Source organism: Rhizobium sp. 10PS4 (assembly GCF_032464805.1).
GTDB classification, from domain to species: Bacteria; Pseudomonadota; Alphaproteobacteria; order Rhizobiales; family Rhizobiaceae; genus Rhizobium; species Rhizobium laguerreae.
This window is the reverse complement of record NZ_JAWDIW010000002.1, coordinates 167,234-224,396: the sequence shown is the minus strand read 5'-3', so window position 1 is coordinate 224,396 and position 57,163 is coordinate 167,234. Positions and strand designations below refer to the sequence as shown.

Annotated in this window: 50 protein-coding genes and 1 other RNA gene (2 of these 51 cut by a window edge); 15 read left to right on the top strand and 36 right to left on the bottom strand. The window is 61.6% G+C overall.

Translation table 11 applies throughout. The features are described from left to right. The 7 genes from RWJ89_RS04010 to aqpZ all read right to left on the bottom strand — a co-directional run. Positions 1–775: the 5' portion of an outer membrane protein assembly factor BamD gene (locus RWJ89_RS04010; RefSeq protein WP_020050822.1), read on the bottom strand. Its footprint begins 95 nt before the window's first position; 775 of the gene's 870 nt are visible here — the first part of the coding sequence; the start codon lies at positions 773–775; the stop codon falls past the left edge of the window. 258 nt (positions 776–1,033) lie between these two features. After that, positions 1,034–1,990 carry a UDP-3-O-acyl-N-acetylglucosamine deacetylase gene (lpxC, locus tag RWJ89_RS04005; RefSeq protein WP_011652789.1) on the bottom strand — a complete coding sequence of 319 codons (957 nt, stop codon included), beginning with the start codon at positions 1,988–1,990 and terminating at the stop codon, positions 1,034–1,036. 260 nt (positions 1,991–2,250) lie between these two features. Then, the gene (gene ftsZ, locus RWJ89_RS04000) at positions 2,251–3,978 is read right to left on the bottom strand and encodes a cell division protein FtsZ (protein WP_168284653.1); all 1,728 of its coding nucleotides are present in this window, start codon (positions 3,976–3,978) and stop codon (positions 2,251–2,253) included. Positions 3,979–4,033: 55 nt separating this feature from the next. Further along, the gene (gene ftsA / locus RWJ89_RS03995; RefSeq protein ID WP_003561012.1) at positions 4,034–5,365 is read right to left on the bottom strand and encodes a cell division protein FtsA; all 1,332 of its coding nucleotides are present in this window, start codon (positions 5,363–5,365) and stop codon (positions 4,034–4,036) included. Further along, entirely contained in the window at positions 5,362–6,294 is a 933-nt protein-coding gene (locus RWJ89_RS03990) for a cell division protein FtsQ/DivIB (protein WP_131628500.1), read from the bottom strand. The genes ftsA and RWJ89_RS03990 overlap by 4 nt, the downstream gene beginning before the upstream one ends. Beyond that, positions 6,282–7,208: a D-alanine--D-alanine ligase gene (locus RWJ89_RS03985; RefSeq protein WP_017961294.1), complete on the bottom strand. Its 927-nt coding sequence runs from the start codon at positions 7,206–7,208 to the stop codon at positions 6,282–6,284. The genes RWJ89_RS03990 and RWJ89_RS03985 overlap by 13 nt, the downstream gene beginning before the upstream one ends. Positions 7,209–7,481: 273 nt before the next feature. Beyond that, positions 7,482–8,189 (bottom strand): aquaporin Z, encoded by a 708-nt coding sequence (gene aqpZ, locus RWJ89_RS03980; protein WP_348647226.1) that lies wholly within the window; start codon positions 8,187–8,189, stop codon positions 7,482–7,484. 200 nt (positions 8,190–8,389) lie between these two features. Here aqpZ and RWJ89_RS03975 point away from each other — a divergent pair, with 200 nt between their 5' ends. Beyond that, the gene (locus RWJ89_RS03975) at positions 8,390–9,703 is read left to right on the top strand and encodes an MFS transporter (RefSeq protein ID WP_168284650.1); all 1,314 of its coding nucleotides are present in this window, start codon (positions 8,390–8,392) and stop codon (positions 9,701–9,703) included. A 146-nt stretch (positions 9,704–9,849) separates the two neighbouring features. Beyond that, entirely contained in the window at positions 9,850–10,779 is a 930-nt protein-coding gene (locus RWJ89_RS03970; protein ID WP_168287798.1) for a UDP-glucose 4-epimerase family protein, read from the top strand. A 4-nt stretch (positions 10,780–10,783) separates the two neighbouring features. On the opposite strand, the gene murB is transcribed toward RWJ89_RS03970, so the two are convergent. The 17 genes from murB to RWJ89_RS03885 all read right to left on the bottom strand — a co-directional run bounded on the left by murB (position 10,784) and on the right by RWJ89_RS03885 (position 29,168). Then, positions 10,784–11,758, bottom strand: a complete 975-nt coding sequence (gene murB / locus RWJ89_RS03965) for a UDP-N-acetylmuramate dehydrogenase (protein WP_168305794.1) — start codon at positions 11,756–11,758, stop codon at positions 10,784–10,786. Then, positions 11,755–13,170 carry a UDP-N-acetylmuramate--L-alanine ligase gene (gene murC / locus RWJ89_RS03960; protein ID WP_077978792.1) on the bottom strand — a complete coding sequence of 472 codons (1,416 nt, stop codon included), beginning with the start codon at positions 13,168–13,170 and terminating at the stop codon, positions 11,755–11,757. Before murC ends, murB begins: the two co-directional genes overlap by 4 nt. After that, positions 13,167–14,291 carry an undecaprenyldiphospho-muramoylpentapeptide beta-N-acetylglucosaminyltransferase gene (gene murG / locus RWJ89_RS03955; protein WP_316030602.1) on the bottom strand — a complete coding sequence of 375 codons (1,125 nt, stop codon included), beginning with the start codon at positions 14,289–14,291 and terminating at the stop codon, positions 13,167–13,169. Before murG ends, murC begins: the two co-directional genes overlap by 4 nt. A 6-nt stretch (positions 14,292–14,297) precedes the next feature. Beyond that, entirely contained in the window at positions 14,298–15,452 is a 1,155-nt protein-coding gene (ftsW, locus tag RWJ89_RS03950; RefSeq protein WP_131666289.1) for a putative lipid II flippase FtsW, read from the bottom strand. A 1-nt stretch (position 15,453) separates the two neighbouring features. Further along, a complete protein-coding gene (gene murD, locus RWJ89_RS03945) occupies positions 15,454–16,866 on the bottom strand; it encodes a UDP-N-acetylmuramoyl-L-alanine--D-glutamate ligase (protein WP_316030601.1) in 1,413 nt (470 codons plus the stop codon). A 7-nt stretch (positions 16,867–16,873) separates the two neighbouring features. After that, a complete protein-coding gene (gene mraY / locus RWJ89_RS03940) occupies positions 16,874–17,974 on the bottom strand; it encodes a phospho-N-acetylmuramoyl-pentapeptide-transferase (RefSeq protein ID WP_131666291.1) in 1,101 nt (366 codons plus the stop codon). A 22-nt stretch (positions 17,975–17,996) separates the two neighbouring features. Next, positions 17,997–19,430, bottom strand: coding sequence for a UDP-N-acetylmuramoylalanyl-D-glutamyl-2,6-diaminopimelate--D-alanyl-D-alanine ligase (locus RWJ89_RS03935; protein ID WP_316030600.1), 1,434 nt, complete (start codon positions 19,428–19,430; stop codon positions 17,997–17,999). Then, the gene (locus RWJ89_RS03930; RefSeq protein ID WP_316030599.1) at positions 19,427–20,947 is read right to left on the bottom strand and encodes a UDP-N-acetylmuramoyl-L-alanyl-D-glutamate--2,6-diaminopimelate ligase; all 1,521 of its coding nucleotides are present in this window, start codon (positions 20,945–20,947) and stop codon (positions 19,427–19,429) included. The genes RWJ89_RS03935 and RWJ89_RS03930 overlap by 4 nt, the downstream gene beginning before the upstream one ends. Positions 20,948–20,953: 6 nt before the next feature. After that, the gene (locus RWJ89_RS03925; protein WP_020050840.1) at positions 20,954–22,714 is read right to left on the bottom strand and encodes a peptidoglycan D,D-transpeptidase FtsI family protein; all 1,761 of its coding nucleotides are present in this window, start codon (positions 22,712–22,714) and stop codon (positions 20,954–20,956) included. Further along, a complete protein-coding gene (gene ftsL / locus RWJ89_RS03920) occupies positions 22,714–23,214 on the bottom strand; it encodes a cell division protein FtsL (RefSeq protein WP_168284640.1) in 501 nt (166 codons plus the stop codon). Before ftsL ends, RWJ89_RS03925 begins: the two co-directional genes overlap by 1 nt. Before the next feature lies 1 nt (position 23,215). Further along, positions 23,216–24,241, bottom strand: coding sequence for a 16S rRNA (cytosine(1402)-N(4))-methyltransferase RsmH (rsmH, locus tag RWJ89_RS03915; RefSeq protein WP_316030598.1), 1,026 nt, complete (start codon positions 24,239–24,241; stop codon positions 23,216–23,218). A 17-nt stretch (positions 24,242–24,258) separates the two neighbouring features. Next, positions 24,259–24,696, bottom strand: coding sequence for a division/cell wall cluster transcriptional repressor MraZ (mraZ, locus tag RWJ89_RS03910; protein WP_025395324.1), 438 nt, complete (start codon positions 24,694–24,696; stop codon positions 24,259–24,261). A 415-nt stretch (positions 24,697–25,111) separates the two neighbouring features. Beyond that, an RNA gene (gene rnpB, locus RWJ89_RS03905) (RNase P RNA component class A) lies at positions 25,112–25,509 on the bottom strand. 53 nt (positions 25,510–25,562) lie between these two features. Next, the gene (locus RWJ89_RS03900) at positions 25,563–26,738 is read right to left on the bottom strand and encodes an NAD(P)/FAD-dependent oxidoreductase (protein WP_316030597.1); all 1,176 of its coding nucleotides are present in this window, start codon (positions 26,736–26,738) and stop codon (positions 25,563–25,565) included. A gap of 81 nt (positions 26,739–26,819) precedes the next feature. Further along, a complete protein-coding gene (locus RWJ89_RS03895; protein WP_062945306.1) occupies positions 26,820–27,440 on the bottom strand; it encodes a lytic transglycosylase domain-containing protein in 621 nt (206 codons plus the stop codon). 262 nt (positions 27,441–27,702) lie between these two features. Next, positions 27,703–28,464 (bottom strand): N-acetylmuramoyl-L-alanine amidase, encoded by a 762-nt coding sequence (locus tag RWJ89_RS03890; protein WP_316030596.1) that lies wholly within the window; start codon positions 28,462–28,464, stop codon positions 27,703–27,705. Continuing rightward, entirely contained in the window at positions 28,461–29,168 is a 708-nt protein-coding gene (locus tag RWJ89_RS03885) for a J domain-containing protein (RefSeq protein ID WP_017961314.1), read from the bottom strand. Before RWJ89_RS03885 ends, RWJ89_RS03890 begins: the two co-directional genes overlap by 4 nt. Positions 29,169–29,578: 410 nt before the next feature. On the opposite strand from RWJ89_RS03885, the gene RWJ89_RS03880 reads away from it, so the two are divergent. The 3 genes from RWJ89_RS03880 (at position 29,579) to RWJ89_RS03870 (ending at position 32,550) form a co-directional block, all read left to right on the top strand. Further along, positions 29,579–30,790 (top strand): pyrophosphate--fructose-6-phosphate 1-phosphotransferase, encoded by a 1,212-nt coding sequence (locus RWJ89_RS03880; RefSeq protein WP_168284636.1) that lies wholly within the window; start codon positions 29,579–29,581, stop codon positions 30,788–30,790. 57 nt (positions 30,791–30,847) lie between these two features. Continuing rightward, positions 30,848–31,483, top strand: coding sequence for a LysE family translocator (locus tag RWJ89_RS03875; RefSeq protein ID WP_131666299.1), 636 nt, complete (start codon positions 30,848–30,850; stop codon positions 31,481–31,483). A gap of 125 nt (positions 31,484–31,608) precedes the next feature. Continuing rightward, positions 31,609–32,550: a transglycosylase SLT domain-containing protein gene (locus tag RWJ89_RS03870; RefSeq protein ID WP_316030595.1), complete on the top strand. Its 942-nt coding sequence runs from the start codon at positions 31,609–31,611 to the stop codon at positions 32,548–32,550. Positions 32,551–32,600: 50 nt separating this feature from the next. Here the strand turns inward: RWJ89_RS03870 and RWJ89_RS03865 are convergent, their stop codons facing one another. Continuing rightward, complete coding sequence (locus RWJ89_RS03865; protein WP_316030594.1) at positions 32,601–34,019, bottom strand: serine hydrolase domain-containing protein; 1,419 nt, start codon at positions 34,017–34,019, stop codon at positions 32,601–32,603. 193 nt (positions 34,020–34,212) lie between these two features. Here RWJ89_RS03865 and RWJ89_RS03860 point away from each other — a divergent pair, with 193 nt between their 5' ends. The 5 genes from RWJ89_RS03860 to RWJ89_RS03840 all read left to right on the top strand — a co-directional run bounded on the left by RWJ89_RS03860 (position 34,213) and on the right by RWJ89_RS03840 (position 39,378). After that, positions 34,213–35,457 carry a DUF3419 family protein gene (locus RWJ89_RS03860; protein WP_131666302.1) on the top strand — a complete coding sequence of 415 codons (1,245 nt, stop codon included), beginning with the start codon at positions 34,213–34,215 and terminating at the stop codon, positions 35,455–35,457. Beyond that, a complete protein-coding gene (locus tag RWJ89_RS03855; RefSeq protein ID WP_131666303.1) occupies positions 35,454–36,128 on the top strand; it encodes a class I SAM-dependent methyltransferase in 675 nt (224 codons plus the stop codon). Before RWJ89_RS03860 ends, RWJ89_RS03855 begins: the two co-directional genes overlap by 4 nt. A 125-nt stretch (positions 36,129–36,253) precedes the next feature. Beyond that, the gene (locus tag RWJ89_RS03850) at positions 36,254–37,051 is read left to right on the top strand and encodes a glycoside hydrolase family 25 protein (protein ID WP_131666304.1); all 798 of its coding nucleotides are present in this window, start codon (positions 36,254–36,256) and stop codon (positions 37,049–37,051) included. Positions 37,052–37,132: 81 nt separating this feature from the next. Beyond that, positions 37,133–38,350, top strand: a complete 1,218-nt coding sequence (locus tag RWJ89_RS03845; protein WP_131666305.1) for a lytic murein transglycosylase — start codon at positions 37,133–37,135, stop codon at positions 38,348–38,350. A 122-nt stretch (positions 38,351–38,472) separates the two neighbouring features. Then, positions 38,473–39,378 (top strand): DMT family transporter, encoded by a 906-nt coding sequence (locus RWJ89_RS03840; protein WP_316030593.1) that lies wholly within the window; start codon positions 38,473–38,475, stop codon positions 39,376–39,378. A gap of 513 nt (positions 39,379–39,891) precedes the next feature. On the opposite strand, the gene metF is transcribed toward RWJ89_RS03840, so the two are convergent. From metF to RWJ89_RS03820, 4 genes are all read right to left on the bottom strand, one after another. Continuing rightward, on the bottom strand, positions 39,892–40,797 hold the full coding sequence (gene metF / locus RWJ89_RS03835; RefSeq protein WP_221942387.1) for a methylenetetrahydrofolate reductase [NAD(P)H]: 906 nt from the start codon (positions 40,795–40,797) through the stop codon (positions 39,892–39,894). A 1-nt stretch (position 40,798) separates the two neighbouring features. Continuing rightward, the gene (locus RWJ89_RS03830; protein ID WP_168284631.1) at positions 40,799–41,824 is read right to left on the bottom strand and encodes an ArsR/SmtB family transcription factor; all 1,026 of its coding nucleotides are present in this window, start codon (positions 41,822–41,824) and stop codon (positions 40,799–40,801) included. A 163-nt stretch (positions 41,825–41,987) separates the two neighbouring features. Continuing rightward, positions 41,988–43,637 (bottom strand): energy-dependent translational throttle protein EttA, encoded by a 1,650-nt coding sequence (ettA, locus tag RWJ89_RS03825; protein WP_316030592.1) that lies wholly within the window; start codon positions 43,635–43,637, stop codon positions 41,988–41,990. Between the two features lie 98 nt (positions 43,638–43,735). Then, positions 43,736–44,476: a ribonuclease T2 family protein gene (locus RWJ89_RS03820; protein WP_168284630.1), complete on the bottom strand. Its 741-nt coding sequence runs from the start codon at positions 44,474–44,476 to the stop codon at positions 43,736–43,738. A gap of 158 nt (positions 44,477–44,634) precedes the next feature. Between RWJ89_RS03820 and RWJ89_RS03815 the strand changes: the two genes are divergently transcribed. Genes RWJ89_RS03815 through RWJ89_RS03800 form a run of 4 tightly spaced genes read left to right on the top strand, consistent with a single transcriptional unit; the run spans position 44,635 to position 49,454 of the window. Further along, positions 44,635–45,564 (top strand): alpha/beta fold hydrolase, encoded by a 930-nt coding sequence (locus tag RWJ89_RS03815; RefSeq protein WP_027664231.1) that lies wholly within the window; start codon positions 44,635–44,637, stop codon positions 45,562–45,564. Between the two features lie 32 nt (positions 45,565–45,596). Then, positions 45,597–46,553: a DMT family transporter gene (locus RWJ89_RS03810; protein WP_168284629.1), complete on the top strand. Its 957-nt coding sequence runs from the start codon at positions 45,597–45,599 to the stop codon at positions 46,551–46,553. 26 nt (positions 46,554–46,579) lie between these two features. Further along, the gene (locus RWJ89_RS03805; RefSeq protein ID WP_316030591.1) at positions 46,580–47,782 is read left to right on the top strand and encodes a CaiB/BaiF CoA transferase family protein; all 1,203 of its coding nucleotides are present in this window, start codon (positions 46,580–46,582) and stop codon (positions 47,780–47,782) included. 13 nt (positions 47,783–47,795) lie between these two features. Then, a complete protein-coding gene (locus tag RWJ89_RS03800; protein WP_168284627.1) occupies positions 47,796–49,454 on the top strand; it encodes a thiamine pyrophosphate-binding protein in 1,659 nt (552 codons plus the stop codon). Between the two features lie 39 nt (positions 49,455–49,493). Here the strand turns inward: RWJ89_RS03800 and RWJ89_RS03795 are convergent, their stop codons facing one another. From RWJ89_RS03795 to RWJ89_RS03785, 3 genes are all read right to left on the bottom strand, one after another. Then, complete coding sequence (locus tag RWJ89_RS03795) at positions 49,494–49,838, bottom strand: RidA family protein (RefSeq protein ID WP_168284626.1); 345 nt, start codon at positions 49,836–49,838, stop codon at positions 49,494–49,496. A 73-nt stretch (positions 49,839–49,911) separates the two neighbouring features. Then, entirely contained in the window at positions 49,912–50,250 is a 339-nt protein-coding gene (locus RWJ89_RS03790; RefSeq protein ID WP_017961334.1) for a TIGR01244 family sulfur transferase, read from the bottom strand. Positions 50,251–50,321: 71 nt separating this feature from the next. Then, positions 50,322–51,161, bottom strand: a complete 840-nt coding sequence (locus RWJ89_RS03785) for an aldose 1-epimerase family protein (protein WP_316030590.1) — start codon at positions 51,159–51,161, stop codon at positions 50,322–50,324. Between the two features lie 356 nt (positions 51,162–51,517). Between RWJ89_RS03785 and RWJ89_RS03780 the strand changes: the two genes are divergently transcribed. Further along, positions 51,518–52,918, top strand: coding sequence for a L,D-transpeptidase (locus RWJ89_RS03780; protein ID WP_316030589.1), 1,401 nt, complete (start codon positions 51,518–51,520; stop codon positions 52,916–52,918). Positions 52,919–52,991: 73 nt separating this feature from the next. On the opposite strand, the gene RWJ89_RS03775 is transcribed toward RWJ89_RS03780, so the two are convergent. The 4 genes from RWJ89_RS03775 to RWJ89_RS03760 all read right to left on the bottom strand — a co-directional run. Beyond that, positions 52,992–53,705 carry a ParA family protein gene (locus RWJ89_RS03775; protein ID WP_077978818.1) on the bottom strand — a complete coding sequence of 238 codons (714 nt, stop codon included), beginning with the start codon at positions 53,703–53,705 and terminating at the stop codon, positions 52,992–52,994. Between the two features lie 229 nt (positions 53,706–53,934). Continuing rightward, positions 53,935–55,086 (bottom strand): iron-containing alcohol dehydrogenase, encoded by a 1,152-nt coding sequence (locus RWJ89_RS03770; protein WP_077978819.1) that lies wholly within the window; start codon positions 55,084–55,086, stop codon positions 53,935–53,937. Beyond that, a complete protein-coding gene (locus RWJ89_RS03765; RefSeq protein ID WP_077978820.1) occupies positions 55,083–56,468 on the bottom strand; it encodes an aldehyde dehydrogenase family protein in 1,386 nt (461 codons plus the stop codon). Before RWJ89_RS03765 ends, RWJ89_RS03770 begins: the two co-directional genes overlap by 4 nt. A 241-nt stretch (positions 56,469–56,709) precedes the next feature. After that, positions 56,710–57,163, bottom strand: the end of a protein-coding gene (locus RWJ89_RS03760) for a glutamine synthetase family protein (RefSeq protein WP_131666314.1). Its footprint extends 911 nt past the window's final position; only the last 454 of its 1,365 coding nucleotides appear in the window; the start codon falls outside the window, past its right edge; the stop codon is at positions 56,710–56,712.

Sequence of the window (57,163 nt, the reverse complement as noted above, 5' to 3'; positions counted from 1 at the left end):
AATCAGCATACCACTGGCTGTCGGGGTAATTGTGACCGAGAACGGCAGCGGCTGTCTGCGCCTCGTCGACGATGCCCATGGAGTAATAAGCTTCGACGAGACGCGCTAAGGCCTCTTCGATCTGGTTCGTATTCGGATATTTCTCGACAACGATGCGGAAGCGCGAGATCGCGGCGAGATATTCCTTTCGCTCCATGTAATACCGGCCGATCTGCATTTCCTTGCCGGCGAGCTGGTCGCGCGCAAAGCGGATCTTGGCCTGTGCGTCGTCGACGTATTCGGAGTTCGGATAATTGTCGACGACGGCCTGCATCGCCTCGATCGTCTTGGCCGAGGCACGCTGGTCCTGCGTCACGTCGACGATCTGCTTGGAATAGGTGAGACCGATCAGATACTGCACATAGGCGGCATCCTGGGACTTCGGATACTGCGACATGTAACGGTTGCCGGAAGCAAGCGCATCGTCCAAGCGGCCTTGGCGGTATTTGACGAAGGTGCTCATCACAAGCGCCTTGCGCGCCCATTCGGAGAACGGGTTCTCGCGGTCGATCGCGTCGAACTTGCGCCCCGCTTCCGCCATGTTGCCGGCCTTCATATTGGCAAGGCCCTGGGTGTAAAGCACGTCGGGCGGATCGGTTTCGAGGCCGAGCTTGGTGATGTCGATATCGGGGTCCGACTGGCAACCGGAGATCAAGGCGCCTGCGCTGAGCACCAGAAGCGATGCGAACAAAGCACGCGCTGTCTTCATCATACCTTCAGATCCTGCATAACCCATTCGAAAGAACCCCACTGCTGCCGCTCTCTCCACGGCAGCCACGCCTCGCTGGCGTTTCTAGCCACAAATGTGCATCAAGAGCAACGCAATGATAAGGCATTAACGCATTTTTGTGGCAGCAGCCGCAGAAATGACCGGCTTTTCAACTTCTTCCCGACCTGTGGCGGCCAAGCATCGGCCTATTGCCGCAGACACGCCCGGACATAAAAAAACCGCCTCCGGGAAAGAGGCGGCCTGGTCTTGAGAATATGCTGGAGGTCATGCCGACCAGGGAGCGAATTCCGAAGCGCTGACCGCGATCAGTTCGCGGGCAGCGACACGCTGGCGCGGCGTCGACGTCTCGACCACCTCGTAGGCGGAGGAATCGGCGAGCAGCGCCTTCAGCGCATTGGCGTTCATCTTGTGACCACCGCGATAAGAACGGTAGCAGCCGATGAACTGGGCGCCGGCAAGCGACAGATCGCCGACGGCATCGAGCGTCTTGTGGCGGACGAATTCGTCCTTGGCGTAACGCAGTCCTTCGACGTTGATGACGGTGTTGTCGTCCGAAATGACGACGGAATTTTCGAGTGAAGAGCCGAGCGCGTGGCCCGACGCCCAGAGACGTTCGACATCGCGCATGAACCCGAAGGTGCGGGCGCGGGAAAGCTCGGCCTTGAAGACGGCGGCGGTCATGTCGCCGGCCCACTTCTGCCGGCCGATCAGCGGGCAGTCGAAATCGATCTCGACTTCGAAGCGCGTGCCGTCATAGGGGCGGAATTCGCTCCAGGAGCCGCCATGCTCGATTCGCACCGGCTTGGTGATACGGATATAGCGGCGCTTGACGCCGAGCGAGACGAGACCGACCTGCTCGATCGCCTCGACGAAGGGCAGCGAGCTGCCGTCCATGATCGGCATTTCGGAGCCCTGCACCTCGATCACCACATTGTCGAGGCCGAGTGCATAGACGGCGGCCATGACATGCTCGATCGTCGCAACCGAATGGGCGGGCGAGAAGCCGAGCACGGTGCAGAGGTCGGTGTTGCCGACCTGCGAGGAAACGGCCTTGAGTTCGGTGATATCGCCATTGTCATGCAGGCGCTGGAAAACGACGCCGGTGCCCGATTCGGCCGGGTTCAGGGTGATCGAAACGTCGGCGCCCGAATGGACCCCGATGCCCGAAAGCGTCACGGGACGCGATACCGTCGTTTGAAAACCCAGCAAGCCAATCGCCATAAATTCTGCCTTTACTCTTCCGCACCGGCGGCCTGTCCGATCGGCGCGGTCATCGTTTATTCTGCAGCCGGAGCCTGTCAAAAGGTCTCCTGGGGCAGTTTCGTTGCACCATACTTACGTGCGCCGGCGCTCCAATCCAAATCACTGTTTCTTTCGCTTTGTTACGAAGTCACGCGATTGAAATCATTTGCGAATCACGGGCGAAAAAACAGCAATGCCCGGGACCTTGATCCCGGGCATGAGAGGCCCGAAGCACGGCCTCAGTTCGACTGGCGACGCAGGAATGCCGGGATTTCCAGCTGGTCGTCTTCCTGCATCATCCGGGCCTGCGGAACCGCGCGGCCCTGGTCGTCGAGGTTGCCGCGACGCGGTGCGTAGAGGCTTGCCTCCGGCGACAGCGGACGGCGCTGCTGCGAAGCGGCCGGCGGTGCTGCAGTCATATCGGCGGCAACGGCGTCGTCGTCGCGGCGGCCAAGCGAATTGGTGATTCGCTTGAGCAGCCCCATCGGACCGCGCTCTTCCGCCGCATGCGCGGACGCCGACTGCGTGCGGTGGTTGAGTTCGGCCTGAACGACGGGCGGGAAATCCTCGACCTTCGGCATGCGCATCGGTTCGGGCGCCTGACGGATGGTCGGCTCCTGCCGGACGGGCTGCTGCTGCACCGGCTGCTGCTGGACGGGCTGCTGGATCGGCTGGCTCATCACCGGCGCCGGAGCCTGCTGCTGCACCTGAGGACGCATTGCCGGAGCTTCCGGTGCAGGTGCGAAGATCTTGCTCTGCGGACGGAAGGTTTCCTGCTGTGCCGCCGGCTGCTGCAGCGGTGCGGCAGCACGCGGGGCCGGAATTTCGAGCTCGCGTTCCATCTCGGCTTCGCGGATGGTCTGCGCGATCGGATCCATGGCCTTCGGTGCCTGCATGACGGGGGCAGGCTGAACTGCGGCCGCTGCCGGAGCAACAGCCGCGGAGGAACGGATAGCAGGCCTTGCGGTCGGCTGGAAGTTCCGCTCGGCGGCTTCGTTCATCGCCCGATCGATGCCGGTTGCGACGACCGAGACGCGGATGATGCCTTCGAGCGATTCGTCGAAGGTGGCGCCGAGGATGATGTTGGCGTCAGGATCGACTTCCTCGCGGATGCGGGTCGCGGCTTCGTCGACTTCGAAGAGCGTGAGGTCGCGACCGCCGGTAATGGAGATCAGCAACCCTTGAGCGCCCTTCATCGAGGTTTCGTCGAGCAGCGGGTTGGCGATCGCAGCCTCTGCGGCCTGCAGCGCGCGGCCGGAGCCGGAAGCTTCGCCGGTGCCCATCATCGCGCGGCCCATCTCGCGCATCACCGAGCGGACGTCGGCGAAGTCGAGGTTGATGAGGCCTTCCTTGACCATCAGGTCGGTAATGCAGGCAACGCCCGAATAGAGAACCTGGTCAGCCATGGCGAAGGCATCGGCGAACGTCGTCTTGTCGTTGGCAATGCGGAAGAGGTTCTGGTTCGGAATGACGATCAGCGTATCGACAGACTTCTGCAGTTCCTGGATGCCCATCTCGGCCAGGCGCATACGGCGCCCGCCTTCGAAATGGAACGGCTTGGTGACGACGCCGACCGTCAGGATGCCCTTGTTGCGGGCCGCCTGTGCGACAACCGGGGCAGCACCTGTGCCGGTGCCGCCGCCCATGCCGGCGGTGACGAAGCACATATGCGTGCCGTTCAGGTGATCGACGATCTCGTCGATGCACTCCTCGGCGGCCGCGCGGCCAACTTCCGGCTGCGAGCCGGCACCGAGGCCTTCGGTGACGTTGACGCCGAGCTGAATGATGCGCTCGGCCTTCGTCATCGTCAGCGCCTGCGCATCCGTGTTGGCGACGACGAAGTCGACGCCCTGGAGGCCGGCGGTAATCATGTTGTTGACGGCATTGCCGCCACCGCCGCCAACGCCGAACACGGTGATGCGCGGCTTCAGCTCTGTGATGTCAGGCTTTTGCAGCTTGATGGTCATGGTACCTGTTCCTTCTCTCTCTGGCCGCATCGCCACGCCGGCCAATTACGCAATTTCAGAAGCTTTCCTTCAGCCACTGGCCCATGCGGGCTATGCGACTGTTATTTCCCCCAAGCGACATGAGCAGACCGCTCTGTGACGCATGTGTCTCCATGTCCGCTACCTGCGGATAGATCATCAGGCCGACGGCCGTCGAAAAGGCCGGGCCCTTGGCCGCCGTCGGCAGCCCCGAGACGCCCATCGGGCGGCCGATGCGGACGTTGCGGGCAAGAATGCGCCGCGCCACGTCGGCAAGGCCGGTCAGCTGGCTCGCCCCGCCGGTCAGCACGACGCGCTTGCCGACGATCGGGCTGAAACCGGAGCGCTGGATACGGTCGCGGATCAGTTCCATCGTCTCCTCGATACGGGCCGATACGATGCGCGAGACCAGCGCCCGCGGAACCTGCGACGGCTGGTCGCGATCGTCCTCGCCGATCGGCGGGATCGAGATCAACTCGCGCTCGTCGGAGGAATTCGAAAGCGCCGAGGCATGCACGACCTTCAGACGCTCCGCATCCTCGATGCGGGTCGAAAGGCCGCGCGCCAGGTCGGTGGTGACGTGATGGCCGCCGAGGCCGACGGCATCCGTATGAACGAGCTTGCCTTCGGCAAACACCGAGATCGTCGTCGTGCCGCCGCCCATATCGATCGCCGCACAGCCGAGCTCGACCTCGTCGTCGACGAGAGCCGCAAGGCCCGATGCATAGGGCGTAGCAACGATGCCCTCGACCGACAGATGCGCACGATTGACGCTAAGCTCGAGGTTCTTCAGCGCCGAGCGCTCCGCGGTGACGACATGCATGTCGACGCCGAGCGCATCGCCATACATCGCCAGCGGATCGCGGATGCCGCGTTCGCCGTCGAGCGAGAAGCCGGTCGCCAGCGAGTGCAGCACCGAACGGTCCTGGCGCAGCGACTGCTGGCAGGCGGCCGACAGCACCTTCTTCAGATCGTTGAGCTCGACTTCCTGGCCGCCAAGATCGATTGTCGCGGTGTAGATATCGCTGCCGAGACGGCCGGCCGTCAGGTTGACGATCAGGCTTTCGACGGTCAGCCCGGCCATGCGCTCGGCCGCGTCGACCGCAAGGCGGATGACGCCTTCCAACGCGTCGAGATCGGCGATGACGCCGGTCTTGATGCCGCGGGAACGCTGGTGGCCGATGCCGATGATCTCGATATTGTGCGTGCGGCCCGGCAGGATCTGGCTTTCCTCGCGCGGCGTCAGCCGGCCGATCATGCAGACTACCTTGGTCGAACCGATGTCGAGCACCGAAACGACATGTGACCGCTTCGACGAAAGCGGCTTCAGGCGCGGCAATCCGAAATGGGATGAACCGAACAAGCTCATATATTCTGCCCCGCCTTCTTCAATTCTTTCGTACGCTCCGTCACTGCCGTCTGCCTGCGGATCGCCGCCTCCGGCGTCAGCTGGATCGCGGTTCTGTCGGCCAGCCTGAGATCGACTGCGGCAATGTCCCGCTCCAGGAGCTGATGCTCCCTGTCGAACTTCGAAAGCGTCGCCAGTGCCTGGTCGATACCGTCTTCCGGCAGCTTGACGACGACGCCGTTGTCCATATGCAGGTCCCAGCGACGGCCGGATATCCAGACATAGGCCTTCACGCGGGCCTTCACGTCGGGCCACTTCGAGAAGGCTTCGTCGAGCGAAGCCGCCGCCGTTTCGGCATCGCGGCCGACGACGAGCGGCAGCGCCGAAAACTTGTTGTCGCGCAGCGGCGCAATGACGCTGCCGTTCTTCTCGATCAGGGAAAGCTCCTGCCCGTGCTGCCAGATCGCATAGGCCTGACGTTCCTTGAGCTTCACCTCGATCGTCTTCGGATAAATCTTGCGGACCTCGACATTTTCGACCCAGGGAAGATGCGCGATCTTCCTGCGGGCGGCATCGACGTCGAGGGCGACCAGCGAGGTCGTGCCGTCAAGGCCGATCAACTGCAGTATCTCGATTTCGGAGGTCTCCGAATTGCCGGAGACCTTGACGTCCTCGATCGCAAAACCCGCGGCCGTCGTCGTCGCCTGCGCCACGGCTTCCGTGTGGCCGCCGAGCGACATGCCGTAAAGCCCCGTCGCGCCTAAGAAAGCGAGCGCCGAGACCGTGCCCGTATGAACGGGAATGTAGATTCGGCCACTGCAGAGGCTGATCAGGAAGCGCGTGACCCGGCGCAGCGGGCGCGGCAGCACGAACCGCTCTTCGGCTTCCACAATCGGAAGCACGGCATGATGGCTGGGGCGCCCAATCCTCTTGACCGTCAACGCAAACAAGACGCGTCCTCCACCATCCACCGGAGAAACTGACCAAATGAATAGCCGGCATGACCGGCCATTTCGGGCACGAGCGAGGTTGGAGTCATGCCTGGCTGGGTATTGACCTCCAGCCAGATGATTTCGCCGTCTTCGGAGAAACGATCGTCGTAACGAAAGTCGGACCGACTGACGCCGCGACAACCGATTGCCTGATGCGCCCTTAGGGACAATGTTTGTATTTTTTGGTAAATATTCGGTGAAATTTTCGCGGGGATGACGTGTTTTGAACCACCTGCCGCGTACTTGGAGTCGTAATCATAGAAATTGTGTCCCTGCGGCACCACTTCCGTGACACCGAGGGGAGTTTCACCCATGACGCCGCAGGTGAGTTCGCGACCGTAAACATAGCGCTCGACGATCACCTCCTCGCCGTAACGCCATTCAGGCGAGCTGACGATCTGTGGCGGATGCGCCTGATCTTCCGTGACGATGACGACGCCGAAGCTCGACCCTTCGCGGACGGGCTTCACCACATAGGGCGGCTTCATTGGATGCGTCGAGGGAAAGGCGAAACGGTTTACCACCTGCGATTCGGCCACCGGAATGCCGGCGGCGGCGGCAACGAGCTTCGCTTTGTCCTTGTCCATCGCCAGCGCCGAGGCAAGCACGCCCGAATGCGTATAGGGGATTTCGAGATATTCGAGGATGCCCTGAATGGTGCCGTCCTCGCCGAACGGGCCGTGAAGCGCATTGAAGACGACATCGGGCTTCAGCGCGGCGAGTTTCTCGGAAACGTCGCGCGCCACGTCGATGCGCGTCACGTCGAAGCCCTCCGCTTCGAGAGCTTCTGCGCAAGCCTTTCCCGAGGAAAGGCTGACAGGCCTTTCCGAGGAAAATCCGCCCATCAGGACAGCGACATGCTTGCGACTCATCAACACCCCCAAAAAATAACTTCTATTTTCGAAATCGACGCTTGCGCGAAGCTGTCTGCGCCGTTTCGGGCCTTTGTCCGACCTGGGTGCATTAGAGCATCATTATGGTTAATGAAGTGTTTACTTTCGTTAACTTCGTCTTGCCGCGCCCCTGATTTTTTAACCTTCTCTTCTTCGCGATTGCCAGATCGAAGATGTCGCCGATCCGCGAAAATAGAAAAACCCGCACGGAAAAACCGCGCGGGCTCAATGGGATAGATTAGTTTCTTGCAGTCAGTCGGCGTCGTCGAGGAACTTCCACACAAGCCCGCCGAGCGCCCCACCCGCAAGCGGCGCAATCCAGAACAGCCAGAGCTGCTGCAGCGCCCAGCCGCCGACGAAAAGCGCCTGGCCGGTGGAACGCGCCGGATTGACCGAGGTATTCGTCACGGGGATAGAAACGAGATGGATCAGCGTCAGCCCGAGGCCGATCGCAAGCGGCGCGAAGCCCGCAGGCACCCGACTGCTGGTCGACCCCAAGATGATGATCAGGAAGAACATGGTCAGCAGCACTTCGATCAGCAGCGCCGAAAGCAGTGAATAACCGCCCGGGGAATGATCGCCATATCCGTTGGCGGCAAATCCGCCGAGTTCGAAACCCGCCTTGCCGCTGGCGATGAGATAAAGCAGCGCCGCCGCGGCGATGGCGCCGACAACCTGCACGACGATATAGGGAACGAGACGCGCCGCCGGAAACCGTCCGGCAACCGTAAGGCCAAGCGAGACGGCGGGGTTGAAATGACCGCCCGAAATGCCGCCCACGGCATAGGCCATGGTGAGCACGGTCAGACCGAACGCAAAGGCCACGCCAACAAAACCAATTCCAAGCTCGGGATAGGCCGCGGCCAGCACGGCACTGCCGCATCCGCCGAACACCAGCCAGAACGTGCCGAGAAACTCAGCAACTAGACTCTTTTGCATGCTCGCCTCCTTTAACCTCAACCAAGAGTTTAAATGAATCCGTTACAATTTGATTCCGGTCAAGCGCGCGGCCATTGCCGCGGCAAGCTTCACGCAAGGATCGAGAAACGGGTGGAGATGCGGTACGTGCGGCGCGAGGAGACGTTTTCTCAGACCTGAAATTGCGTTAAGACCCGCCAAGCCTCCCAAGGCGACTCATAAAAATATTGATTGGAATGAAAATGACTGACGCGGTCTCCGCATCGCCGACTCCTGTCTCGAACAGCACGCAAGTCAATTCTCCGGCTCGCGTCCTCATCGCCAGCCTTGTCGGCACCACCATCGAATTCTTCGACTTCTACGTCTACGCGACGGCAGCCGTCCTCGTCTTCCCGCATCTCTTCTTCCCGGCAAGCGATACGAACGCCGCAACGCTGCAGTCGCTGGTCACCTTCTCGATCGCCTTTTTCGCCCGCCCCATCGGCGCCGTGATTTTCGGTCATTTCGGCGACCGCATCGGCCGCAAGGCGACGCTCGTCGCCGCGCTGATGACGATGGGGCTTTCGACCATGCTGATCGGCATGCTGCCCGGCTATGATGCGATCGGCATCGCAGCACCCTTGTTGCTGGCGCTTTGCCGCTTCGGTCAGGGCCTCGGCCTCGGCGGCGAATGGGGTGGCGCCGTCCTGCTTGCCACCGAAAACGCTCCTCCCGGCAAGCGCAGCTGGTATGCCATGTTCCCGCAGCTCGGCGCACCAATCGGCTTCATCCTCTCCTCCGGCTTCTTCCTCATCCTGACGGAAACGATGAGCAACGAGGATTTCCTAGACTACGGATGGCGCATTCCCTTCATCGCCAGCCTCGCCCTCGTCGCCGTCGGCCTCTATGTCCGCCTGAAGATTGCCGAGACGCCGGAATTCCGCAAAGCCGTCGAAAAGCACGAACGCGTCGCTGTGCCGATCGAGGTCGTCTTCCGTAACCATCTGCGCAGCCTGATCCTCGGCACCTTCATCGCCGTCGCGACCTTCGTGCTGTTCTACCTGATGACGGTCTTCACGCTCTCCTGGGGTACGACACCTCTGGAAAAGGGTGGGCTCGGTTACTCCCGCGAGCAGTTCCTGGTCGTCCAGCTTGTCGGCGTCGTCTTCTTCGGCCTGACGATCCCACTCTCCGGCTGGCTCTCCGATCTCTATTCGCGCCGCATCATCCTGACGCTGACGACGATTGCCATCACCATCTTCGGCTTCTTCTACGCGACGCTGTTGACAAGCGGTCTCACAGGCGCCTTCCTGTGCTCGATCATCGGCCTCGCCTTGATGGGCTTCACCTATGGTCCGATCGGCGCTGCCCTTGCCGCCCCCTTTCCGACCACGGTGCGCTATACCGGCGCCTCGATGACCTTCAACCTCGGCGGCATCTTCGGCGCTTCGCTCGCCCCTTATATCGCAACCTGGCTCGCCACCCATTATAGTCTGGACTATGTCGGCTACTACCTCGCCGCCTCGGCAGTGATCTCGCTGGTCTGCATCCGGCTGTCGGGCCGCGAGGAAGTCTGAGCCTCGAGCAGTAAGAGGATTGAAAGTGTTAGAGCGTCCTTTGTGCGTCCGGAAGGACGCACGGCGCTCTAACGTCGCGGCTTTTTATTGATGCCGTGGGCACTTCCGGGTAACCGGAACACTCACGGCAAAACGGGGAACAGATCATGCGATGCCTCATTACCGGCGCAGCCGGCTTTGTCGGTGGGCCTCTCGTCGAAAGACTGCATGGAGAGCGGATATCCGAGCTTGCGGTGACGACGCGATCTGCAGCCGCCAGCTTCCCGACATCTGTGCGGCATTTCCCCATCGAGATAACGAGCGAAACCGATTGGGCGGCAGTTCTCGAGGGTATCGATGTCATCGTCCATCTCGCCGCTCGTGTTCACATCATGAACGACCGCGCAGCCGATCCGCTTGCGGAATTTCGCCGGATCAACACCGCCGCCACGTTGAACCTCGCCGCACAGGCCGCCCGCGCAGGCGTAAAAAGGTTCGTCTTCATCAGCAGTATCAAGGTCAATGGCGAGGAGAACGATCGGCCCTTCCGGCATGACGATACGCCAATGCCGATCGATCCCTATGGCATCTCGAAGCTGGAAACTGAAATCGGGCTGCATGAAATCGCCGCCCGAACAGGCATGGAGGTCGTGGTCATTCGCCCGCCGCTCGTTTATGGACCCGGCGCGCGGGGCAATTTCGCCCTGCTCGTCGGACTTGTCCGGAAGAAAATGCCGCTCCCTTTCGCGTCGCTGAAGAACCGACGGACACTAGTCGCGCTTCCAAATCTCGTCGATCTGATCATCGCCGGGATGAAGCATCCCAGCGCAGCCGGCCAGACCTTTCTCGCAGGCGATGGAGAAGATCTTTCGACTCCCGGGCTTATCGAAGGGATTGCCGCAGGGCTAGGTGTCAAACCGATGCTGCTCCCCTTCCCCCCAACGCTGTTGCAGATGGGCGCGAGAGTCACGGGAAAGAGCGCAGTCTACCAGCGTCTTTGCGGTTCCCTGCAGGTCGATATATCCCATGCCCGAGACGTGCTCGGCTGGTCGCCTCTCGTCACGCCGCGCGAAGGCCTGAAGCTTGCGGTGACGTAAACCGTTATTCGCTCGTTACACCGTGGAACGGACGCACCTCACGGCCGGGCATGAAGACGCCGAGGCGTTTGATTTCCCACTCGAGTTTGATGCCGTCTTTTTCGAAGACCTCGCGACGCACCTGTTCGCCCAGATATTCGAGATCATAGCCGGTTGCCTGCCCCATGTTGATCATGAAATTGCAGTGAAGCGACGACATCTGCGCTCCGCCGATGACGAGACCGCGGCAGCCTGCCTCATCAATCAGTTTCCAGGCCGAATGACCAGCCGGGTTCTTGAAGGTCGAGCCGCCGGTCTTTTCGCGTACCGGCTGCACCGTCTCGCGATGGTTGCGCACGGCGTCCATCTCGGCGCGGATCTGCGCGCGCTCTTCCGGATAGCCCTCGAACAGCACGGAGGTAAAGATTAGATCTGTGGATGCGGTCGAATGACGATAGGAATAGCCCATCTCGGCATTGGAAAGCACATGCTTGTCGCCCTTGCGGTCGACCGCATGGACCTCGATCAGCCGCTCCCGCGTCTCCACACCGTTGGCGCCGGCATTCATGCGCGCCGCGCCACCGATGCCGCCGGGAATACCGTATAAGAAATGGAAGCCGCCGATGCCATTGTCCATCGCCATCGCCGCTACATGTTTATCAGGGCAGATGGCGCCGGCGAGAATCCGGTTTTCGCCGGCAAGCTCGACGAAGCCGAACCCCTTGGCCGACAGGCGCAGCACGACGCCGGGAATGCCGCCGTCGCGCACCAGGATGTTGGAGCCGACGCCGACCACCGTCAGCGGCACCTCTTCCGGCAATATCTTCAGGAAGGCGACGAGATCGTCGATGTCATGCGGCTGGAACATCAGCTCGGCCAGGCCACCGGCCCTGAACCAGGTGACGCGGTCCATCGGAGCATCCGGCGTGATACGGCCGCGGATATCCTTTACACCGTCTCCGAGAGACGCGAGAAGCTTTTCCCCATTCACCTGTTTCATACGGACTTTCCCGATAGGCCTTCCAGTTGCTTGGGCAGTGCCGCTGCCCAGGATGTAATGCTCCCCGCCCCCAACAGAACCACGAAATCGCCAGGCTTTGCAACCTCCGCGACCATCTGCGGCAGAAGCTCCGCCGAAGTTAGAAAGCGGGCGTCGCGATGGCCGCCGGATTTTATGCGCGAGACTAGCGACACGGAATCGATACCCTCGATCGGATCCTCCCCCGCCGCATAGACCGGTGCCAGGAAGATGCTGTCGGCATCGTTGAAGCAGGCGGCGAATTCCTCGAACAGGCTCGCAAGACGGCTAAAGCGGTGCGGCTGGTGGACCGCGATGACGCGGCCCTTGCAGGATTCTCGGGCGGCGCGCAGCACCGCCTTGATCTCGACCGGATGATGGCCGTAATCGTCGAAGATCTGCACGCCATTCCACTCGCCGGTCAGCGTGAAGCGGCGCTTGACGCCGCCGAAGGAAGCAAGCCCCTTGGCGATATCGGCGCTCGATATGCCGAGCCGGTTGGCAACGGCAATCGCCGCCGTCGCGTTGGAGATATTATGCCGTCCGGGCATCGGCATGACCAGCCCCTTGAGTTCGATCACCTGGCCGGTGCGGCGGCGGCGGATTTCGACGTCGAAGATAGAGCGCGTGCCGTCGATGCGCACATTCTTGAAGCGCACGTCGGCCTGCGGGTTCTCGCCATAGGTGATGATCTTGCGGTCCTCGATGCGGCCGACCAGCGACTGCACCTCGGGATGGTCGAGACACATGACGCCGAAGCCGTAGAACGGCACGTTCTCGACAAACTGCCGGAAGGCGGCGCGCACCGCGTCGAAATTGCCGTAATGGTCGAGATGTTCCGGGTCGATATTGGTGATGACCGCGACATCGGCCGGAAGCTTCAGGAAGGTGCCGTCCGATTCGTCGGCCTCGACCACCATCCACTCGCCCTCGCCCATGCGGGCATTGGTGCCGTAGGCATTGATGATGCCGCCATTGATGACGGTCGGGTCCAGCCCGCCGGCTTCGAGCAGCGCGGCGACCAGCGAGGTGGTCGTCGTCTTGCCATGCGTGCCGCCGATGGCGATCGCATTGCGGAAGCGCATCAGCTCGGCGAGCATTTCGGCGCGGCGCACCACCGGCAGCAGCTTTTCGCGCGCGGCGATGAGCTCCGGATTGCTCTTCTTGATCGCCGTCGAAACAACGACGACTTCGGCCTCACCCAGGTTTTCAGCTCGGTGACCGACGAACACCTCGATGCCCTTGTCACGCAGGCGCTGGACATTGGCGCTGTCGGCCTGGTCCGATCCCTGCACCTTGTGGCCGAGATTGTGCAGCACTTCGGCAATACCGCTCATGCCGATGCCGCCGATGCCGATGAAATGGACGAGACCGATCGTCTTCGGCAGTTTCATGCGCGTGTCCTCTTGAATTCCGCTATTGTCCGTCTGGCGGCAATAGCCTCAACCATGTCGGCAAGCAAGTTCGCTGCATCGGGTTTCCCGGCGAGTTTCGCCGCCGCCGCCATGTGCGAGAGCTTTTCCGGATCGTTCATAACAGCCGTCAGGATCGCCGCGATCTTCTCCGGCGAAAGCTCCGACTGGGCGATCACCTTCGCCCCACCGGTCGCAGCGAGTGCCGCCGCATTCGCCGCCTGGTCGTGATCGAGAGCGTGCGGGTAAGGCACAAGGATGGCAGGCCGGCCGATGACGGAGATTTCCGAAACCGTCGAGGCGCCCGAACGGCAGATGACGAGATGCGCCCTCGCCAACCTCTCGGCCATGTCGGTGAAGAAGGGGGCGATATCGGCATCCATCTCCAGTCTGGCGACGCAGCCGCTGACCATCTCCATGTCCTCGGGACGCACCTGCTGAGTGATGCGCAGACGCACGCGAAACGCGTCGTCGAGCAGACTGATCGCCGTCGGCAGCGTCTTAGAGAAATATTGCGCGCCCTGGCTGCCGCCGAAGACGACGAGGTTGAAGGCCTCGCCTGGATGCGACGGCGTGTAAGGCACCTCGGCCGCGGCGATGATTGCCGGGCGGACGGGATTGCCGGTCGTCACCGTCTTGTCCGGAAAGGCAGCGCCTCCCTCCGGCAGGAAACCGCCGGCGATGGCCTGCACGCGAGTTGCCAAGGCCTTGTTGGCGCGTCCCATCACGGCGTTCTGCTCGTGGATCATCGAGGGCACTCCGAGCCGGGTGGCGGCAAGCAGCGGCGGCACGGTGGGATAACCGCCGAAACCGACGACGATGACCGGTTGCAGCCGCTGGATCAGCTTCTTTGCCGCCCGCATGCCGCTCCAGAGCGTCCACAGCGAGCGGGCGACCGCAACCGGATTCTTCGAGCCGATCGTCGCCGACGGCACAACATGGATCTCCTCGGCCGGGAACTTGCCGGCATAGCGCTCGGCCCGGCTGTCCGTGACGAGATGCACCGAATAGCCGCGCTCCTTCAGCTTGAAGGCCAGCGCTTCCGCCGGGAACACATGGCCGCCGGTCCCTCCGGCGGCAAGCAGCACGATGCCTTTGCTCATGGTCTTCTACTCCGCCGGCAAACCGTGCGGGACGCGGAAGAGGCTCCGGTCCTGCGCGCGTTTTTCCGGTCGATGGCGCGTCAGCGCCAGAATGAAGCCGGCGGTGACGCAGATCGCCACCATAGACGAGCCGCCATAGGAAATCAGCGGCAGCGTCATGCCCTTTGCCGGCAGCAGTTCGAGATTGACGCCGATATTGATGATCGACTGGATGCCCATCTGCAGCACCAGGCCGGCGACGGCGAAACGGTTAAAATCGTTCCGCTCGCGATAGGCATGCGAGAGGCCACGCAGTACCAGCACGGTAAACAGCGCGACGAGCGCCATGCAGAAGACGATGCCGAACTCCTCGGCCGCGACCGAGAAGATAAAGTCGGTATGCGCATCCGGGATGATGCGCTTGACGATGCCTTCGCCCGGTCCCTGGCCGAACCAGCTGCCGCGGATGATCGCCTCGCGCGCGGTATCGATCTGGAACGTATCACCCTCGCCGGTCATGAATTTGTCTATTCGGCCGGCGACGTGCGGAAAGACGTAATAGGCGCTGAGCAGGCCGCCGGCGCCGCCGATACCGAGCAGCATGATCCAGATCCATGGCATGCCGGCCATGAAGAACATCCCCCCCCAGACGGCCGTGGTCAGGATGGTCTGGCCGAGGTCCGGTTGCGCGACGAGAAGGGCCGCGACGATGCCGAACAGAATAATGGCAAAGAGATTGCCGGGGATCTCCGGCTGGCGCGCATGTTCGGCAAACAGCCAGGCGCAGACCACGACGAAGGCAGGCTTCATGAATTCCGACGGCTGGACGGAAAGACCGGCGATCCAGATCCAGCGCCGGCCACCCTTGACCTCCTGCCCGACGAACAGCACCAGCACCATCATGGCGACCGAGATGATCAGGATCAGGATCGCGGTTCGCCGCACCTGGCGTGGCGTCAGGAACGACAGCCCGAGCATGACGCCGATCGAAGGGATCATGAAGGCCGCATGGCGCTTGACGAAGTGGAAGGGCTCGAGCCCGATGCGCTCGGCGACCGCAGGAGATGCCGCAAACGACAGCATGAAGCCGATGCCCATCAGGAAGATGAACATTGCCAGGAAGAAGCGGTCGATAGTCCAGAACCAATCGGCCAGAGGCCCACGTTCCGCGCGGCTTACCATGTCATTTCTCTCCTGTTGCCGGACCGATCAGCATCGCAATACCGTCAAGCGCTGCCACGTGGTCGACGAAAGCTTCGCCCCTGACTTCGAAGTTCTTATACTGGTCGAAGCTTGCGCAAGCCGGGGATAACATCACGGCCGAAGCAGCGCTTTCGTCGCGTTCGGCATCGGCGGCCGCATGCGCGACGGCGCGCTCCAGCGTGCCCGAGATCTCGTAAGGCACGGCCTCGCCGAGCGTCGCAGCGAATTCCGCCGCCGCCTCACCGATCAGATAGGCCTTGGCGATGCGCGGAAAATAGGGAGCAAGCGTCGTGATCCCGCCAGCCTTCGGCAAGCCGCCGGCGATCCAATAGATGCGATCATAGCTCGAAAGAGCCGGCGCTGCGGCATCGGCATTGGTCGCCTTGGAATCGTTGACGAAAACGACGCGGCGACGCTGCCCGACCGGCTGCATGCGGTGCTTGAGGCCGGGAAACGAGGCAAGACCGGTGCGGATGTCGTCGGCGGAAATCCCGATCGCGAGGCAGGCGGCAACGGCGGCGGCGGCGTTCTGCGCATTATGGCTGCCACGCAGCGTCTGGATGCCGTCGAGATCGGCGAAGGGCAGCATGGCGCCGCCGGCGGCCTGGATGAGTTTGGTGCCCTCGGCATAGATGCCGTCGGCCAGCACGTTGCGGCGCGAAATGCGGACCACCTTGACGCCTGCCCGCTCGACACGGTCGGCAATCAGCGCCGAATGGCTGTCGTCGACGCCGACGATCGCGACATCGCTGCCGGCGACCAGCCTTTCCTTGATATCGGCATAATGCTGCATCGTGCCGTGACGGTCGAGATGATCGGGCGTCAGGTTGAGCAGGATGCCGGCAGACGGGTCCAGTGTCGGCGCCAGATCGATCTGGTAGGAGGAGCATTCGACGACGTAATAACGCTCGGCCTTCGGCGGATCGAGTGTCAGCACCGCCGTGCCGATATTGCCGCCGAGCTGCGTGTCGTAGCCTGATGATTTCAGGATATGGGCGATCAGCGCCGTCGTGGTCGACTTGCCGTTGGTGCCGGTTATGGCGATGAAAGGGCAATCCGGCGCATGGGCACGGCGCTCGCGCACGAAGAGTTCGACGTCGCCGACGATATCGACGCCCGCCGCCCGGGCAAGATCGACGGTCCAGTGTGGTTTCGGATGGGTGAGCGGCACGCCGGGCGACAGCACGAACAGCGCCTGCTGGCTCCAGTCGATGTTGTGCAGGTCTTCGGTCCTGATGCCTTCGGCAGCGGCCTTGGCGACACTGTCGGGATTGTCGTCCCAGGCGGTCACCTCGGCACCGCCTGATATCAGCGCCCGGGCGGTGGCAAAGCCGGAGCCTCCGAGCCCGAAGAGCGCGACCTTCCTGTCTTTGAGCGTCGTGACCGGGATCATCGCTGCCTCACCGGAGCTTCAGCGTCGAAAGGCCGAGCATCGCAAGGCCGACGGCGACGATCCAGAAGCGGATCACCACCTGGCTCTCGGTCCAGCCCTTCTTCTCGAAGTGATGATGGATCGGCGCCATCAGGAAGACACGCCGGCCGGTCATCTTGAAGAAACCGACCTGGATGATGACCGACAGCGTCTCGATAACGAAGAGGCCGCCGATGATTGCCATGACGATCTCGTGCTTGGTGGCGACGGCGACGGTGCCGATCGTGCCGCCGAGTGCCAGCGACCCCGTGTCGCCCATGAAGATGGCGGCGGGCGGCGCGTTGAACCAGAGAAAGCCGAGGCCGGCGCCGATGACGGCGCCAAGCACGACGGCGAGTTCGCCGGTGCCGGGCACGAAATTGATCTGCAGGTAGTTCGCAAACACCACGTTGCCGGCGAGATAGGCGATGACGCCGAAGGAGGCGGCGGCGATCATCACAGGCACGATGGCAAGCCCGTCGAGACCGTCAGTCAGATTGACGGCATTGCCGGCGCCGACGATGACGAAGCCGCCGAAGACGACGAACATGATGCCGATATTGATCATGAAGTCCTTGAAGAAGGGAAAGGCGATCGAGGAGCCGAAGGTCGAGCCGGCAATCCCCGAGGCAAGGGCGGTGCGCATCATGAAATAGACGGCGATGCCGGCGATGACAAATTCGATACCGAGCCGCGCCTTACCGGAAAAGCCCATGTGGCTCTGCTTCGTTACCTTGAGATAATCGTCGTAGAAGCCGATCGCACCGAAGCCCAGCGTCACCAGCAGCGTGGCGACGACATAGACGTTGGAAAGATCGGCCCAGAGCAGCGACGCGCCGACGATGCCGGCGAGGATCATCAGCCCGCCCATGGTTGGCGTGCCGGCCTTCTTGAAATGCGTCTGCGGCCCGTCGGCGCGGATCGGCTGGCCCTTGCCCTGCCGGATGCGCAGCGAATTGATGATCATCGGCCCGAACAGGAAGACGATCAGTGCTGAGGTGAAGAGAGCAGCCCCCGTGCGGAAGGTAATATATCTGAACAGGTTCAGAAATTTGAAATATTCCGACAGTTCGACAAGCCAGATCAGCATTCAGGGCCCCTTGTTTACCCGATCAAAATTCGCGTTGCGTGTCGGCAAATGGCGGGAACTTGTCAAGGAGCGCGGCGACGATCTTGCCGAAACCGATGCCCAGAGACGATTTCACCATCAACACGTCGCCTGGCGCGACCGAGTTCAATACATAATCCGTCAATTCGTCCGTGTTCTCGCGATATTCGACATGGACGCTTTCCGGCAACGATTCCTTGAGCGCAGCCATCTCGGCTCCTGCGAGCCAGACATGTTCGATGCCGGCAGCAAGCAGCGGCACGGTAAGGTCGGTATGGACCTTTTGCGCATACTCGCCCATCTCAAGCATGTCGCCGAGCACGGCGATATGGCGTCCGCGGCCGGTCGGCTCGGAGGCTGCCAGCAGCGCGATCGCCGCGCGCATCGAGGCCGGATTGGCATTGTAGCTCTCGTCGATCAGCGTGAAGCTGCCGCCGCCGATCGAAAGCCGGTGGCGTTTGCCCCTGCCCTTTTCCGGCCTCAGCGTCGCAAGCGCTTCGATCGCATTCTGCATATCTGCGTCGACGATCCTGACGACCCCGAGCGCTGCGAGCGCATTCTCAGCGATATGGCGGCCCGGCGCGCCGAGCGCGACCTCCAGCGTCTCGCCGCCGATCGTCAGCCACAGCGTCGAATTCTCGTCGGAGCCGTTGAATTCTGCGAGCCGGAATTCGGCCTTGGCATGCTGGCCGAAAGAATGGATATGCTCGATGCCGAGCGACTGCGCCGTGCGGTCGAGGAAATTGAACTGGTCGTTGTCGCGGTTGAGCACGACATGGCCACCGGGTTCGAGCCCCTCGAAGATCTCGGCCTTGGCGGCGGCGATTTCCTTGATGTTCTTGAAATTGCCGAGATGCGCCGGCGCGATCGTCGTGATGATGGCGACATCGGGACGGATCATCGCCACCAGCGGCCGAATCTCGCCGGGATGATTCATGCCGACTTCGAAGACGCCGTAATCCGTATCCTCAGGCATGCGCGCCAGCGTCAGCGGCACGCCCCAATGATTGTTGAAGGAGGCGACGGAGGCGTGCACCTTGCCGGAGGGCGACAGCACATGCCGCAGCATTTCCTTGGTGGTCGTCTTTCCCACAGATCCCGTCACCGCGATGATCCGGGCCCGCGAGCGCTCACGCGAGGCAAGGCCGAGCCGGCCAAGTGCCGCGAGCACGTCTTCCACGACGATCATCGGCACCGTCAGGCGGCCCATGGCGGGAAGCCTCGCCTCGCTGACGACGAGAAGGGAAGCGCCGTTCGCCATCGCCATCGAGGCGTAGTCGTGACCGTCGACGCGGTCGCCCTTGATCGCAAAGAAGGCTTGGCCTGGAGTAATCGAGCGGCTGTCGATGGAAATGCCGGTGATGCCCTCGGGCAGCGTGCCGAAGGGGCGCCCCGCCATCGCTGCGATCATGTCTTCCGTCGTCCAGAGCCAGCTCAAGATTTCAACTCCTCCAAGGCCTTGCGCACCTCCGCATGATCGGAGAACGGCAGGGTGATGCCGCCGATCGTCTGCCCTTCCTCATGCCCCTTGCCGGCGACGATCAGCGTATCGCCGGATCTCAGCATGCCGACCGCCTCGCGGATCGCCATGGCGCGATCGGCGATTTCCGCGGCGCAGCTTGCTGCCGCCATGATCTCCGCCCGGATCGAGGCCGGCTCCTCCGAACGCGGATTATCGTCGGTGACGATAACGACGTCGGCAAGTCGGCAGGCGATTTCGCCCATGATCGGCCGTTTGCCGCGGTCACGGTCGCCGCCGCAGCCGAAAACGACGATGACGCGACCGGTAGTGAAGGGTCTGACCGAGCCCAGCACATTTTCCAGCGCATCCGGCTTGTGGGCGTAGTCGACATAGGCGAGCGCGCCGTCTTTTGTATGGCCGACGAGTTCGAGACGGCCGGACGCGCCGACGAGCTTCTCGAGCGCGGCCATTGCAACCTTCGCCTCAACGCCGGTCGACATGGCAAGCCCCGCTGCAACCAGCGCGTTGGCCACCTGGAAATCGCCCGCCAGCGGAATGTTCACCTCGAAGATCTCGCCGCCGATATGGATCTCGGCCATCTGCTTGTGGCGGAAGTGCTCGACGCGCTTCAACGAGAGATAATCGCCCTTCCGCCCGACGGTACGGATGTCGTGACCGGCATCGGTCGCGGCCTTGATCGCCTGCGCCGACCACGGATCGTCGGCAAAGATCACCGCGGGCGATCCCCCCGGCAACAGCGTATCGAAAAGCCGCATCTTGGCGGCCATGTAGGCCTCGACGGTCGGATGATAATCCATGTGGTCTCGGCCAAGATTGGTGAAGGCGGCGGCCGCAAGCCTGACGCCGTCGAGCCGGCACTGGTCGAGACCGTGGCTGGAGGCCTCCATCGCGGCATGTGTCACGCCTTCTCCGGCAAGTTCCGCCAGCAGCGCATGCAGCGACACCGGATCCGGCGTCGTCAGCGAGCCATATTCGTTGCGCGTCGGTGAGACGACGCCCGTCGTGCCGATCATCGCGGCCGCGTGGCCCGCATGCGCCCAGATCTGCCGGGTGAAAGAAGCGACGGAGGTTTTGCCCGCCGTGCCGGTGACGGCGACCATGGTGTCGGGCTGCCTGCCGTGGAAACGCGCGGCGGCGATGGAAAGGAAACGACGCGGCTCCTTGACCGCCAGCACGGGGATCGAAGCATCGACGGCTTGGGCGGCGATCGCGACGGCAGCGCCGCGGCCGGCGGCATCCACGATGAAGCCCGCGCCATCAGCCCTGGTGCCGGCGACCGCGACGAAGACATTGCCCGGCGCCACCTTGCGGCTATCCGAAGATAGGCCTGAAATATCAAGCAGGCCTGCCGGGCCTTCGAGCTGTGCTTCAAGTTCCGGAAACTGATCTCCGGCCAGGTCTCGCAATTTCATCGAATGCACTTTTCTCTCTTGAAGCCGGTTCACCCCTCGCGAATCGGCGTCGATATTCATTCACACTCAATAAGACACCAGCAAGGCCGATCCGCCCTCCCCGAATTTCGGCTCGATGCCGAGAATAGGGGCCGCGCGGCTGATGATGTCGCGGGCGATCGGACCGGCGGTACCTGCGGAGAGCGTTCCGCCATATTGCTTTTCGCCCGTTTTTGGCTCGTCGCAGAAGGTGATAACGGCATATCGGGGATTATCGATCGGGAAAGCGGAGATGAAGGAGTTGAAGTTCAGCGTCGAGGAGTAACGCCCATTCACCACCTTGTCCGCCGTGCCGGTCTTGCTGCCGACGGCAAAACCCGGCACGCGGGCGACCCGCCCCGATCCCTTGTAACCGTTGAAATCGAGGAGATGGCGCACTTCGTCGCTAGTCGACTTCTTAAGAACTTGCTTGGCGATCTGATCGGCCTGTTCGCGTGTGCGCGGCAGGAATGTCGGCTCGATCAGCTTGCCGCCGTTGACGAGTGCGGCAGCCGCCACCCCTGTCTGCAGCGCCGTCGTCGAGACGCCATGGCCGAAGGAAATCGTGATCGAATTGATCTTCTTCCAGACGCGCGGCTGGCTCGGCATCTTCACTTCGGGCAGCTCGGTCTGCATCTTCGTCAAGAGGCCTAACTTGGTGAGATAGTCCTTCTGAGCGTCGATGCCGACGATATCGATGACGCGCGCCGTACCGATATTCGAAGAATACTGGAAAATCTCGGGAACGGTCAGCCAGCGGCGCTGCCCGTGAAAATCGTGGATGGTGAAACCGCCGATATAGATCGATTTGCTGGCATCGAAACTGTCGGTCATCTTCACCTTGCCGCTATCAAGCGCCATGGCCAGCGAAAAGGTCTTGAAGGTAGAACCCATTTCGAAGGTGCCGTTGGTCATCCGGTTGAGCCAACCCTCCTTGGCGCCTTCCTGCGGATCGTTCGGATCGAAATCCGGCGCCGATGCCATCGCCAGCACTTCTCCCGTATGCACATCGATGATCGCGGCGCCGGCGCCTTTGGCCTGGAAGTTGTTGACAGCGTTGACGACCACGTCCCGAACGATGTTCTGCACGCGCAGGTCGATCGAAAGGCGCACCGGCTCGAGCGGCTGGTCGCTGGTCATGCCGACGGAGGCGAGATCGGCAAGCCCCTGGTCGTCGATAAATTTCTCCATGCCGGCGACACCGCGGTTGTCGATGTTGACGTAACCGAGGATGTGCGCGGCGGTCGCCCCGCCCGGATAGAAGCGGCGCTTCTCCGGCCGGAAGCCGATGCCGGGAATGCCGAGCGCCAGGATCTGGCTCTGCTGCTTCGGCGTCAGTTGCCGGCGCAGCCAGGCGAAATGCGAGGTCTTGACCGAGAGCTTCTTATAAGTGTCTCTGACGTCGAGCTCGGGCAGCACCGTTGCAAGCTTCTCGACCGCCTCGTCGGCGTCGACGATCTTGTTCGGCTCGGCAAACAGCGAGACGGTGCGGATGTCGGTCGCCAGCACCTCGCCGTTGCGGTCGAGAATGTCGGGGCGCGAGGCCATCAGCCGGTCGGGCGGCAGGATGCTGGAGACGACCTCCTGGTCCTTCATCGCATATTCGACGAGACGGCCGCCGATGACGGCGTAGACGCCCATGAAGCCAAGGATCAGCAGGCCGACACGGCTTTTTGCCTGCCCTGATTTCTTCTTGCGCGACCCCTCGATCGCCAGGCCGGCGGGGGAAGGACCGCCAAACCGGTTATAGACGCCGGCGGAGAAATGCGCCTGGCTCTTCAAAACCATGATGCGGGAAAGAAACGACATTATTCCTCCACCGATCCGGTTTCGATCTGGTCTGCATCCTCAGTCTCGCCGCGCGGCGCGGGCATCGGAACGGGCTGCGCCTTGGCGGTGGCTTGCGCGCCCTTGGTGCCTGGCGCGCTCTTGGCGCTGGCCTCGGTCGCGCTCTTGGCGCTGGCCACGGTCGCGCCTTTGGCGCTGACCTTTGCCTCCGTCACGTCAGGCACGGGAACCTCAGATTTCAGCATCGGCAATTCCTTGGCATGCACGAGCGCCGTCGATTCCGTCGGCTGCAGCTTCAATTCTTCATTATAGGCCTTGACCAGACGCTCCAGCCGGTTCGGCTGCGATTGCAGTGCCCAGTCGGCCTTGAGAAGGTCAATCGTGTCCTTCTCAAGCTTGATCTCTGCTTCGAGGCGATGAACCTCCTCGACCTTCAATTCGGCGCGGTGCTTGATCGTGTAGGTCACGGTGGCGGTGGCCGTCATGACGCCGATGAGCACGAGATCGAACGTTTTCAGCATATCAACCTCCAAGTTTTCCGAGACTGGCAAGATTGGGAAACCCGAAGAGCGACATATCCGCGGCTTCGGCGGCGGCGTCCGTCCTCAGACCGGCGCGCAACTTCGCGGAGCGGGCGCGCGGATTGATCTCCGCCTCCGCCTCGCTTGCCGAAACCAATGGCTTGCCGACCGCCGCAAAGGTTGCCGCCCGCTCATGCGCGACCGGCAGATGCCGCGAACCCGAAGCCTTGCCGGCGCGATCGGAGAAGAACTTCTTGACGATGCGGTCTTCGAGCGAATGAAAGGTGACGACGACAAGCCGCCCGCCGGGCTTCAGTACCGTCTCCGCCGCAAACAGCGCCTGCGCCAGTTCGCCGAGCTCGTCGTTGACGAAGATACGCAAGGCCTGGAAGACGCGCGTTGCAGGATGGATCTTGTCTTTCATCTTGCGTGGCGTGACGAGCTCGATGAGACCGGCGAGATCGCGTGTCGTTTCGAACGGTTTTTCCTCGCGTCGCTTCTCGATCGCATGGGCGATACGCGGTGCCTGGCTTTCCTCGCCGAGAAAATGGAAGATGCGGATGAGATCGGCGACCTTGGCGCGGTTGACGACATCGGCGGCCGAAACGCCTTCGGCCGACATGCGCATATCGAGCGGCCCGTTCTTCTGGAAGGAGAAGCCACGTTCGGCCTCGTCGATCTGCATGGAGGAGACGCCGATATCGAGCACGACGCCATCGAGCCCGCCTTGCGGCGCATGATCGGCAAGATGCGAGAATTGCGAATGAACGAGCCTGAGACGACCGCCATGGGCGGCAACCATCGCTTGGCCGGCCGCAATCGCCGTCGGATCACGATCGAGCGCGATCACCTCGGCGCCGGCAGCAAGGATGGCTGAACTGTAACCGCCCGCGCCGAACGTACCGTCGAGGATGAGTTTGCCGGGCGCGGGCGCCAATGCCGCAAGAACTTCAGCGAGAAGAACAGGAATGTGACGAACCGGTCCGCCACCGGCATCAGTTGAACCTCCGCCAGGATTCGCCACCATTCCGTTCCCTCGTTGTTTCAGGAACGCTTGCCCGCCAGCTTGCGCTCCCCTCGTGCCTGCGCCTGTGCGGCCACAAAAGCCTGCGGCTGCCAGAGCTGAAAATGATCCGCCCGACCGACGAAGGTCACTTCGTCCGAGATGCCGGTAAAGCCACGAATGAAATCCGTGACCATCAACCGCCCCTCGGCGTCGAGCTTCATGAAGACCCCGCCTCCATGAATGAGAAGCGACATCTCGTTCGCATCCGGCGAAAACGGATCCTCCGCAGCAATCTGCCGTTCGAATCTTTCGAGAAGATCCGGACCGCCGATGCTGATCGCCGGAAACACAAAGTCCTGGAAGCAGTAGAGCTCCTGGACGTTGCGCTGCGCCAGCACGGAACGGAAAGCCGAAGGCACGGAAACCCTGCCCTTGGCGTCGATCCTGTTGGTCGCATTCGAAAGGAAGCGGCTCATGACACGAAACATCCGTTCCCGCAGGGATCCGGACGACCAAAAGACGCCCGAAACTCCCGATATCAGGCACAGCTTCGCAAGCCGGATGAGCCAAAACCCCTCCGACGCTTCCGGAGAGGAAGACGCCTTTGCTTTGCGATAAATGGGCAGATAATTGCCCTGGTGCAGTGCGCATTTGGGATAGCATGGGACCATATGGGCGTCAATGGGATACGCCTATTTTGCAATAGACGCATGATCAAAAATTTATAAGCCGTTAAGTTTAACAAAGGGTTAGCGGAGTCATCTTACAAATGACACGCATTGGTATCCCTTCAGGAAAAATCCATCCGATGGATGCATAAACATCTGCTTGAAAACAGCCGGTTTCAGCGACTTACGCTGAAAATCCGGCTGCCGCGCCGTTAAGATGATAATCGCCAGTTGGCCTGTAAGCCGGGTTCTGTATGGCTCCGGCGTGAACCGGAACGTGGCAGCCATTCCTCTGGGACAGCGTTCGCACGCTGCCTCACGCAACCCACCCGGATGACTGGCCTGGAAACCAGCCGGAAGGCCTTTCGGCCTACCGCGTCATCCCTATTCGGTCTTGCTCCCGGTGGGGTTTACCGTGCCATTTCCGTTGCCGGAGATGCGGTGGGCTCTTACCCCACCCTTTCACCCTTACCTGTCATGACAGGCGGTTTGCTTTCTGTGGCACTTTCCCTGAGGTCACCCTCGCCGGACGTTATCCGGCACCGTGTTTCCGTGGAGCCCGGACTTTCCTCACCCTACCGCCTTTCGGCATTGGTAAAGCGCGGCTGCCCAGCCAACTGGCAGGGCTCCCATAAACGAGAGAGATCGCAATTGCTATCGAAATCAAAATTTACTTACCGAAATTGCGGTGTGAAATCCGTGGAATAGCCCTGTTCGCTGATTCCGCCTGACAAAAGCAGCTCGGCCCCAAGCCGACCGATTTCGTCCGAGCTCTTGGCCGACGTCCCGGCGCAGCCCGTCAACACCGCGATCTCGGGCGATGAGCTATAGCCAATCATCGGATAGCCGCTTTCCGTATGCGACACGACGCAGGCGGCCGTCGAAATCGAAAGCGGCACCATATCGGGCACAAGACCTTCAACGATGCGCTTGAGATGCGCGCGCACTGTATCGCGCCCCTCGGTCTTGAACCAGGCGCGCATTTCCGTGTCGTCGCTGAGCGTCAGATCGTCAGGATCGCCACCGATCTTCAGGTAGAATTTGCCGTCGGGATACCGGATCGGCGGCAGCAGGTAGATATCGATGCCAGGCGCCCGGAGAATGAGCGATGGCATCGCGACCAGGCGTGCCGCGTCGGCATCGCTTACCTCGAAAAGCGTCACGGTCCGGGCATAAACCGTCATGGCAACGGGCTGCGGCAACAGATTCTCCAAAATGGAAAATCCGCCTGCTGCCAGCAGCACCTTTTCAGCACGATAGATCAGGCCACCTGATGTCTCGACGGCAGCCGATCCACCTTCGCTGCGGATCGAAACGACATGATCGCGAATGACGGCCGCACCAGCCTGTTCCGCCAGCAACGATTGGGCTTTCACAAGCTTTCGCGGACTGATGTGGCCGGCGCCCCTCGCCTCGAAGACGCCCGCGCCCCCATCGGGAAAGGCGAAGAAGGGAAAGGCAGCTTTCAGCCCCTGCTCGTCGAGCAGGCTGGTCTCGACGCCGAGCGAAACGGCGGCCCGTCGGGTTTTCTCGAGATAATCGCCCCCGGTCGGCGCGACGACGACGCAGCCGACTTCGCGATAGAAATCGATGCCGCTGTCGCGGGCGATCTCGCCATAGCGGTCGATCGAGCGGTTGGCGAGCAGCGCCCAATTGCGGTCGGGATCGATGGTGCGAGTGATGCGCCCCTCGTCATAATGGCTGGCGAAGACACCCTGATGCGTCTTGCGGTCAACAGGCTCGTCCGGGCCAATCACCGCGACACCGTCCGCTTGGCGTGCCAGATATTTTGCGGCCGCGGCACCCATCATGCCGCGGCCGATAACGATGAACCTGAAATCGACTGCCATATCGCACCTCGCTAAATGCCAGCGATACCATGGCAATCGTCTTGAATCATCCAGCTCTTTTCAGGGATAAGCGCTTCAGGCTCAGAGCATTGCCAGAACCTTGCCGCAATAGGACTTGGACACCGGGTTCATGCGCGTGGCGCCATGGCCGGCATTGTATTTGAGGATGGTGTTGCAAGTCTCGCCACCACCGAGATCATGGGCCGCAGCCAGATATTTCATGCCGTACTTGATGTTGGTTTCGGGATCGAACAGGCCCTTGGCGCTGCCGGAATAGCCCATCATGCGGGCAGTTGCAGGCTTTATCTGCATCAGGCCGATTTCACCGTGGCTGCCGCGCGCATTCGGATTGAAATTGCTTTCGATGCGGATGACCGCGGTCGCAAGCGCAACCGGTACATCATATTGGTTCGCATATTTGCTGATCAGTGCGGAATAGGAATTGCCGGAAACATTGGCGACGGGATAACCGCTCTGGCGCTCGACCGTCTTCAGCGGGCGTTCCGCCGTCTTGAGCGGACGCTTCGCCGGCTTGACCGAACGCTCCGCTTTCTTCAACGGACGCTCTGTCTTCTTCGAAGGACGCTCGACCTTCTTCACCGGCGCATCGGCTCGCACACCCCAATCATTCGCAAAGGCAAAGCTATTTCCCGCCAGCACCATGCCAACGCATGTTGCAGCAACAACAATCAGTTTTCTCATGTAGTCTTGAACACTCCGACCCAAAGAATTTCCGGACGGCGCGCCTCGCTGTCATAATGAATACCAGATCAAGGACCGATCGGGATTCACGGTAATTCTTATCGTTTCACATAACGCCCTTGGTTTAACTCGAAAACAACCCCGAGCACCGCTTGGCGGAGGTTCTTAGACCATCGCAATGAGGAGATAATAGGGAAATGATGTGGCAGACCGAATTTCGCGCTGCAGTGCGAAATTCGGCGTTTCAGTAATTGTCGAGGAATCAGGAATAATGCGGCAAAGCCGACAGCAGCCGGTGCAGCGTGTCGATCGTCGAGAAATCGGCGATACCATCTATCCGTTCGGGCCGAAAATGGCGCTGGAAAGCTTCGACGTCACCCGCCGTTTTTTCCGAGAATTTGCCTGTGATTTCAGTGCCGTAACCATAAAGCGACAGCATCGACTGCAGCGCTTCCACAGGTTGACCGGTATCGCCGCGTTGGAAGAAGCGCCCACCGGTGATCGTTGCCGGCTCGATCCAGTGCCCGATGCCTGCTTGGTGGAGCGCGGCCCAGGGGAATTTCTCGCCCGGATCGACCTTGCGGATCGGAGCGACATCGGAATGCCCGAGGACCCGTTCCGGCGTGATCGACCAACGTTTGACACAGTCGCGACACAATTCGATCACCGCGGCGATCTGCTCTTTCGGATAATCAGGAAGCCCGCCCGGATGGCCGGCATTGGCGATCTCGATGCCGATCGACAGCGAATTGATATCGGTCTCGCCGTGCCAGCTGCTTTTTCCCGCATGCCAGGCACGCCGCATTTCCGGCACGAGCTGCACGACCTCGCCATTCTCATGCACGAAATAATGGCTGGAAACCTGACTTTCGGCGCGACAGAGCCAGTCGAGCGCACCATCTGCCGTCGGCATGCCGGTATAGTGCAGCAGGATCATATCGGGACGGCGCCCGTCCGCCCGTTCGCCATGGTTCGGCGAAGGTTGCACGCGGGCGCTTCTGCAGTCGGCCTCGAAAGAGGTCATGCGGCGCGGCGTTCCTTCTCGATCGCCTCATAGGCCGCGTTCAGCGCCGCCATGCGCTCATTGGCGATCACATGGAATTCCTTCGGCACGCCGCGCGAAATCAGCCGGTCGGGATGATGTTCGCTGACGAGGCCGTGGTAACGGCGGCGGATGGTCGGGAAATCATCGGAAGGCGAGACGCCGAGCACCTTGTAGGGATCGCCGCCGGACGACACGTGGCGGGCGGCGATCTGCTCGAAGCGGATCTCGCTCATCTGGAAGATCTCGCCGATATGGCGCAGGAAATTCAGTTCCTTCTCATGGATCAGCCCGTCGGCCTTGGCGATGTGGAAGAGGCCGTCGAGCACGTCTTCCAGCACCGGGCAATTGGCCGCACAGGTTACGCACAGCGTCGAGAGCCGTTCGGCATAGGCTTCGTAGCCGGCGACGTCCTGGCGCGCGAGATTGTAGAGCCTGGCGACATTCTTCGCCTGATCCTGCGGAAACTCGAAGATTTCGCGAAAGGCTTCGACCTCCTTCTCGCTGACGATGCCGTCAGCCTTGGCCATCTTGGCCGACAGCGCGATAATCGCCACCGAGAAAGCCACCTTACGCCGGGTCTCGGGATCGCCTTCAAAAACCGTGCGGATAGCCTCGACCACCGCAGACAGCGCATTGCCTGCAGTATTGCCAATGGCATTCAACAGTTTTTCCCAGAAGGACATCGAAAATCTCACACACTTGTCAACTTATAGAGAAACAGCTTGACCAAAGAATCGCAGCCTTTGCAAGGCGACTATTCGTCGTAGGGCCGAACACAGTTTTCACGATTTGGTAATTGTCGCACCGCAACAAACGATTCATCACGCCCGCTTTCATCTCGCATGAGGGCATGGACGGCGGTCGCCGGCATTGCCAGGGCACGTGGATTCCGGAACGCGCGGCGGAAATTTCCACGGGCAGTTCCCGACCGCAGACCTGGTTGAAACGATTATATCAGCACTTCGCGTCGCCTTTGCAGTCCAACATGGCAGAAACGTGCATTTTTCGTAAATTCTTTACTTTACAGGGCCCTTTCCCTGCCGCATCCATGCGCTAGCTAACGCTGCCGCACCGAAACACCGTAGGAGGGATCATGGCCAAACAGAAAGTCGCAATGCTGACCGCCGGAGGCCTGGCGCCCTGTCTTTCGTCCGCCGTCGGCGGCCTTATCGAACGCTATAGCGACGTCGCGCCCGAACTCGAAATCGTCGCTTACAAGTCGGGCTACCAGGGTGTGCTCCTCGGCGACAGCATCGAGATCAGCCGCGCGATGCGCGAAAAGGCGCCGCTGCTGCACCGCTACGGTGGCTCGCCGATCGGCAACAGCCGCGTCAAGCTCACCAATGCCGCCGACTGCGTCAAGCGCGGCCTGGTCAAGGAGGGCGAGAATCCGCTGCGGGTCGCCGCCGAACGCCTCGCCAATGACGGCATCACCATTCTCCACACGATCGGCGGCGACGACACCAACACCACGGCCGCCGACCTTGCCGCCTACCTCGCCGCCAACGGCTACGATCTCACCGTCGTCGGCCTGCCGAAGACTGTCGACAATGACGTCGTGCCGATCCGCCAGTCTCTCGGCGCCTGGACGGCCGCCGAAGTCGGCGCGCATTTCTTCGACAATGTCGGCAACGAGCAGACCGCCGCCCCCCGCACCCTCGTCATCCATGAAGTCATGGGCCGCCATTGCGGCTGGCTGACGGCCGCCACCGCCCGCGCCTATCTGCAGCGCACCAGCCGCAACCAGTATGTCGACGGCCTGATGATGGACGCGCACCTGAAGAGTATCGACGCCGTCTACCTGCCTGAGATGGCCTTCGACCTCGACGCCGAGGCCGCCCGGCTGAAGGAAAGCATGGACCGCAACGGCCACGCCACGGTCTTCGTCTCGGAAGGCGCCTGCCTCGATGCCATCGTCGCCGAGCGCGAAGCCGCCGGCGAGACCGTCAAGCGCGATGCTTTCGGCCATGTGAAAATCGACACGATCAATGTCGGCGCCTGGTTCCAGAAGCAGTTCGCCAATCTGCTCGACGCCGAGCGTTCCCTGGTGCAGAAATCAGGTTATTTCGCCCGCTCGGCGCCCGCCAACGGCGATGATCTCAGGCTGATCCAGAGCATGGTCGATCTCGCCGTCGAAAGCGCGCTCAACAAAGTCTCCGGCGTCACCGGCCATGATGAAAGCCAGAACGGTAAATTGCGCACTATAGAATTCCCGCGCATCAAGGGCGGCAAGGCTTTTGACCTTTCGACGGCATGGTTTGCCGAAGTCATGGACAATATAGGCCAGAAATACAAAGAAGCGTGATTGACGGATGGTTAATATGATGTCTTTGCTTGTTCCTGAGGAATAGGAGGAGACACCATGTCACTTGAAGCTTGGCTCGCTTTTGCGGCCGCATCCGCCATCATGCTGGCCATACCGGGGCCGACGATACTGCTCGTCGTTTCCTATGCGCTCGGTCATGGGCGCCGGACGGCCTTCGCGACGGTGGGCGGCGTGGCGCTTGGTGACTTCACGGCGATGACGGCCTCTCTCTTCGGTCTCGGCGCCGTCCTGGCCGCCTCGGCGACCCTCTTCACCGTCTTGAAGTGGATCGGCGGCGCCTACCTGATCTGGCTGGGAATCAAGCTCTGGCGGGCTCCCATCATCGGCGAACCGATTGCCGACAACGACAACCTGCCGGAGGAAAAGTCGGTCAAGATCTTCCTCCACGCCTATGTCGTCACCGCCCTCAATCCGAAGAGCATCATCTTCTTCGTCGCCTTCGTGCCGCAGTTCCTCAATCCGGCCCTGCCCTTCGTCGGGCAGATGGCGATCATGGAAGCCACCTTCCTCGTGCTGGCGATCCTCAACGCTTCCACCTACGCCTTTCTCGCCCATAGCGCACGCGGACTGATTCGCAAGGCGAGCATCCAGCGCGCCGTAAACCGAACCGGAGGCACTCTGCTGATCGCTGCAGGCGCCGTAACGGCCGGGTATCGCCGTATTGCAGCGTAGAAATATTCCGAAATATTCCGTGGTTGCCGGAATGTCACGAATAGGTTAATGGGGTCACCAGGGCTTAAGGCTTTTGGTAACTTTTATACGCTGCCGGGGCGGCGCGATTTCACGAAAGTGGCGGAATGGTAGCGATCGGATTATCCGGCCTGAAACGCAGTCTTGTCGTCTCGACGATACTCTGCGGCGTGATGACGGGATGTACGAGCGTCGAATACACGTCCCAGGCCGAACTGACAGCCGCCCAGACCGTCGTGCCCATGCCGAAACCCGGCGAAGATGCAACACTCGCCGCGATCCCGACAGCCGAAGGCGCGGCCGGTCAGTCGTTTTCAGGCGCCACCATTCCACAGACATCCCCCTCCCTGACCGCAACGGCGATGCCGGCCGTGACAGCCTCCCAGCCTGGCGATCTTACCATACAGGCAGGCATGCAGCCGGCAGCCTATGCGCAGATCCCGCTGACGCCCGAGATGACGGCGATTCAGTCCGTGGTACCGACGCCGCGTCCGGGAAGGCCGGCACAGCCGACGACGCAGCTTGCCTTTGCCGCGACACCGCAAAACAGCGCGCTTGCAGCACTTGCCGCAGTCGACACCACGCCGCGTGCCAGCATGGACTACGGTTTCGACGAATCCGGGCCAATCGATCCCCCGACCGCCCCCCCGATGTTCAGCGACGACGACAAAAACGATGCGCCGACCGTCGAGAAGAGCTTTGTCACCAAGCTCATCCAGAAATATTCGAAAATCTACGAAATTCCCGAGACCCTGCTCCATCGCGTCGTCCATCGCGAGAGCCGCTATAATGCGAAGGCCTACAACAAGCGCGGCTATTTCGGCCTCATGCAGATCAAGTACAACACCGCCAAGTCGATGGGCTATGACGGTGCCCCGGGCGGCCTCTTCGATGCCGAAACCAACATCAAATATGCTGCGAAATATCTGCGCGGCGCCTGGCTCGTCTCCGACAGCAAGGAAGACGATGCCGTTCGCCTCTACGCCCGCGGCTATTATTACGACGCCAAGCGCAAGGGCATGACCGACATCGCCCACGGTAACTACTGAAACCCGGCAATTGTTGAAACAGGGATGACGGGTGAAACGGTGGCCTATGGCTACGGCTGGGCTTGCCGTTGCGATCCGGCCTGCTGTTCCTGCGCCCCCGATTGCGGCAGGGCCGCCAGGATCGCCTTCAGCATCGTCCGCGGCTGGTAGCTGAACCAACTCGGCGTCAGTCCGAGCCGGACGACGACCAGATTTGCGGACGGCACGATCGCCATGCTCTGCCCGTCATGCCCCGTCAGCCAGAATGTATCCTCCGGCAGCCCAAACGCGGCGCTCGAGCCGCCGCCGGGGGCGAGCCAGGCCTGGCCCTGCGTGTACCGGCCGTTCGAAGCAGCCGTCGCGGTGCGCATGGCGCCGACAAAACCCTCCGGCAATAGACGCTGGCCGTTCCACACGCCATCCTGCAGCAGGAACTGCCCGAAGCGCGCCCAGTCATGTGCAGTCGCATAAAGATAGGAGCTTCCGGCGAACGTGCCGCGCGCATCGAGTTCGAACACGGCGCTCGTCATGCCGAGCGGGGCAAACAACGCGTCGCGCGGATAGGAAAAAGCCGCCTGAGCATTGCCGACCCTGTCCATCCAGATGCGCGACAAAAGCACCGCCGTGCCACTCGAATAGCGGAATCGCTTGCCGGGGGCCGCCTCCATCGGCGCATTGGCCGGCAGCGATACCATGTCGGGATCGAGATAGAGCATGCGCGTGACGTCGGCGACATCGGCATAATTCTCGTTGAAGGCAAGGCCGCTTTCCATGCCAAGCAGGTCGGAAACCTTTATTTTGGCGCGATCATCGTCCTTCCACTGCGCCAGCAGATGATCGTCGTCGAAGGAGATCTTGCCGTCGAGCATCAGGCGACCGAGGATCGCCGCATTCACCGTCTTCGTCATCGACCAACCGATCAGCGGCGTCTTCGCCGAGAATCCGGGGCCATAGGCTTCCGCGACGATGCGACCATCCCGCACCACCACGACCGCCCGCATGGCCGGGCCGGCAAGCCCGGCATCGGCCAGCACAGCGGCAACCTTCGTGTCGGGATCTCCGACGTCCTCGCCCTGCGGCCATAAAGCAGGGTTCGTTTCCATCTTGGCCGGCGCGCCGAAGGGGACGGCATTCGCTGCCGCCTCGAAATCGCCATCCGGCACACTCGTGCAGCCGAGCCCACCGCGATAGAGCGCATAACTCGATGCAAACAGCCCCATGAAGCGAGCCGTCACTCGGCCATTGTCACGGTCGACACTGACGCGCACAAGCCGCAGCAGCGGGTTTCCCGGCGCCTGCACATCGTCCTCCAGCACGTCCTCGGCGTTGCGCCCGGCGATAAAGACGTTGGAACAGACAATCTTGGCGGCATAGCCGTCCCCGACACGCAGGAGCTCCGGCGGACTGACGAACAACCAGGCGGCGCCGGCAACGACGAAAAGAACGAGAAGGAGAGCAAGCGCCTTCAAGACACGCAGGACAAATCGCATGGCATTCCTCCGAATGCCCGGAGAGAAGCAGGAATTCCGTCTGCCGGAAAGGGGGCGGCGCGAAGAAGATCCGTCGCCTCGATCACTTTCCGAGGAGCTTGATGTTTTCGAACGGCGCGCGCCCACAGCCCACGTCATCAAACTGTAGCAGTGGCGCGCTACACGCCCTGAACGCTAAAAAGGTGACAGACTCATGTCAGAATTTGCACCGGATGCCGGCTTCCGCAAGAACCGGAAACTCAAGGACGCCCTTCTCCGCCATAAGGCTTTTTCGAAGGATGGCTTTTCCGAGCGTCTCTTCGGCCTTCTCTTCTCCGGCCTCGTCTATCCGCAGATCTGGGAGGATCCGGATCTCGACATGCAGGCGATGGAGCTGAAGCCAAACCATCGCATCGTTACCATCGGCTCCGGCGGCTGCAACATGCTCGCCTATCTCTCCAAAGCGCCGGCCTCGATCGACGTCGTCGATCTCAACCCGCACCACATCGCGCTGAACCGCCTGAAGCTTGCCGCCTTCAAGCACCTTCCCGGCCATGCCGATCTCGTCCGCTTCCTGGCAATGCCGAACGAGAAGTCGAACAGCCGCGCCTACGACCAGCATCTCGCCGCCCGTCTCGATGAGGCGACCCGCAGCTACTGGAACGGCCGTAAGTTCGGCCGTCGCCGCGTCACAGTCTTCGACCGCAACATTTACGAAACGGGCCTGCTCGGTCGCTTCATCGGCGCCGCCCACCTTCTTGCCCGCCTGCATGGCGTCAAGCTGCACGAGATGACCAAGACCCGCTCGATCCGCGAGCAACGCCAGTTCTTCGACGAGCAGATCGCGCCGCTCTTCGAAAAGCCGGTCGTGCGCTGGATCACCGGCCGCAAGAGCTCGCTCTTCGGCCTCGGCATTCCGCCGCAGCAATATGACGAACTTGCAAGCCTTGCCGCCGATCATTCGATCGCGCCGGTGCTGAAGCACCGCCTGGAAAAGCTTGCCTGTCATTTCCCGATGAGCGACAACTATTTCGCCTGGCAGGCCTTCGGCCGCCGCTACGGCACCGAAGCAGAAGGTCCGCTGCCGACCTATCTGAAGTCTGAGCACTATCAGGTGATCCGCGCCAATGTCGACCGCGTCAACGTTCACCACGCAAGCTTCACCGAGCTTCTGGCCCGTGAGCCCGCCGCCTCACGCGACCGCTACATCCTGCTCGACGCGCAGGACTGGATGACGGACGAGCAGTTGAACGACGTCTGGACGGAAATCACCCGCACGGCGCGCGAAGGCGCCCGCGTGATCTTCCGCACCGCCGCCGAAAAGAGCATCATCGAAGGCCGCCTGGCTCCGGCGATCCGCGACCAATGGGATTATTTCGAAGAGAAGTCGCGTGAGCTGACCGCGCTCGATCGCTCGGCAATCTACGGCGGCTTCCACATTTACGGGAAGAAGGCGTGAGCAAGATCGGCACCGAGACGGCAGGACAGAGCGATGAACATGCCAGCCTCATGGATGGCATGTACCGCTATCAGCGCCATATCTACGACTTGACCCGCAAATATTATCTTCTCGGCCGCGACAGCACGATCCGCAATCTCGACGTGCCCGAAGGCGGCACGCTGCTTGAAGTCGGCTGCGGCACGGGGCGCAACATGGCTTTCGCCCACAGACATTTCCCGACCGCCAAGCTGTTCGGCCTCGACATTTCCCAGGAGATGCTGATTTCGGCGCGCAAGACCTTTGCCACCAAGGCGACGATCCCGGAGTTCCGCGTCGCCGACGCCACGGCGTTCACACCGCGCGAATTCGGCGTCAGCGGCTTCGATCGCATCCTGATTTCCTATGCCCTGTCGATGATCCCGGACTGGCAGCGCGCCGTTGATGCATCGATTGCCGCCCTCAATCCCGGCGGCCAGCTGCACATCGTCGATTTCGGCCAGCAGGAAGGCTTGCCGGGCTGGTTCCGGCGCATGCTGCAGTCCTGGCTTGCAAAATTCCACGTCACCCCGCGCCCCGATCTGCGCGAGGTCCTGGAAGCGCAAGCCCATGAAAACAACGCGACATTGTTGTTCGATACCGTCGGCGGCGGTTATGCCTGGCGGGCAGCTATTATCAGCAAGCGCTCATAATTCGCTTGAAACTAACCGATTTTTTACGTTGATATGGCGAATAGAGGGTTATCCTCTGCTGACTCGTCTTTTTCGAAGGTCAGGTTGTGGGGCAAAGAGATCATTCGAGCTACGACGGGACGCCCATGCGCCGGCTATTGTTTTGCGTTTTGCCCTTGGCCGTCCTTTTGGCCGGCTGCAGTTCCTCGGGTTATGACTATCTCGAAACGGCGTCGATCAAGCCGAAGACGCGCTTCAAGGACACCGATCCCCAGGATTTCGGAGCAAAGCATCCGCAGCAGAATCCGGTGCACGGCATCGATATTTCCAAATGGCAGGGCGATATCGACTGGGGCACGGTGAAGAATTCAGGCGTCTCCTTCGCCTTCATCAAAGCCACCGAAGGCAAGGACAGGGTCGATCCGCGCTTCGACGAATACTGGCGAGAGGCTGGCGCCGCCGGCATCCCGCACGCTCCCTATCATTTCTACTATTTCTGCTCCTCCGCCGATCAGCAGGCCGACTGGTTCATCCGCAACGTGCCGAAGGCGGCCATGCGGCTGCCGCCGGTGCTTGACGTCGAATGGAACGGCGAATCGAAGACCTGCCGCTACCGTCCCGACGCTGAAACGGTGCGCGCCGAAATGCAGCGTTTCATGGACCGGCTGGAGGCCTATTACGGCAAGCGCCCGATCATCTACACCTCGGTCGATTTCCACCGCGAAAATCTCGTCGGCTACTTCCAGGATTATCATTTCTGGGTCCGTTCGGTGGCAAAACACCCCGAGGCGACCTATTCCGACCGCCGCTGGGCCTTCTGGCAATATACCTCGACCGGCGTTATTCCCGGCATTAGTGGGCCGACCGACATCAATGTCTTTGGCGGCAGCGCAAAGAACTGGAACAATTGGGTCGCCGCCGTTTCCAAGGATAGAAATTCTTAGTAACGTCTTGCGATGTTTCTTGCTTCCGTCACATTCGTCTGTGAAAGCGACGGAAATCTGTTTGATATAAGGACCGCATCCATGCACCGCTCGCTCGCAAGCCGCTCTGCACTCGCCCTTCTGTTTGCCTTCGCCCTCGCAGGCGGCGCGGCCGCCCAGCAGGCGCCGGGCGCAGCCCCGGCAGCGCCCTGTGGAGGCGATCTGTCCGCCTTCCTCGAAGGCGTCAAGAAAGATGCTGTCGCAGCCGGCGCCAGTGCGGCAGCCGCCGACGAGGCCTTCGCCGGCGCCGAGATCGATCCCAAGGTCCTGAGTCGCGATCGCGCGCAGGGCGTCTTCAAGCAAACCTTCCTCGAATTCTCCCAGCGCACCGTCAGCCAGGCCCGCCTCGACATCGGCCGCCAGAAGATGAAGCAATATGCCGACGTCTTTGCTCGCGCCGAGCAGGAATTCGGCGTGCCCCCAGGCGTCATCACCGCCTTCTGGGCGATGGAAACCGATTTCGGCGCCGTCCAGGGCGATTTCAACACCCGCAACGCTCTGGTGACGCTGTCGCATGACTGCCGCCGCCCGGAACTCTTCCGCCCGCAGCTGATCGCCCTTATTGAGATGGTCGAGCATGGCGACCTCGACCCCGCCACCAATACCGGCGCCTGGGCCGGCGAGATCGGCCAGGTGCAGATGCTGCCGCGCGACATCATCGCCTATGGCATGGACGGCGACGGCGACGGCCATGTCCGCCTGAAGCAAAGCAGCCCGGACGCCATCCTGACGGCGGCGAAATTCATCCAGCATCTCGGCTTCGAGCGCGGCCAGCCCTGGCTGCAGGAAGTGACCCTGCCGGATAACCTGCCCTTCGAAAAATCCGGACTTGGCGGCACGATGAAGGCCGCCGAATGGTTCGCGCTCGGCGTCAAACCGCGCGACGGCAATACCGCCTTCGGTAACCTGGAAGGAGACCTCGTGCTGCCGCAGGGCCGCATGGGACCCGCTTTCATCGCCTATCCCAATTTCAAGATCTATCTCGAATGGAACAAGTCGTTCATCTACACGACCTCGGCCGCCTATTTCGGAACGCGCCTTTCGGGCGCCGAGCCGTACCTCAAGGGTGTGCCGGAACAGGGGCTTGCCAGCGACCAGATGAAGGCGCTGCAGACCAAGCTGCAGTCGCTCGGCCATGATGTCGGCGAGATCGACGGCATCCTCGGCTCCGGCACGCGAGTCGCGATCCAGAAGGAACAGAAGCGCCTCGGCATGCCGGCCGACGGCTGGGCAACGCCTGCCCTTCTTAACGCCCTTTGATCCCTGCTAACATTGCACCGCCATCCGCTTCGCAAGAAACGGGTGGCGCGATCCGCCGCCTGCGCTAAAGCATGAAACCGAAAACTGTTTTCGGCAAAACGGCTTGCGGTGGAGGAATCGGCATGGACAGCAGAATGAATGCCTGGACCTGGGCTCTGCTGGTCCTGCTCGGCCTGACCTGGGGCGGCTCCTTCTTCTTTGCCCGCATTGCCGTCCAGCACGTGCCGCCGCTGACCCTGGTCTTCTTCAGGCTGCTGCTCGCGGCGCTGGCGCTGCATATCTATATCGCCGGCCGTTTCGATTTCTATGCGATCTTCAAGGCCCGCTGGCGTGAGTTCCTGATCCTCGGCCTCATCAACAATGCCCTGCCGCATGCGCTGATCTTCTTCGGCCAGACCCGCATCGGCGCCGGTCTTGCGGCGATCCTGAATGCGACGACACCGATCTGGACCGTGCTGATCGCCAACTACTTCACCTCAGACGAAAAGCTGTCGCCGGCAAAGATCGCCGGCTGCCTCGTCGGCCTGGCCGGAACGATCGTGCTGATCGGCCCCGGCATTTCGGCCGGTCGCGAAGCCCCGCTCTGGGCGCTGCTTCTTCCCGTGCTTGCTGCCATCTCCTATGGTTTCGCCGCCACTTACGGAAAACGCTTCAAGAATGTTCCCGCCCCTGTTACCGCAGCCGGCCAGTTGACCGCCTCTTCGCTGATTGCACTGCCGCTGTCGCTGCTGGCCGATCGTCCTTGGGCGCTTGCCGCACCGCCGCTCGATGCCCTCCTCGCCATCCTGGCATTGGCGCTGCTGTCGACCGCCTTCGGCTACATCCTCTATTTCCGGATCATGGCGACGGCCGGCGCCACCAATGCCTCGCTCGTCACCCTGCTGGTGCCGCCGAGCGCCATCCTTCTCGGCGTGCTCTTCCTCGGAGAAAGGCTGGCACTGAGCGAGTTTGCCGGCATGGCGCTGATCGGTTTCGGCCTCGTCATTCTCGATGGCCGCGCCTATCGCCTGCTGGCCAAGGCCGCCTGAAACTGGTTGCGAATTCCACATGTTTTCAACCGGTTGCGATCCCGCCATGTTTTGGGCGCATAGGTAAATGCGCAATCGCCCGATTTAACGGCATGATAAAATCTGTGAACAAAAATTTGTTGAGAATTAACAAACAATTTCAAACGCTTGCCGAAACGCTATTCGACTTATCCACTGAACCCTTCTGCAGCGCAGCATAAGATCTGCTTCCCAACCGACATATTTCAGACATATTATTGGCCGGTTAACGCGAGGAGACAGACATGGGACTCACGCAATCCTTGAATGTTCTGTTGGTCAGTGCAGCGTTTGCTTTCGTCTTGTCCATGCTCTTCATCTGAGCTGGCCGACGAAAGTGTAATGACTGATAGTGCCTAAACTCCTGAATAGCTGATCAATCCGCCAACGAAAAAGCGCATGTCCCGCCCGACATGCGCTTTTCACTTTTGCAGCGCCGCGCGTCTTTTCGAGAGCCGCAAAGGGCGCTGTAGACGCGTTGATTGGCTGAAAGGATCAGGCGGCCGCGCCCGCACTTTTTGCCGCCCGGCGAGAGAAGCCGAGATTGTCGAGCACGGCGGAAACCAGCGGCGCACGGTTCATTGTATAGAGATGGAAGTCGTGGATACCGCGCCGGACGAGATCTTCGATCTGTTCGGCGGCGACTTCGGCGGCGACCTTCGCCCGCTCCTCGGGCTTGTCGTCGAAGCCTGCGAAGCGCTCATCGAGGAAGGCGGGGATAACAGTGCCGCAGGCCCCGGCGAAACGCTTCAGCTGCGTCAGGTTCTGGATCGGCATAATGCCGGGCACGACAGGGATCGAGATGCCGGCGCCGCGCACCCGTTCCAAGTAGCGCTCGAAATTGTCGTTATCGAAGAAGAACTGCGTCAGTGCCCGGTCGGCGCCATTGTCGGCCTTGCGCTTCAGCATGTCGATATCAGCCGCCGTATCACGGCTTTCCGGGTGTTTTTCCGGATAGGCGGAAACCGAAATCTCGAAATCGCCGATTTCTTTGAGGCCGGCCACCAGCTCCGCCGCATTGGCATAACCGCCGGGATGCGGCTGGTAGGGCGCGCCGGCACCGCCGGGCGCATCGCCGCGCAGCGCCACGAAATGCGTCACGCCGGCCTTGCGGAAGGTGTCGACCACCTGATGGGTCTCCTCCTTCGTTGCACCGACGCAGGTGAGATGCGAAGCGGTGGCAAGCGGCGTCTGCGAGAGGAAGCGCGTAACGGTGGAGAGTGTCGGTGCCTTGGTGGTGCCGCCGGCGCCATAGGTCACCGAGACGAAATCCGGGTCCCAATCCTGCAACTGGCCGACGGCGTGCCAGAGCTGGCCTTCCATCTCCTCCGATTTCGGCGGGAAGAATTCGAAAGAGACTCTAATGTCGTTGCGGCCGCGTGCTTCGTTTTTCAAAGCCATGTCATACCCTCCCGGCAAATGTAGGTTCGGCGCCTTCGCTCGTCTGCGAAGCCATGAGGCGCCTCGGATCGCGCGCGAGCCAGACGGTGACCGTCAACCCCTGCCCGCTTTGCTGACCCGGATGAAGATCGACAACCTGCTCGACGTCGAGCCTGGCTTTGCGCAACCAGTCGGACATCGCCTGGTGCGAAAAACCGAGACGGACATGCGCATGCTCGTCGCGGAGATATTCGAGCGTGTGCGGCGCAAGGTCGATGACCACGAGCCGGCCGCCCGGCCGGAGCATGCGCGCCGCTTCCGCGATCGCAATCTCCGGCTGATCGAAGAAATGCAGCACCTGATGGATCGTCACCAGATCGAAATCCTGTCCCTCGAAAGGCAGGTTCAGGATATCGGCGTGGCGCACGGTGGCCTTGGTGATGCGGGACTTGTCGAGATTGGCGCGCGCCACACTCAGCATGTCGCGGCTGGCATCGACGCCGGTCGCCCGGCGGTAGAGCCCGGACAGGAGTTCGAGGATGCGGCCGGTGCCGGTGCCGAGATCGAGCAGCGAGTCGATCGGCTGGCTGCCGAGCAGCCGGATGACGGCGGCATCGACCTCTTCATCGGCCGCATGCAGGCGGCGAAGCTCGTCCCATTCGGCCGCGTTGCGGCTGAAATAGGCCTGTGCCCGCTCGGCGCGCTGGCGTTTGACCTGCGACAGCCGCTCGCCGTCACGAAGGATGGTCGGATCGTTCTCGGAAACATGCTTCAGCAACGCCCGCACCAGCATGGCGGCCTTACCGTCCTGCTTGAGGCGGAAATAGGCCCAAGCGCCCTCCTGGTAGCGTTCGATCAGTTCGGCCTCGCCGAGCAGCTTCAGGTGGCGGGAGATGCGGGGTTGGGATTGGCCGAGAATTTCGGTAAGATCGGTCACCGTCAGATCGCCGCCGTCAAGAAGCGCCAGAAGACGCAGGCGCGTGGGCTCGCCGGCCGCCTTCAAGACGTCCACCAGCGCATCCAGTCCAAGCTTCAAGGGTTCGCTCATCTTTGATCCAATCAAGATATAAAGATATCTTTATGTGATTTGAAAAGCGGTGGCAAGCGGCAATTCGCACTCTCCGCGAAATTGGCTGCTCAGATTGCGACAAAGGCGTGATATGAAAAAGCCCCGGCCGAACCGGGGCTTCCGCAAGCAACAATGAGTGAAATCAGCGTGTCAGGCGCTTATGGGCCTGGCTACCCGGGTTGAGGGCATCGGGGCCGAGGCGGCGCACCTTGTCCTGTTCATAATCCTCGAAGTTGCCTTCGAACCATTCGACATGGCCGTCGCCTTCGAAAGCGAGGATGTGCGTCGCCAGGCGGTCGAGGAACATGCGATCGTGGCTGATGATGATGGCGCAGCCAGCGAAGTTCTCCAGCGCGTTCTCCAAGGCACCCAGCGTTTCCGTATCGAGGTCGTTGGTCGGTTCGTCGAGCAGCAAAACATTGCCGCCGGCCTTCAGCATCTTGGCAAGGTGAACACGGTTGCGCTGACCACCAGAGAGATTGCCGACCTTCTGCTGCTGATCGCCACCCTTGAAGTTGAAGGCGCCGCAATAGGCACGGGAGTTCATGTCGAACTTGCCAAGCTTGATAATTTCGGCGCCGCCGGAGATTTCCTCCCAGACCGTCTTGTCGGCCGCAAGGGTGTCACGGCTCTGGTCGACATAACCGAGATGCACGGTCTCGCCGATGCGGATCGAACCGCCATCCGGCGTTTCCTGGCCGGTGATCATCCTGAATAGCGTCGTCTTACCGGCGCCGTTCGGGCCGATGATGCCGACAATGCCGCCCGGCGGCAGCTTGATCGACAAGTCGTTGATCAGCGTGCGGCCCTCGAAGCCCTTGGTAATACCGTCCATCTCGATGACCACCTGGCCGAGGCGCTCGCTGAGCGGGATGATAATCTGCGCGTCGCCGGGACGCTGCTTCTCGGCGGCATCCACCAGTTGCTCATAGGACTTGATACGCGCCTTGGATTTGGCCTGACGGGCCTTCGGGCTGGAAGCGATCCATTCCTGTTCGCGGCTGATCGCCTTCTGGCGCGATGCGTCTTCGCGGCTTTCCTGCAGCATACGCTTGGCTTTCGCCTGCAGGTAGGCCGAATAGTTGCCTTCGTAGGGGATGCCACGGCCGCGGTCGAGTTCGAGGATCCAGCCGGTGACGTTGTCCAGGAAGTAGCGATCGTGGGTAATCATCATCACGGCGCCCGGATAGTCGCGCAGATGTTTTTCGAGCCAGGCGATGGTTTCAGCGTCCAGGTGGTTGGTCGGTTCGTCGAGCAGCAGCAGATCCGGCTGCGAAAGCAGCAGGCGGCAGAGCGCGACACGGCGGCGCTCACCACCGGAAAGGCTGGTGACTTCGGCGTCGCGCGGCGGGCAGCGCAGGGCTTCCATCGCCATCTCGACCTGGCTTTCCAGATCCCAGAGGTTCTGGCTGTCGATGACGTCTTGAAGCTTGGCACCCTCTTCCGCCGTCTCATCGGAATAGTTCATCATCAATTCATTGTAACGATCGAGGACGGCCGTCTTCGAGGCGACACCTTCCATGACATTCTCGAACACCGTCTTGTTGGGATCGAGATGCGGCTCCTGCTCCAGATAGCCGACCGTCGCACCTTCGGCGAGCCAGGCTTCGCCGGTATACTCCTTGTCCTGGCCTGCGATGATGCGCAGCACGGTGGATTTACCCGCGCCGTTCGGACCAAGGATACCGATCTTGGCATCCGGGTAGAACGAAAGGTGGATATTCTCCAGGATCTTCTTGTTGCCATAGGCCTTGTTGAGGCCGGACATATGATAGATGAACTGACGTGCCATGCTGCGCTGCTCCGGGCGGGAAACTTCGATTGTGCCGCTATGTAGGCGAAACAGCGCCTGCGGGCAACGCCGAAACCCGGTTTACTCAGGATTTCCGGTCAAAAGCCCGCAGCGTCGACGACGCCCTCGTCACAACCGAACGACGTTTTTCCAGCGCCCTGGATCAGATCGGCGAGGCCGGCACTTTTCGCCGATGCTGTCCCGGCGGCTTCCGAAAGCCCGATCGTCAGCTCGCTGATCATCCTGACATTGCCGGCCCGCCGGCAGCTCATCTTGATGCGGTCGCCGGCACCCGGCCCGAAGCTCTTGTCGAAAGCCGCCTTGATCGCGTCGGCTTTGACCGGCTTGCCGATATTGGCAGCGAAGAGATCGCGTACCGCCGACGCGTTGAGCGCGCCCACGAGATGCACACCGACGCCGAAATAGTCGTCGGCGCTCATCTTCGTGCAGGTGCCATGCTTCACCCATTCATGCCGTTCCAGGCCGGATTGCGTGCCGGGCATCGCCTTTGCCAGCGCCGTCTTCGTCTCGGCCGCAAGCGTGACCTCCGGCAGCTTGTTCCAGTCGCCATCCTTGTCGGCGGCCTTCTGCTCGGCGCTCACGCCGCAATAATCTTGCCGCATCGGCCAAAGTCCGTGCAACGAAAAGTTCGTCGCGTCCGGGCGCTCGCCGGTCTGGCTCGCACACTCGGCCTTCTTCTGGTTCGTCTGGCAAAAGGCCGGCTGCCAGCTCGCCGCCAGAATGAAGCGGGTGCGCCCGCCGGCCTCCTGCGCCACGCCGGCGCCGGCAACAATCATCGACACGGCAAACGTCAAGGTACGCAACTGCATGCTGCTCATTTCAACCCCCAAAAAAGAACAATACAGGAACAAATAAGCATCAAAATCAAAAGACCGCAACCCTGAATCGCAACACGGCCGCAATTTGTTATCGGATAATCAAATGACCATGTTGCAATTACCCGGCGATCTGGTCTGTTGCCGCCGGGAGGACCCACATGTTTTCTGAAACGCAAAGGCTCGCCGTGCCAGGGGCATCGTTGGCCTATCACCATGCTGAGGCCATCACCCCTCCACGCGGCATCCTGTTGATATCCCATGGCTTGGCCGAACATTCGAAACGATACCGCTCCTTTGCCGAGGCCATGGCGGCACGCGGTTATTACGTCTACGCCCATGATCACCGCGGCCACGGCGAGACGACGGCGCCCGATGCGCCGATCGGCCGCTTCGCCCGACGCAGTGGCGTCGAAAGGGTGATCGGCGACGTCGTCGCCATGCGCGGCCATGCGGCCTCCCGCCATCCCGGCTTGCCGGTGATCCTTTTCGGCCATTCGATGGGCGGCCTCATCGCCCTCAACGCTGCCGTCACGGCTCCGGCCGATTTCGACGCCGTCGCCGTCTGGAATTCGAATTTCGCCGTCGGCCTTGCCGGCCGCGCCGCCCAGGCGATCCTGCTTGCCGAGCGCATGTTGAAGGGCTCCGACGTGCCGAGCGGCTTGCTGCCGAAGCTCACCTTCGGCGCCTGGGGCAAATCCATTCCCGGCTGCCGCACCGAGTTCGACTGGCTGTCGCGCAGACCTGATGAAGTCGACAAATATGTCGCCGATCCGCTCTGCGGCTTCGACGCCTCGATCTCTCTCTGGCTCGATCTCTTCGAACTGACTTTCCGCGCGCCACACAAAATCCACCTCGACCGGCTGCCCCGGGACATGCCGATCCGTCTCGTCGGTGGCGGAGAGGACCCGGCGACGGAACGTGGAAAAGCCGTGCTCTGGCTGTCAAACCATTTGAAAGGTCAAGGCTTCTCCCGTATCAGCACTGAGATATATCAGGACATGCGGCACGAAACACTGAATGAGATCGGCGCGGATGCGGCGATCGCAGCCTTTGCGGACTGGTGCGACAGGGCCGTCGCAAGATCCTGAGCGACCAATATCCTGAGTACGGGGATTTCATCATGAACAGCACGTCCGCCCGCCCCGTTTCGTCCGCCTCCGACGTGACGATGGGGCTTGTGCTGATGTTTATCTCGGTGATGTTCTCGCCGCTCATCGATATTTTCGCCAAGCTTGCCATCGTCACAGTCCCGTCCGCGGAGATCACCGCCGGCCGCTTCGCCGTACAGGCCGTCTGCATGCTGCCGATTGTAATATGGCGGCGCAGCTTCGCCGATTTTTCCTGGCGCCAGAACCTGTTCCATGCCATCCGCGGCGCGATCATCACCGTCTCGATGATCTCCTTCGTCACCACGCTGAAATACATGGCGGTCGCCGACGCGATTGCGATCTTCTTCGTCGAGCCGATCATGCTGACGATCCTCGGCGGCATTTTCCTGAAGGAGACGATTGGCTGGCGGCGTTATAGCGCCTGCGGCGTCGGCTTTTTCGGGGCGATGCTGATCATCCAGCCGAGTTTCGAAGAGGTCGGCTACATCGCGCTTCTGCCCGTCGTCAGCGCGCTCTGCATCGCCATCTTCGTGCTGATGACCCGCGTCCTCTCGCACAGGGAGGACCCTTGGGCGATGCAATTCCAGATGAGCATCTGGGGCCTGCTCTTCTGCGCCGTCCTGCTTTTCCTGGGCCAGGGAACCGGCTCCGATCTCTTCGATCCGGTCATGCCGGATGGCCGCGCCTGGTTCTATGTCGCCGGCGTCGGCGCCATGGCCGCGATATCGGGCATCCTCGGCGTCTATGCCTATCGCGCAGCACCAGCCTCGACGCTCGCACCGCTGCAATATTTCGAGATCGTCTCGGCGACGATCTTCGCCTGGCTGGTCTTCGGCGACTTCCCGGATGCGATCAAATGGCTCGGCATCATGATTATCATGGCGTCGGGCTTCTACATTGTTTGGCGCGAGCGCCGCTTTGCATCGAAACCGGTATCCGGTACATCAGAGGCGACGCTGGCGCCCTAGATATAAGAACGAGAGCCCGGAGGAACATGACGGAGACCGTGACGAAAGAACCGCCGCTGGCCGGCATCCGTGTGATCGAGCTTGCCCGTGTGCTCGCCGGCCCTTGGGCGGGACAGATGCTCGCCGATCTCGGCGCCGACGTCATCAAGGTCGAAAATCCCGACGGCGGCGACGATACACGCCAGTGGGGGCCACCCTTCGTCGAGGGCGCCGACGGCGAGAATCTCTCGGCTGCCTATTATCACGCCGCCAATCGCGGCAAGCGCTCCGTCACCGCCGACCTGAAGAGCGCCGAAGGCCAGGATCTCGTTCGCCGCCTCGTCTCCACCGCCGACGTGGTCATCGAGAATTTCAAGCTCGGCGGCCTCGTCAAATACGGGCTCGATTATGACAGCCTACGCAAGGTCAACCCGAAGCTCGTCTATTGCTCGATCACCGGCTTCGGCCAGAACGGCCCTTATGCCAGCCTCGCCGGCTACGATTATATCGTCCAGGGCATGTCCGGCTTCATGTCGATCACCGGTGAGCCGGACGGCCAGCCGATGAAGGCAGGCGTCGCCATCGCCGATATCTTCACCGGCATCTATGCCGTCTCGGCGATCGAAGCCGCCCTGATCCACGCCCTGAAGTCAGGCGAAGGCCAGTTGGTCGACATGGCCCTGCTCGATGTACAATCGGCCGTGCTCGCCAATCAGAACATGAATTACCTGGTTTCCGGTGAGGCACCGACCCGCCTCGGCAATGCCCATCCCAATATCTCGCCCTATGAGGTCGTACCGACGGCGGACGGGTACCTCATTCTCGCGGTTGGCAACGACGGCCAGTTCCGTCGCCTCTGCACCCTCCTCGGCCTGGAGGCGATCGCCGGCGACGAGCGTTTCGCCACCAACAAGGCCCGCGTCGGCAATCGCGGCGAAGTGCGCCGCCTCGTCTCGACCGAGACGTTGAAATGGCAGAAGGCGGATCTGCTAAAGGCCTGTGAAGAGAACGCGGTTCCATCGGGCGCAATCAACACGATTGAGGAAATGTTCGCCCATCCGCAGGTACAGGCTCGCGGCCTGCGCATTGACCTTGCGGATGCCGCCGGCACCGTGATCCCCGGTGTCAGGACGCCTGTGGTGCTGTCGGAGACGCCGCTGCGTTATATCAGGCCGAGCCCGCGTCTCGGCGAACACCAGGCAGAAATTCTGGCGGAACTCGCCGAGCGCGAGAGGAAGGCATCGTCATGAAGAAGGCATTGTCATGAAGAAGACTGGCGGGGAACTGATCGTCGAGGCGCTGAAGGCGAACGGCGTCAAGCGTCTCTCCTGCGTGCCCGGCGAGAGCTTCCTCGCCGTGCTCGACGCGTTGCGCGACAGCGATATCGACGTCCTCGTCTGCCGCCAGGAGGGCGGAGCGGCGATGATGGCGGATTGCTGGGGCAGGCTGACCGGCGAACCCGGCATTTGCATGGTGACCCGTGGCCCCGGCGCCACCAACGCCTCCGCCGGCCTGCATATCGCCAAGCAGGACTCGATCCCGATGATCCTGTTCATCGGCCAGGTACAGCGGGAAGCGCGTGAGCGCGAGGCCTTCCAGGAAGTCGAGTTCCGCCGCGCCTTCACCGAATTCGCCAAATGGGTGGGCGAGATCGACGATGCCGCCCGCATTCCCGAGTTCGTCACCCGCGCCTTTGCGGTCGCAACCTCCGGCCGTCCCGGCCCTGTCGTGCTAACGCTGCCTGAGGACATGCTGCGCGATGAGGTCGAGGCACCCCGCGCCAGGCACTATGCCAATGTCGAGGCCCATCCCGGCCGCCGCCAGATCGACGATTTCTATCTCCGCCTGCTAAAAGCCGAGCGGCCGATGGTAATCCTTGGCGGCACACGCTGGGATGCTGATGCCGTCGCCGATTTTCAGAGCTTCGCCGAGCGTTTCCAGCTCCCCGTCGGCTGCTCCTTCCGCCGGCAGATGCTGTTCGATCATCTCCATCCCTGCTATGCCGGCGATGTCGGCATCGGCATCAATCCGGCGCTAGCAAAGGAGATCAAGGAGAGCGACCTGCTGATCCTGCTTGGCAGCCGCATGTCGGAAATGCCGTCCTCGTTCTATACGCTGATCGACATCCCCTACCCCCAGCAATCGCTGGTGCACATCTATCCCGACCCTTCGGAGCTCGGCCGCATCTATCGCCCGGATCTTGCCATCTGCGCGGCACCTGCCGATTTCGTCGCAGCACTCGCCGATCTGGAAGCGCCGGCCGAACCGCACTGGACCGAGCGCACCGCGCGACTGCACCAAGGCTATCTCGCCTGGTCGACGCCACCATCGACAGGTCCGGGCGCCGTCCATATGGGGCCGATCATGGAATGGCTGGAGGCCAATACCGGACCGCAGACGATCTTCACCAATGGTGCGGGCAACTACGCCACCTGGGTGCACCGCTTCCATCGTTTCCGCCGCTTCAACACCCAAGCCGCCCCCACCTCCGGCTCGATGGGTTACGGCCTGCCGGCAGCGGTCGCTGCCAAGCGGCTCTTTCCCGAGCGCGAGGTCATCTGCTTTGCCGGCGACGGCTGCTTCCTGATGCACGGCCAGGAATTCGCCACCGCCATCCGCTACGGCCTGCCGATCATCGCGGTCGTCGTCAACAACGGCATCTACGGCACGATCCGCATGCATCAGGAGCGCGAGTATCCAGGCCGCGTCAGCAGCACCGATCTGACCAATCCCGACTTCGCAGCCCTTGCCCGCGCCTATGGCGGCCACGGCGAGACGGTGGAGACGACGGCGGATTTCGCCCCGGCCTTCGAGCGGGCGCGCGCCAGTGGCAAACCTGCGATCATCGAAATCAAGCTCGATCCCGAAGCGATTACGCCGACGCGCACGCTCTCGGAAATCGCGCAAACAAAAAGCCGGTGAGAAAACTCACCGGCCTTGAAGGATAGGGACGCTGCGACCTTAATCGAGTGCGGCCGTGATGATGAACTCGACCTTGTATTTCGGCGCAGCAAGCTTGGCTTCGCTGGTGGCGCGGGCCGGCGGATTGGCCGGATCGATCCAGCCTTCCCAGACGGCGTTCATCTCGGCGAAATCGGCGATATCGGCGAGGTAGATGATCGTCTGCAGGATCTTCGACTTGCTGCTGCCTGATGCAGCCAGCAGGCGGTCGACTTCGGCAAGCGAGGACTTGCACTGATCGGTGACGCTTTCGCCCTCGCCGACCTGGCCCGCGAGATAGACTGTATTGCCGTGAATGACGGCGCCGCTCATGCGCGCGCCGACGTCGATACGCTTGATGCTCATCATAGTCTCCTGAGTGAATGGAAGGTGGCGGCGCTGAGGTTCAGCGCCGGAAAATTTGCACCTGGAACGGGGCTCAATTGCGAATGTGGTGTGTCTTCTGGTAGATCGCCGTCGAGCGTGCGCCGGAACGGCAATAGCCAAGCATCGGCCGCGGAAATTCGTCGAGCGCGTCGACCATGCCCTGCACGGCTTCCTCGGTCACGCCCATCGGCCCAACAGGCACATGGGCAATTTCGAGACCTAGCTCCCTCGCGCGCGCCTCGATGACGGAGAACGACGTCTGGTCGGGACTTTCGTGGTCGGGACGGTGGCAGACGATCGATTTGAAGCCCAGCGCCTTGATCTCGTCGAGCTCCTCAAGCGTGATCTGGCCCGAAACCGAATATTCATCGTCGATCTGGCGAATATCCATCGTCTTGTCTCCTCAAAAATCTTGGGCTGAAGGTCTACGACGGAGGTCTGCCAGCGTCAACAACACTTCGCTCACAGGAAGGCAAAGGTCAGCGCATAGCGGCGGCTCTCGCCGGGCGCCAGCATTTTGAATTCACCGGCTGCCTCAAGCTCGTCACGCGATATCCAGCGATGCGAAACCGGCTCGATGCCGATGATATGGGCCGGCGCCTTCTGGTTCCGCCAGACCTGCAGATAGGGTAGCGTGTCGGCGCGGAAGCGCACGCGCAGCGTCCTGCCGCCGATTGCGGCGATCGGTCCGAGGCGGACCTCCGCGAAACCCTCCTCCGTCGCCGGCGCCGCGACGCAGAAGATGCCGCCAGGCTCTTCGCCGAAGGCCCAGGGGAAACCGCCATTTTCCAGCATCCGGCCTTCGAGCCGTGTGCCGTCGTCCAGCCATTTGCCGCCGGTGTTCATATGATACATGAGGAAGGTCGGCACCGTCCGATCGCTCATATTGACGACCCGGTCCTCGAGCCGCACTTCGCCGGTCGCACCATCGATCCGCCACAGCCGCTCGAGGCGCTGCGGCAGTCCCTTCACGGTAGTGATGTCGATATCGGCCCGGCATTCGGCATTGCCGTTCTCGAACTTCGTCCACAGCACCTTTGCCGCATGACCGGAGGCCGATCCGTGCAGCGGATAGACCTTGCCGTCGTCCCGGCCGGGGATCGGCTGGCGGTGGCGGATATGGTCCGGCCCACAGGTAAACAGGAAACCCTCGAGCGAGTGATCGATTCGCGGGTCGCCGTCATCGGGAATGGCGCGTTTCGGGGCAATGTCGACGCCTTCGACGATGCATCCGCCGATATCCAGCACCGATGTTTCGTCCAGCATCAGGCGCGGCCCGCTTGCGGCGGCAAATTCCATCATCACGGTCTCCTCAGGGATTATCGACTCTTTAGCGCCGTGCGTCCTTCCGGACGCCACAAAGGACGCTCCAACTCTTTGAATCCTCGCATCGTCCTTTCCGAAATCGGTTCCGATTTCGGAAAGGACGATGCGCTAGCGTTAGGTTTCACGCCGCCATTCGTCAATCAGTGCGGCTCCTATCTTGTGTTTTTGCAGCAACCGTGAATTTTGCGGAACTGACACAAGGACGCAAACGTTTATGAGTAAAAGGAAATCTTAGTGATTTTCATATTTTGTTCAGCACGCTTTCATAAATTCCACACTAGCGTCAAAATTCGCAGGTGTGTGTCTGCCAGTCACTGATCGAGGTATGATACGTGGATCGCTTTTTGAAGTCGGCATTTTGTCTCGCGGCCGTCCTGGCTGCTCTTGCGGCTACAGCGCCGCAGGCAGGCGCGCAGCAGTTCCGCGATCGCCGCCAGAGCGATATCGTGCTTGTGACGCCGAGCGGCGAAATCCTCGACTATGTTCCAGCCGGCTATATCTACGCCCGCGACCGTAGCGGCAATCGCGTCTTGATCGACGACTATGGCAACGTCGTCGCCACAGAGATGCGCGCCCGCGGCTACTATCCGCCGCGGCCCGGCCCGCGCGAAGTCTATAACGACCAATACGGCAACGACCCCTATTATTCCGACAACAATCCCTATGGCGATACGCGTTATTCCGAGCGCGGCGCCGTCACCGGCGGCATACCGCGCGATGCCGCGATCGAGCGCCAGCCGCTCGGCGACCAGCCCTATCCCGAGGATAACAGCATCGGCAATCCGCAGCCCGGCGACGATTATGCCTCGATCGATCCCGACCAGCAGATCCCGCCCGCCGATCAGCCGATGGCCCCACCCGATGAACCTGTCATCACGCTGAACAACAAATCGAAGCCGGAGATCGTCGCATTGCAGGTCTTCCTCGACCGCGCCGGCGTCTCCCCCGGCGTCATCGACGGCCATATGGGTTCGAACGTCACCAAGGCGATCTTAGCCTACGATCAGATGACCGGCTCGAAGCTCGATCCGAACAACACCGACGCCATTCTGGAAGAGCTGCGCATGACCGGCGGGCTGCCCGTCGTCAGCTATACGATCACGCCGGCCGATGCGGCCGGCCCCTTCGTCGCCGCGATTCCGGAAGACTATTCGCATAAGGCGCTGCTGCCGTCGCTGGCTTACACCTCGACCACCGAGATGCTCGCCGAGCGTTTCCACATGGATGAGGCTTTCCTTAAGGAGATGAACCTCGGCGCCGACTTCACCGTTCCCGGCACCGTCATCAAGGTCGTCAATCCAGGCGAGCCGAAGAGCGGCGCGGTCGCCCGCATCATCGCCGACAAGGGCCGTAAGCAGGTCTTCGCTTATGACGGCGCCGGCAATCTGCTTGCCGCCTATCCGGCGTCGATCGGCTCCACCGATACCCCCTCTCCGTCAGGCACGGTCAACGTCGAGCGCGTCGCATTCAATCCCGGCTACACCTACAATCCGAAGATCAATTTCCAGCAGGGCGCCAATGACAAGATCCTCAATATTCCGCCCGGCCCGAACGGTCCCGTCGGCACCGTCTGGATGGCGCTTTCCAGGCCGACCTACGGCATCCATGGCACGCCCGAGCCCTCGAAGATCGGCCGCACCCAGAGCCACGGCTGCATCCGTCTGACCAACTGGGATGCCACCGAGCTTGCCAAGATGGTCAAGCCGGGAGTGACGGTCGAATTCGTCGACTGAAGTCATTCTCGCGATAACAGCGACAAGGCCGCCGAATCGCTCCGGCGGCCTTGTCGTTTCATACGGAATATATTCAGGCGGCGGAGCGGACCATCGGGCTTGTCACGCGGGCGGATGCCGTCAGCCTCACCGGCAGCTTGCGCATCATTTCCTCGGCAAAACAGGTAGCGTTTTCCCGGGCCTTGTCGAGATTGCTGACGCGTGTGGGATCGATCGTGTGCAGCGTACCGCCACAGTCGAAGATGTCGCGGAAGGCGGAGCGTTCGATAATAGCGGTATCGAGCACCGGCACATGCCGCTCGCTGAGTAGTGACTTGACGACTTGCAGCGCCCGCGTCGTTACCATCGAATTGACGCGGGTGAGCACCACCGAATGGCCGATCTTGATGCCAGCCTTCTCGTCCAGATACTGCAGCAGTTCGAGTACCTGCGCGCCGCCGCGCGCATCCATCGCGCAGCCCTGAATGGGAATCAGCACATGGTCGGAAAGGCCGACGGCGGTAGCAAGCAGCGGATTGCGCGCACCCGGCAGGTCGACGATGAAGTAGTCGGTATTGTGCTTGTTCTCGCTGATATGCAGCGGCAGAGACGCAGTCGTCACGAAATCGATCACCGAAACATTGGGCACATGACCTGATATTTCGTGCCAGCGCGAAATCCAGTGCTGCGGGTCGGCGTCGAGAATGGTGACGCGATAACCTTTGCGGGCAAGCTCGGTCGCGAGCAGCAGAACAGCGGTCGTTTTGCCGGCGCCGCCCTTGGTATTTGCGAATGTGATGACAGGCATGTTCGGTCCTCAGAAGGGATGGTGCGAGCTGGAATCGCTCTTTTACGCACCGTCGAAGCATCGTGCGGTTAATGCATCCTTTCTAATCATGGTTAACAAATTCGAAACACGCGCGGCGAAATTGCAGCCGGTATTTTTCACATCCCTAAAAATAGGGATGCCACCGAAACGTAAAAAGCCCGGAAAACCATGGTTTTCCGGGCCAGTCTGTAGGTCCGCTCTTATGTTGTCAGAAACAATCCCTGAACAGGGCCTTGGTATTTTCGAGTGTCATTGCAACCGGGTTGCCGCCGGCGCTCGGATCTTCGATCGCCATGGCCGACAATTCGTCGATGCGGTCGTCAGCGATTCCCATCGCCGACAGCGTCTCCGGCACGCCGAGTTCGGAGCGGAGCTTCAGCACATAATCGTAGAACCCGTCAAAACCGCCCGAAATGCCGAGATAGGCCGCGGCACGGCCGATCTTCTCCTCGATCGCCTTCCGGTTAAAACGCAGCACCGCCGGCATCACCACCGCATTGGTCATGCCGTGATGGGTGTTGTAGACCGCGCCGATCGGGTGCGACAGCGCGTGAATGGCGCCGAGCCCCTTCTGGAAGGCGACCGCGCCCATGGCAGCCGCCGCCATCATGTTGGCCCGGGCTTCGAGATCTGTGCCTTCCCGATAGGCGCGCGGCAGGAATTCCTTCACGAGCCGCATGCCTTCCAGCGCGATGCCGGCTGACATCGGGTGATAGAAGGGCGAGGAATAGGCCTCCAGGCAATGGGCGAAGGCATCCATGCCGGTGCCGGCGGTGATGATCTTCGGCATGCCGACCGTCAGTTCCGGATCTGAAATGACGACACCAGGCAGGAACCTCGGATGGAAGATGATCTTCTTCACATGCGTTTCGGAATTGGTGATGACGCTGGCGCGCCCGACTTCCGAACCGGTGCCTGCCGTTGTCGGCACCGCCACGATCGGGGCGATGCCCTCAAGGCTCGCACGTGTCCACCAGTCGCCGATATCTTCGAAGTCCCAGACCGGCCGCGTCTGGCCGGCCATGAAGGCGACGCACTTGCCGAGATCGAGGCCGGAGCCGCCGCCGAAGGCGACGACGCCGTCATGGCCGCCGTCCTTGAAGGCCCTGACGCCGGCTTCGAGGTTCTTCTCGTTCGGGTTCGGATCGACATCGGCAAAGATTGCGCGGCCGAGACCGGCATCTTCGAGGATATCGAGCGCAGTCTTGGTGATCGCCATCGAGGCAAGGCCACGGTCGGTGACGAGCAGCGGCTTCTTGATGCCGAGGCTTTTGCAGGCGTCGGCCACTTCCGCGATGCGGCCCCGACCGAGCTTGACCGATGTCGGATAGCTCCAGTTTGCGGTGATGTTGCTGCTCATGCTGTGACTTTCTTCAGATGGAAGGATTTCGGACGCGTCAGATTGTGGAAGCCGATGATCGACAGCGAGCCACCGCGGCCGGTTTCCTTGACACCGGTCCAGCACAGCGCCGGGTCGAGATAGTCGGCGCGGTTCATGAAAACGGTGCCGGTTTCGATCTCGCGGCCGAGCCGCCCTGCCCGCTCGGCATCCCTGGTCCATAGCGAGGCCGTCAGCCCGTACTGGCTGTCGTTCATCAAAGCGAGTGCCTCCTCGTCGCTCTTCACCTTCATGATGCCGACCGCCGGACCGAAAGTCTCTTCGCGCATGAAGGCCATGGAATGGTCGACATCGACAAGAATCTGCGGTGCGAGATAGGCGCCGCCGTCATCCTGGGGGAAAAGTTTGGGATCGACAAGCGCTTTGGCGCCCTTCGAAATCGCATCGGCGATCTGCTCGCGCACCACCTTCGCGAAGCGCTTATGCGCCATCGGCCCGAGCGAGGTTTCCGGATCGAGCGGATTGCCGAGCTTGTAGTTCGACACCCAGGCAACCGATTTTTCGACGAAGGCGTCATAGAGCGATTCATGCACGTAGATGCGCTCGATGCCGCAGCAGCACTGGCCGGAATTATAGGTCGCGCCGTCCATCAGCGTGTCGACGGCCGCCTCGAGATCGGCGTCCTCCATGACATAACCCGGATCCTTGCCGCCAAGTTCGAGGCCGAGGCCGGTGAAGGTGCCGGCAGCCGCCCGCTCCATCGAGCGCCCGCCCTCGACCGATCCGGTGAAGTTGACGAAATTGAAGCTGCCGGCGGCAATCAGCGCCGATGTCGTTTCATGATCGAGGAAGACGTTCTGGAACACATCCTCGGGAACGCCGGCCTCGGTGAAGGCCTGCACCAGCCGCTCGCCGACCAGCAGCGTCTGCGAGGCATGTTTCAGCACCACCGTATTGCCGGCCATCAGTGCCGGCGCGATCGTATTGATCGCCGTCATATACGGATAGTTCCACGGCGCGACGACGAAGACGACGCCATGCGCTTCGCGCTCGATGCGCCGCTCGAAACGATCGCTCTCCTCGACGACAACAGGCGCCAGCGCATCCGCCGCGATCGAAGCGACATAGTTGGAACGCTCGTTGAAGCCCTTGTATTCGCCGCCATACTTGACCGGCCGGCCCATCTGCCAGCCAAGCTCCGGCACGACGACGTCGGACATTTCGTTCAGCCGCGCAGCACCCTTCAGCACCAGCTGCACACGCTCTTCGAGCGGCCGTTTCGCCCAGGCCTTCTGCGCCTTGCGGGCGCGCGCCACGACATCCTTGGCGGCATCGAGAGAAAGGGCTGCGCGCTCGGCATAGACCGACCCGTCAACCGGTGAAATGCATTGGATCATTGCCATGATCTGTTCCTGTCCTCGTATCTTCAAAATTTGAGTGAGGCCGTGGCCCCTCATCCGCCTGCCGGCACCTTCTCCCCGTAAACGGGGCGAAGGGGATATGCCGCACCGGCTTTCCCAACATCGACGCTGCGTTTGGCACGTCCCCTCTCCCCGTTTTTACGGGGGTCCGTAGGACGGGTCGAGACCAGTGGCTCGACCCCGGCAAGGTTAGGGTGAGGGGCAAGCAAATCGCAAATGCCTATTAAGCTCTTTCGAAACCGCGCGCCACTTCCCAGTCGGTGATGCGGCGGTCGTATTCTTCCTGCTCCCATTCGGCGGCGCGGGTGTAATGGTCGATCACGTCGTCGCTAAAGGCTTTGCGCAGCATTGCCGATTCCGTCATTTCAGTCGTGGCCGCGCGTAGCGTGCGCGGGATCTCGCGAACGCCCTTGCCGCCATAGGCGTCGCCGACGAAGGGCGCTTCGAGTTCGAGCTTGTTTTCGATCCCGTCAATGCCGGCGGCAAGCAGCGCGGCGAAGGCGAGATAGGGATTGAGATCGGAACCGCCGACGCGGCACTCGATACGGATTCCCTTGGTCTCCTCGCCGCAGAGCCGGTAGCCGGCAGTGCGGTTGTCTTTGCTCCAGATCGCCTTGGTCGGCGCAAACGTGCCGGCCATGAAGCGTTTGTAAGAATTGATGTAGGGCGCAAGGAAA

Excerpts from the sequence above, each read along its gene's own strand:
- mraY (WP_131666291.1), bottom strand. The coding sequence starts at position 17,974 with ATGCTGATCTGGCTTGTCGAACTGTCGGAATATTTCAAATTTCTGAAC.
- RWJ89_RS03840 (WP_316030593.1), top strand. The coding sequence starts at position 38,473 with ATGGACAGCAGAATGAATGCCTGGACCTGGGCTCTGCTGGTCCTGCTC.
- RWJ89_RS03860 (WP_131666302.1), top strand. The coding sequence starts at position 34,213 with ATGTCAGAATTTGCACCGGATGCCGGCTTCCGCAAGAACCGGAAACTC.
- ftsW (WP_131666289.1), bottom strand. The coding sequence starts at position 15,452 with ATGGTAAGCCGCGCGGAACGTGGGCCTCTGGCCGATTGGTTCTGGACT.
- RWJ89_RS03925 (WP_020050840.1), bottom strand. The coding sequence starts at position 22,714 with ATGTCGTTTCTTTCCCGCATCATGGTTTTGAAGAGCCAGGCGCATTTC.
- metF (WP_221942387.1), bottom strand. The coding sequence starts at position 40,797 with ATGGCTTTGAAAAACGAAGCACGCGGCCGCAACGACATTAGAGTCTCT.
- RWJ89_RS03815 (WP_027664231.1), top strand. The coding sequence starts at position 44,635 with ATGTTTTCTGAAACGCAAAGGCTCGCCGTGCCAGGGGCATCGTTGGCC.
- RWJ89_RS03900 (WP_316030597.1), bottom strand. The coding sequence starts at position 26,738 with ATGGCAGTCGATTTCAGGTTCATCGTTATCGGCCGCGGCATGATGGGT.
- RWJ89_RS03795 (WP_168284626.1), bottom strand. The coding sequence starts at position 49,838 with ATGAGCATCAAGCGTATCGACGTCGGCGCGCGCATGAGCGGCGCCGTC.
- RWJ89_RS03970 (WP_168287798.1), top strand. The coding sequence starts at position 9,850 with ATGCGATGCCTCATTACCGGCGCAGCCGGCTTTGTCGGTGGGCCTCTC.
- murC (WP_077978792.1), bottom strand. The coding sequence starts at position 13,170 with ATGAAACTGCCGAAGACGATCGGTCTCGTCCATTTCATCGGCATCGGC.
- RWJ89_RS03800 (WP_168284627.1), top strand. The coding sequence starts at position 47,796 with ATGAAGAAGACTGGCGGGGAACTGATCGTCGAGGCGCTGAAGGCGAAC.
- RWJ89_RS03930 (WP_316030599.1), bottom strand. The coding sequence starts at position 20,947 with ATGAATATCGACGCCGATTCGCGAGGGGTGAACCGGCTTCAAGAGAGA.
- ftsL (WP_168284640.1), bottom strand. The coding sequence starts at position 23,214 with ATGCTGAAAACGTTCGATCTCGTGCTCATCGGCGTCATGACGGCCACC.
- RWJ89_RS03785 (WP_316030590.1), bottom strand. The coding sequence starts at position 51,161 with ATGATGGAATTTGCCGCCGCAAGCGGGCCGCGCCTGATGCTGGACGAA.
- RWJ89_RS03880 (WP_168284636.1), top strand. The coding sequence starts at position 29,579 with ATGGCCAAACAGAAAGTCGCAATGCTGACCGCCGGAGGCCTGGCGCCC.
- murD (WP_316030601.1), bottom strand. The coding sequence starts at position 16,866 with ATGATCCCGGTCACGACGCTCAAAGACAGGAAGGTCGCGCTCTTCGGG.
- RWJ89_RS03770 (WP_077978819.1), bottom strand. The coding sequence starts at position 55,086 with ATGAGCAGCAACATCACCGCAAACTGGAGCTATCCGACATCGGTCAAG.
- RWJ89_RS03850 (WP_131666304.1), top strand. The coding sequence starts at position 36,254 with ATGCGCCGGCTATTGTTTTGCGTTTTGCCCTTGGCCGTCCTTTTGGCC.
- RWJ89_RS03865 (WP_316030594.1), bottom strand. The coding sequence starts at position 34,019 with ATGCGATTTGTCCTGCGTGTCTTGAAGGCGCTTGCTCTCCTTCTCGTT.
- ftsA (WP_003561012.1), bottom strand. The coding sequence starts at position 5,365 with ATGAGCTTGTTCGGTTCATCCCATTTCGGATTGCCGCGCCTGAAGCCG.
- ettA (WP_316030592.1), bottom strand. The coding sequence starts at position 43,637 with ATGGCACGTCAGTTCATCTATCATATGTCCGGCCTCAACAAGGCCTAT.
- RWJ89_RS03875 (WP_131666299.1), top strand. The coding sequence starts at position 30,848 with ATGTCACTTGAAGCTTGGCTCGCTTTTGCGGCCGCATCCGCCATCATG.
- RWJ89_RS03975 (WP_168284650.1), top strand. The coding sequence starts at position 8,390 with ATGACTGACGCGGTCTCCGCATCGCCGACTCCTGTCTCGAACAGCACG.
- RWJ89_RS03810 (WP_168284629.1), top strand. The coding sequence starts at position 45,597 with ATGAACAGCACGTCCGCCCGCCCCGTTTCGTCCGCCTCCGACGTGACG.
- RWJ89_RS03820 (WP_168284630.1), bottom strand. The coding sequence starts at position 44,476 with ATGAGCAGCATGCAGTTGCGTACCTTGACGTTTGCCGTGTCGATGATT.
- RWJ89_RS03775 (WP_077978818.1), bottom strand. The coding sequence starts at position 53,705 with ATGCCTGTCATCACATTCGCAAATACCAAGGGCGGCGCCGGCAAAACG.
- mraZ (WP_025395324.1), bottom strand. The coding sequence starts at position 24,696 with ATGAGCCGCTTCCTTTCGAATGCGACCAACAGGATCGACGCCAAGGGC.
- RWJ89_RS03870 (WP_316030595.1), top strand. The coding sequence starts at position 31,609 with ATGGTAGCGATCGGATTATCCGGCCTGAAACGCAGTCTTGTCGTCTCG.
- murB (WP_168305794.1), bottom strand. The coding sequence starts at position 11,758 with ATGAAACAGGTGAATGGGGAAAAGCTTCTCGCGTCTCTCGGAGACGGT.
- RWJ89_RS03805 (WP_316030591.1), top strand. The coding sequence starts at position 46,580 with ATGACGGAGACCGTGACGAAAGAACCGCCGCTGGCCGGCATCCGTGTG.
- RWJ89_RS03985 (WP_017961294.1), bottom strand. The coding sequence starts at position 7,208 with ATGAGTCGCAAGCATGTCGCTGTCCTGATGGGCGGATTTTCCTCGGAA.
- RWJ89_RS03790 (WP_017961334.1), bottom strand. The coding sequence starts at position 50,250 with ATGGATATTCGCCAGATCGACGATGAATATTCGGTTTCGGGCCAGATC.
- RWJ89_RS03885 (WP_017961314.1), bottom strand. The coding sequence starts at position 29,168 with ATGTCCTTCTGGGAAAAACTGTTGAATGCCATTGGCAATACTGCAGGC.
- RWJ89_RS03895 (WP_062945306.1), bottom strand. The coding sequence starts at position 27,440 with ATGAGAAAACTGATTGTTGTTGCTGCAACATGCGTTGGCATGGTGCTG.
- RWJ89_RS03845 (WP_131666305.1), top strand. The coding sequence starts at position 37,133 with ATGCACCGCTCGCTCGCAAGCCGCTCTGCACTCGCCCTTCTGTTTGCC.
- ftsZ (WP_168284653.1), bottom strand. The coding sequence starts at position 3,978 with ATGACCATCAAGCTGCAAAAGCCTGACATCACAGAGCTGAAGCCGCGC.
- RWJ89_RS03765 (WP_077978820.1), bottom strand. The coding sequence starts at position 56,468 with ATGGCAATGATCCAATGCATTTCACCGGTTGACGGGTCGGTCTATGCC.
- RWJ89_RS03830 (WP_168284631.1), bottom strand. The coding sequence starts at position 41,824 with ATGAGCGAACCCTTGAAGCTTGGACTGGATGCGCTGGTGGACGTCTTG.
- murG (WP_316030602.1), bottom strand. The coding sequence starts at position 14,291 with ATGAGCAAAGGCATCGTGCTGCTTGCCGCCGGAGGGACCGGCGGCCAT.
- lpxC (WP_011652789.1), bottom strand. The coding sequence starts at position 1,990 with ATGGCGATTGGCTTGCTGGGTTTTCAAACGACGGTATCGCGTCCCGTG.
- rsmH (WP_316030598.1), bottom strand. The coding sequence starts at position 24,241 with ATGGTGGCGAATCCTGGCGGAGGTTCAACTGATGCCGGTGGCGGACCG.
- RWJ89_RS03890 (WP_316030596.1), bottom strand. The coding sequence starts at position 28,464 with ATGACCTCTTTCGAGGCCGACTGCAGAAGCGCCCGCGTGCAACCTTCG.